Here is a 56,285-nt window from a genome sequence, read left to right as displayed (position 1 = left end):
GCTGGCGGGTGCCGGCGCTCGACAAGGCAGCTTGACCGCCCGACGAAAATCAAGCGCCAAAGCTCTTCGGCGAGCCTGCGACGGGCGTGCTGCCGCCTGAGGCCACCTTCATGACCGCAAGGCCACGCTCATTGGTGCCGTCGGAGCGGAAGCGGAACAGACCGTCGATACCGGCAAAGCCGGACGGATTGGTCAACGTCTCCGGCGCAAAGCGCTGCGCCCCTTGCGTGCGCGCGAGCGCCGCCATCAGCGCCACCGCATCATAGGCAAGCGTCGCGGTGCGTACCGGCTCGCCGCCATATTTGCTGCGGTAGCGGCCGGCGAAGCTGCGGAAGCCGGACGGATCGGGCGCGGCATAGAGGCCGCCCTGCAAGACGGGGCTCGCGAACACCCGCGGATTGTCCCACAGCCCGGTGCCGAGCAGCTGGATGTTGCGCAGGTTGGCGCCGGCTGCGGTCAGGGCATCGGCGGTCGCGACGACCGAATCGCCATCGTCGGCGATCAGCAGCGCATCGGCCTGGCCGAGCGCCTGCGCCACGGTTCGCGCCGGCGTCGCGCGATCGGCGCCATATTTCTCGAATGCGACGACGCGGCCGTTCTTGCGGCCGACCGCCTGCTTAAAGGCGGCCTCGACCACATTGCCATAGGCGTTGTCCGGCACCATCGCGGCGAACGAGCGCTTTCCGATCCCCGCCGAGTAGTCGACGATGCGATTGATATCGGACTCCGGCAGGAAGCTCAGCAGGTAGACGCCGCGCCCGGCCACGCTCGAATCGGTGGAGAATGCGATCACCGAGGTTCCGCGCGGCCGCGTCAGTTGCGCGACGGCCGGCACCGAGCCTGCGAACAGCGGCCCCAGAATGATCTCGGCGCCTTCGGACAGTGCCTGCTGGGCACCCTGCGATGCGCCCTGCGGGCTGCCGCCATCGTCCTTGATCAGGAGCTGGATGTTCGGGTTCTGAAATTCCGCCAGCGCCATTTCGGCCGCGTTCCGCATCGACTGGGCGGCAAGCCCGGCATTGCCGGAAGCCGACAGCGGCAGGATCAGCCCGATCTTGACCTGCCCGGTGCCGACCGCCTGCGGCTGCTGCTGCGGGCCGGCAGGACCAGCTTCCGGGTTGCTGCTGGAAAATTGGCTCAAGCTCTGCTGGATGCCGGAGCAGGCCGTCAGCAGCGGCGCGCCCACGATGAGGCCGAGCGCGGTCCGCCGGGTGGCGCCCGACGGCGGGGACTTGCGGTGATGCGGGCCTTCCATCGTCTCTCTTCTCTTGGCCGACCGTGATCAGCCAGGACTCCATCCAGCTCTGATGAGGCGGGTGGATTCAGGCATATTGTCGGCGAATAGTTAACTAAAACAAAAGGATTATGGCCCCGCGGCGCCCTTGCCGCGGCCTCCATTCCCCTGTCGGGCAGCGTTCCGTCACCGCCGTTTGCGGATGTGGCGCAAGCGCTGCCATCCCTCTAGATTGGCATTATGCGCGCAAAAGCCAGTTCCCTCCACAGTTCGGATGCCACGACAGGCGCTGCGGCCAGAACCTTTTCGATCGGCGGCCAGCAATTGGCCGCGCCAAGGGCGGCACCCGGGCTCCATCTGGTCGCGACCCCGATCGGAAATCTCGCCGACATCACCCTGCGCGCGCTGGAGACGCTGGCCGGTGTCGACGTCATCGCCTGCGAGGACACAAGGATCACCCGCCGGCTGACCGAGCGTTATGCGATCACCGCCGAGCTCGCGCTCTACCACGAGCACAACGCGGCCCAGGCCAGGCCCAAGATCCTCGAACGCCTGGCGCAGGGCGCCGCGATCGCGCTGGTCTCGGACGCGGGCACGCCGCTGATCTCCGATCCCGGCTTCAAGCTGGTGCGCGAGGTCTGCGCCGCCGGGCACGCCGTCATCGCGGTGCCGGGGCCGTCATCGGTGCTGACGGCGCTGTCGGTCGCGGCATTGCCGACCGACCGGTTTTTCTTCGAGGGATTTTTGCCCGCCAAGGAGCGCGCGCGCCGCGCCCGGCTCAACGAGCTGGCAAAGGTCGATTCGACGCTCGTGATGTTCGAATCGGGCAATCGCGTGAAGGACACGCTGCGCGATCTCGCCGCGATCATGGCCGGCCGCGATGCCGCGATCTGCCGCGAGCTGACCAAGCTGCACGAGGACGTCACGCGCGCACCGGTCGCCGAGCTGGCGGCAGGCGCGGACGCGCTGGAAACACGCGGTGAGTTCGTGCTGGTCATCGGACCTCCGGCCGATGATGCCGGGGTGATGGATGAGCATTCGCTCAACGATCTGCTGCGCGCGCAGCTCGCCCGCGGCAGCGTCAAGGATGCGGTCGCCCATGCGGTCGAACTGTCGGGCCGGCCGCGCCGCGAGGTCTATGCCCGCGCCCTCGAGCTTGCGAAGACCATCGGGGACGGCGATGGCGAAGACTGACAGCGCCTCTCCCGAGCGCGTCGCGGCGTTCCGGACCGGCATCTCGGCGGAGAGCCGTGCCGCAGCCCTTCTGATCGCTAAGGGCTATCGCATCCTGGCACGACGCTTCCGCACCCCCTTTGGCGAGATCGACCTGGTGGTGCGCCGGCGCAATCTGCTGGCTTTCGTCGAAGTCAAGGCCCGCGCCAGCCTCGACGACGCCGCCTATGCGGTGACGCCGCGCCAGCAGCTGCGCATCATCAATGCCGCCCAGGCCTGGCTGATGGCGCATCCCGAACATGCCGAATTCGAGCTCAGATTCGACGCCGTGCTGATTGCGCCGAAGAGCCTGCCGCGCCATTTGTTAGCGGCATTCGATGCAAGCCCTTAACGTTATCCTCAGACCTCGCGGAACATGTCTATGAAATTGAAGATCGCCGTCCAGATGGATCCCATCGCGCGCATCAATATCCGCGGCGATTCGACCTTTGCGCTGCTGCTCGAGGCGCAAAAGCGCGGCCACGGCATTTCCTACTACACGCCCGACAAGCTGTCGCTGCGCGGCGAGGAGCTGGTGGCGCCGGTGCAGCCTCTCACCGTGCGCGACGAGGTCGGCAATCACTTCACGCTGGGCGAGCCGAAGCGCGAGGCGCTCAACGGCTTCGACGTCGTGCTGCTGCGTCAGGATCCGCCGTTCGACCTCGCCTACATCACCTCGACCCATTTCCTCGAGCGCATCCATCCGAAGACCTTGGTCGTCAACGACCCGGCCAGCGTGCGCAACGCGCCGGAAAAGCTGTTCGTGATGAATTTCCCGCAGCTGATGCCGCCGACCCTGATCTCGCGCGATCTCGACGAGATCAACGCATTCCGCGACCAGCATGGCGCCGTCGTCATGAAGCCGTTGCACGGCCATGGCGGCGCCGCCGTCTTCCGCGTGATGCCGCAGGACATGAACTTCGGCTCGCTGTTCGACATGTTCTCGGTCACGTTCAAGGAGCCCTGGGTGATCCAGCGCTTCCTCCCGAGGTGAAGCATGGCGACAAGCGCATCATCCTGGTCGATGGCGAGTTCGCCGGCGCCGTCAACCGCGTGCCGGCGGCGGACGATCTGCGCTCCAACATGGTCCGCGGCGGCGCAGCCGCGGCGACCGAGCTCTCGGATCGCGAGCGCGAAATCTGCGCCACGCTCGGACCGGCGCTGCGCGAACGCGGCCTGCTGTTCGTCGGCATCGACGTGATCGACGGCAACCTCACCGAGATCAACGTCACCTCGCCGACCGGCATCCGCGCAATCCAGCAACTCAATGGCCCGGACGTCGCGGCGATGATCTGGGATACCATCGAGAAGAAGCGCGCCGCCAGATAACCCTCCCTTGTGCGCCGCACAGCTGGCTGAAATTTAGCCAGCGTTCGATCGCGCATGCGTTCTCCTTATTCTTCTTGCCAGCTTGCGCGGGCGAGGGCAGCATCCGCCTGCCTGCGTCAGGTCAAGCGGCGGGTCAACGCGCGGGCAACAACGCAAAATATCATAAAAATTGTGGAGGAAGACGTTATGACGCTCAATGTCTCACGACGATCCTTGCTCGCGCTCGGTGCCGGTCTCGGCGCCAGCACCCTGCTCGGGGGCACCGCACAGGCACGCGCACCGAAGCTCGGCACGCAGACACCCTATTGGCACCGCTTCATGCTCGGCGAAGCCGAAGTGACCGTCGTATCCGACGGGCCGCTTCCGCTCGGCGATCCCTCCGGCACCTTCACCGGTGTGCCGAAGGAGGAGGTGAAGAAGATGCTCTCCGACAACTTCCTCTCGCCCGACAATGTCGTGCTCGAGCAGAATTCGCCGATCGTCAACACCGGCGACAAGCTGATCCTGTTCGACACCGGCATGGGCACGTCGCAACTGTTCGGCAAGACCACCGGGCGGCAGCAGAAGAGCATGAAGGAAGCCGGCATCAAGCCGGAGGACATCGACGCGGTCGTGCTGTCGCACGCGCATATCGATCATATCGGCGGCATTGTCGGCGCCGACGACAAGCCGCTGTTCCCGAATGCGCAATATTACATCGCCCAGAGCGATCTCGAGTTCTGGACCGACGAAGGCAAGATGGGCAGCCCGTTGAAGGATTTCATCGTGCATGCCCGCAAGAACCTGCTGCCGGTGCGCGACCGCATCGTGTTCTTCAAGGACGGCCAGGAATTCCTGCCCGGCGTGACGGCAATCGCAGCGCCCGGCCACACCGTGGGCCACACCATCTTCATGGTGAGCTCGGGTGGCAAATCCTTCGCGTTCCTCGGCGACCTCTCGCATCACGCGGTGCTGCTGCTGGAGCGGCCGCGGATGGAGTTCTCCTACGACACCGATCCGAAGCAGGCGGCGGCGTCGCGGGTCAAGCTGCTGGAGATGCTGGCCGCGAACAAGACGGCCGTGATGTCCTATCACTTCGCCTGGCCGGGCTACGGCCACGTCGCCAAGGTCGGCGAAGGCTTCCACTACTATCCAGAGCCGATGCAGATGAACCTGTGACGGACTGATTGCGAAGACGGACTGCCTCGGGAGCGGCCGCCGCCGCTCCCGAATGCATTTGCCGCCCGGTGTAACCTATTCCGCCGGCGCAAGGCGGCTCCCGGGGCGAGTGCGCATCGTCTCTCGCGCGCCAATCCGTGCACGACGTTTGCGCCACCAGATCACGACGCCCGTCACCGACAGCGCCGCGACCACCAATCCCATCAGCGAGATCAGGATGCGCCCGGGCAAGCCGGCGATCCGGCCGGAATGCAACGGAAACTGCATCTGCGCGAACACGTCGGCCGCTGTGCCGACCCATGGCAGCCTCTCGCCGAGCGGACGGCCGTCCTCGCTGTCGTAGTAAAGCTGCGCCGGCCCGACGCCCGCGGCGCCATGTTCGTCGCCCGGCTCGAAGAATGCGACCGCATAGACGCCATGCGCCGGACCATAATTGATCGAACCGATCGGTGTGGTCCAGCCGCGCGCCTTGCCGTCGGCCGCGGCGCGCGCGGCGATCTCCGCATAGGTGATCCTCGGCTCGATCGGATCGTCGAGATGACGATATGGTCGCTGCTCGTAGGGTGTCGGCGTGTAGTTGGACACGGTCTTCATCAACGGCGAGAACACCTCGAAATAGAGGTTCAGCGAGAATGCCGTGAATGCGATCACGAACAGCAACGCCCAGGTCCACAGGCTGAAGGCGCGGTGAATGTCGAAATTGATTCGATAGGCGCTGCCTGAGGTCTTGATCTTCCAGGCCGGTGCCCAGCGGGTCCAGAAGCTCTTGCCGCGCGGGCCTGATATCGCCGACGCCCGCTGCGCCCTTGCGCGCCGCCGCGACGGCAGGGTCAGGTAGAAGCCGACGAAACAATCGATCGTCCAGATCACGGCGATGACGCCGAGGAAGCGCATGCCCCAGCGATCGCTGCCCCAGAATTCGGGGATGTGCATCGTGTAATGCAGCTTGTAGAGGAACGAGACGAAGTTTTCGCGGGTCACCGGCCAGACCGCGCCCCAATAGCGGCGTCCGAGCTCGGCGCCGGTGTTGGGATCGAGGAAGACCTGGTTGTAGTCGAGCGCGTAACGCTTTCCGGTCGCCGGATCGATCCGCGGCAGCACGAAGAACCACAGCGATTCGCCCTTCTCTGCCGTCATGAACATGTGGACGACGCGGGCGCGGGGATCGCGCTGCTCGATCAGCCGGGCGAGCTCGACCGACGGAATCGCGGGTCCGGAGCTCGTCACCTCGAACAGCTTCCTGTTGAGCACGTCGTCGATCTCGTGGTCCCACGAGATGATCGCGCCGGTGATGCCCGAGAAGAACAGGAAGGCCGCGGTGACAAGACCCGCCCAGCGATGCAGTCGTCCGAAGATGGGTCTCATGGGGATTTCAGCAAGTTGTGGGGTGATCACCAGCGATAGGTCAGCTTCGCGATCGCCTTGCGGCCCTCCGCGTAGAAGCAGCTGGTGTTGCCGTAGCAGGCTGCCACGTAGCGCGTATCGGCGAGGTTGGTGACGTTGAGCGAGAGGCGATAATTGTCCCTGGTATAGGCGACGAGCGCATCGACGACCGTCGACGCCGGCACCTTGAAGGTGTTGGCGTCGTCACCGAACGTCGATCCGACATAGCGGACGCCGGCCCCGAACTGGACGCCGGCGAGCGGGCCGCCCTGAACGGTGTAATCGCCCCACAACGAGAAACGGTTGAGCGGCACCGTGGTCGGCGCCTTGCCGACATTGACGGGATCCTTGGTGACTTCAGCGTCGACATAGGCGTAGCCGCCGCGGATGTTGACGCCCTCGACCAGCGTCGCGGTGCCTTCGAGCTCGACGCCGCGCGACCTGACTTCGCCGGTCTGCTCGGCGAAATAGAACGGCGGGGCGTAGGTGACGACGTTGGACCGGGTCAGGTCGAAGGCGGCCAGCGTGATCAGTGCATTGATGCCGACCGGCTGGTACTTGACGCCGACTTCGTACTGCACGCCGGACTCCGGCTTCAGCAGATCGCCGGCGGCGTTGATGCTCAGCACCGGCAGGAATGATTCCGAATAGCTGAAATAGGGCGCGATGCCGTTGTCGAAATTGTACATGACAGCGGCGCGGCCGGTGAATGCCGAGGCGTCGGTCGAGGTCGAAGTTTTCGCGAGATTGTTGTCGAGGTCCGTGGTGACGAAATCCTGCCGCCCGCCGAGCAGGAACGACAGCCGGCCGAGCCTGATCTGGTCCTGCAGATAGAGGCCGGCCTGCGACTGCTTGATGCCGGTGTCGTCATACGGTCCGTTGTTGGTCCAGCTGTTGGTATAGACCGGCGCGAAGACGTTGAGCTTGCCGGTGCTGTAGCTCGAGGCCATGTCGCGGAACGAGGTGTTGCGGTAATCGACGCCGAACAGCGTCGTGTGGCTCAGCATGCCGGTGACGAACTTGCCCTGCAGCTGGTTGTCGACCGCGAAGGAATCGATCGTCGAACTGCCGCCGGCGCCGCCGCGCGACAGCAGGCCCGCAGCCTCGTCGGCGGCCGATGCATAGCCGGTGCCGTAGAAACTCTTCTGCTCGTTGTGCATCCACGAATAGCGCAGGTTCTGGCGGAACGTCAGCGCCTCGTTGAAGTCGTGCGACAGCATGTAGCCGACAGAGGATTGCTCGGTGTCGAACTGGTTGAAGCCGGGCTCGCCGACGAAGCGCGTGTTCGGAATGTAGCGGCCGTTGTTGGCCCAGACGGTGCCGGACGGCGGCAGGAATTGCAGGCCCAGCCGGGGCGTTCCTTCTGGTAGTTCGCGAGGAAGGTGATCGTGGTGTCCTCGTTCGGCTTCACGGTGACGGCGGGCGCGATGAAGACGCGATTGTCCTTGGTGTAGTCGACCTGAGTCTCACCATCGCGCGCGACGCCGGTCAGGCGCCACAGCACCGTTCCTTCCTTGTTGGCGCGGCCGCCGATATCGAACTCGCCCTGATAGCGGTTGAAGCTGCCGCCCGACAGCGACACTTCCCCGAACTCGCGCGCGGTCGGCAGCTTGCTGACATAGTCGAGGATGCCGCCGGTGCCGCTGCCGCCGAACATCGCCGAGGATGGCCCCTTCAGGACCTCGAGGCGCTCGGCCCCGTACGGATCGAGCCCGAGGAAGTGCACATAGTTGCTGCTCGGCAACCGCAGGCCGTCGAGGTAGAGGCCCGGCATCGTCATGTCGAAGCCGCGGATCTGCAGGCCGCCGAAGCGGGTGTCCGAGCCGCCATTCACGTCGCCGCTGACCCCTGCGGTGTAGCGCAATGCCGCGCCCACCGATTCCGCACCCTGGTTCCTGATCTGGTCCGTGGTGACGACCGAGATCGATTGCGGGATTTCGATCAGCGGCGTGTCGGTCTTGGTCGCCGTGCCCGAACGCGTGGCAACGAACCCGACCACCGGACCGCCGGCTCGCTCGCCGGCACCGGCACCGGATCGTGCCGCCGCTTGCGGCGTCGCCTGCTGGGATCGAGCCACGCGGTTGGCGCGGCTCGCGCGTGCGGTCACCGGACGACGAACCGGTTTTGCATTCGCAGTGATCGCGCGCTGCTGAGGCGCGTCCACGCTCACCGGCGGCAGTTCCGATTGCGCGTCGGCGCGTTCGGTCGTGACTCCTGCGGCAAGGACGGCGGCGGTACACAGACCGATCGTTCGCAGCGCTGGATGTTGACGGGTGGAATGCGAAGCAAGTCGATCGATCACGCGAAGGCGCCCCTGATATCAGCCTGGATGGATTTGTGATCCGGCTCTACAGCGCGGGGCTCGCGAGTACAGACCTCGGCAGTTGGAATAGATCGAGACTGCGCGCGCGATCAGTGTGCGAACACTGAAACAGCAAGGAAATCGACGACGCGCTGCGACAATAAGCGCGCGATGCTCGTCGTGCTGGAATGATTCTTGAAAATGATTCCTGCAGTTGTCGACGACGCGAGCTGTGTTCGATCGCGCGAGGTGCGCGTCATCGCGCGCGACGCCCGACGCCTCCGCGCCGGCCGGAAACGGATGCGCCGCGCGGTGAACTGGTACCGGGCGACCAGCCCTCGGCGCCGCGAATGTTCCTGTAATGTTCTTGCACTTGCCGCCCGGTTCCGCTACCTTCGATTGCGGAAGAATAGGGGCAGCATGGTCCAGCGCGTTTCCACCGTCGCATTCGAGGGGATCGAAGCCCGCGCGGTCGACGTGCAGGTGCAGGTCGCGCCGGGATTGCCGGCATTCGCGATCGTCGGCCTGCCCGACAAGGCGGTGTCGGAAGCCCGCGAACGCGTGCGTTCGGCGCTGATCGCCTCCGGCCTCGCGCTTCCCGCCCGCCGCATCACCGTCAACCTCGCACCCGCCGACCTGCCCAAGGAGGGGAGCCATTACGACCTGCCGATCGCGCTCGGCCTGATGGCGGCGATCGGCGCGATCCCGCCGGATGCGCTGAACGGCTTCACCGTGCTCGGCGAGCTCGGGCTCGACGGCTCGCTCGCGCCGGTGGCGGGCGTGCTGCCCGCGGCAATCGGCGCCAATTCGCGCGACGAGGGATTGATCTGCCCGGCCGCCTGCGGCTCGGAAGCCGCCTGGGCCAGTCCGGACATCCAGATCATCGCGGCACATTCGCTGATCCAGATCGCCAACCACTTCAAGGGCACGCAGGTGCTGTCGCGGCCGCAGCCGAAGGTGCACGAGCGCGAGGAAGCGCTGCTCGACCTGCGCGACATCAAGGGCCAAGAGAGCGCGAAACGCGCGCTCGAGATCGCCGCCGCCGGCGGCCATCATCTGCTGATGATGGGCTCGCCCGGCGCCGGCAAATCGATGCTGGCGGCGCGGCTGCCCTCGATCCTGCCGCCGCTGTCGCCGTCGGAGCTGCTCGAAGTCTCGATGATCGCCTCGGTTGCCGGCGAGATCCGCGACGGCGCCTTGACCGCGCGACGCCCGTTCCGCAGCCCGCATCATTCCGCCAGCATGGCGGCGCTGACCGGCGGCGGCGCGCGCGCCAAGCCGGGCGAGATCTCGCTGGCGCATCAGGGCGTGCTGTTCCTCGACGAATTGCCGGAGTTCGATCCGCGCGTGCTGGATTCGCTGCGTCAGCCGCTGGAGAACGGCGAGGTATCGGTGAGCCGGGCCAACCACCGCGTCACCTATCCGGCGCGCTTCATGCTGGTCGCGGCCATGAACCCGTGCCGTTGCGGCCATGCCTATGAGCCCGGCTATTCCTGCAAGCGCGGCCGGCTCGACCGCTGCACCGCCGACTACCAGATGCGGATCTCCGGCCCGCTGATGGATCGCATCGATCTCAGGATCGAGGTGCCCGCTGTCACCGCGGCTGATCTGATCCTGCCGCCGCCGGCGGAGGGATCGGCCGAGGTTGCCGCCCGCGTCGCGGGCGCGCGCGACATCCAGCTCGCGCGCTATGCGGCAGCCGGCATGCCGCATGTCCGCACCAATGCGGAAGCCCCGAGCTCGCTGCTCGAGACCATCGCGCAGCCCGACGCGCACGGGCAGAAGCTGCTGCGCGAGGCCGCCGACACCATGCACCTCACCGCGCGCGGCTATCACCGCGTGCTGCGGGTGGCGCGCACGCTTGCCGATCTCGACGGCGCCGAGACGATCGGCCGGCTGCATCTTGCCGAAGCGCTGTCCTATCGTGCATTGGCCGACGATCTGCGCCGCGCCGCCTGATCCGAACCGCAGCCATGACCCGGTTCGTGCCGCGATGCCCCGCGTCAACGCCGCGGTAACGAGTTTTGTTTACGCTCCGCAAACCATAAGCACCGCGATCGGCGGCAAGCTTGGGTCGAGCGAGTTGTGTCATGTTGCGTTTGAAGATTTTGACCTCGGTGGTCCCCCTTGCCGTGGCCGCGGTCCTTGCCCGCGCCGAATTCCTGCCGGGCCCGCGGCCCTGCATCGAGGTGGGCGGCGCCACGATGCAGATCGCATCGATCCCCTGGCTGGCGCAGCTTCACGTCAGCTTCACTGACGACCTCAGCCAGGCCACCGTCCGGGTCCAGATCGCCGACAGCGCCGACGCCGCCGACTTCACCGTGATCGACGACATCGACGACGCCGAGGCCGGCGCCTGCGAGAGCGGCGCGACGGCGCAGCTGATCGGGATTTCCGGCGATGCCTCGGCAACCGGCCCCGTCATCTATCTGACGCGTGATGCTGGCCCGTCCGACTACCGTGTCTTCGTGCAGTCGAAGACGTTCTCGGTGCTGGACGCCGCGGCCTTGATCGTCAGCGCCCGCGGCGGACACCGCCGACTTGAAGCCGCATCGCCCGCGCCTGACACGCGCGTCCCGAACCGGGTCATGGCGGAGTTAACCCCCCGCTAACCCTGTTCTGAGGGCAGCGCGAAATGGCCACCAATTTCAAGCACTTTGCAAGCTGGCCGACGCATCGTCAGCGCCAGATCAAGCTGTTTCAGGGTCACCATTGATGGGGCGTTTCTTCCGGATCAAGTTGCGCCTTCGCCGCTTCCTCCGGCGCCATTCCTGGCTCGCGACGATCGTGCGCTCGTTCACGATCTTCTCCGTCGCGTTCGGCAGCGCCTTCGGGTTCATTTCGGGCGCGCTCTCGCAACAGAGCGGCTACGATCCCAATGCATTCGCGATCGGGGTCAGCTTCCTGTTCGCGCTCGCCTGCCTTTGGATCGTGACGCTCGGCATCCGCCTGCGGCTGATGCGCAAGCGGCTGCGCACCATCGCCATGCACAATGAAGCGATGGCCGACCGCAACTGGGAACTGCAGGAGGCCGAGCAGCGCGCCTCTACCCTGTTCGAGGCGCAGGACGATTTGATCGTGCTGCGCGACCTCGACGGGCTCATCACCTATGCCAACGATGCCTATTGCGAGCTGGCGCAGAGGCCCCGCAGCGAATTGATCGGCAGCACCGCAACGCTGAAGGTGCTCGAACAAGGCGACACCGCGCTCGAATCCAACGGCACGCGGGTCTACGACCAGAAGATCGAGGGACCGCTCGGACCGCGCTGGATCGCCTGGCGTGAAGGCCTCGTGCGCAACGATGCCGGCGCGCCTGCAGAGATGCAGAGCGTCGGCCGCGACGTCACCGACCGCACCGAGAGCGAGCACGCGCTCGCCGAAGCGCGCGATCAGGCCGACGCCGCCAACCGCGCCAAGTCGCGCTTCCTTGCGATGGCGAGCCACGAGATCCGCACTCCGCTCAACGGAATCATCGGCATGAGTGGATTGCTGATGGATACGCAGCTGACGTTGGAGCAGATGACCTACGTCAAGGCGGTCAAGACATCGGGCGACGCGCTGCTCGCGCTGATCGAGGAGCTGCTCGACTATTCCAAGATCGAGGCCGGCAAGATCGATCTCGAACACCGCGCGTTCGCGCTGTCCGGCCTGATCGAGGACATCACCGAGCTGCTGGCGCCGCGCGCGCAGACCAAGGGCATCGAGATCGCCGCCTATGTCGACGAACGGCTACCGATGCAGGTGACCGGCGACGCCGCGCGGCTGCGTCAGGTGCTGCTCAATCTCGCCGGCAACGCCATCAAGTTCACCGCGACCGGTGGCGTGGCGCTGATCGTCGAGCCCGGCATCTGGCCGAACGAGATCAGCTTCCTGGTTCGCGACACCGGCATCGGCATCGCGCCGGAAGCGCAGCAGCGTATTTTCCGGGAGTTCGAGCAGGCCGACGACCGGATCGCGCGCAGCTATGGCGGCACCGGCCTCGGCCTCTCGATCAGCGATCGCATCGTCAAGCGGATGGGCGGCCGCATCACGCTTGCAAGCACGCCGGGCGCAGGCTCGACCTTCGAGGTGTCGATCCCGCTCGTCGCCTCCGATACCGGCGAGGTCAACGGCTTCGCCGCGCCCGACTTGACGGGACAGTCGATCATGCTGGTGGCGCCGCACAGCATCGAGGTCTCGCTGATCTCGCGGCGGTTGCAGCGCTGGGGCGCACAGACCTGCATCGTGTCGGATGCCAACGTCGCCGAGGCGCTGCTGCCGGAGCGGAGCTGGCATGCGGTGCTGATCGACCACACGCTCGGCACGCCGGCGATGGAGGCGTTTGCCGACGCCGCCCGCCTCCATGCAACCCATCGCATCGTAATGTTCACGCCGGCGACGCGGCAGGACCTTTCGGCTTCCGAGTCAGCCATGTTCACCGGTTACCTGGTGAAGCCATTGCGCGCGTCGTCGCTCGCCGCGCGCCTGACCGCATCGCCGGAAGTCGCTGCGCCGAGCCTTGCGATCGAGGCGGCCGCCGAGTTCCGCGCCCGCTGCGCTTGCATCCGCGCTGCCGGACAAGGGGTTCTCGATCCTGGTCGCCGAGGACAATGAGATCAACGCGCTGTTGATGCGCTCGCTGCTCACCCGGCTCGGCCACAACGTGGTCATCACCACCAATGGTGAGCAGGCGATGAAGTCCTGGCTGTCGGCGACCTCAGCCGGCACGCCCTATGATCTCGTGCTGATGGACATCCAGATGCCGCGCCTCAACGGCATCGAGACCACCAAGCAGATCCGCACCCATGAAGCGGCACAATCCGTCCGCCGGACCCCGATACTGGCACTGACGGCAAATACGCTGGTGGAAGACCGCTACGCCTGCTTCGAAGCCGGCATGGACGGTTTTCTGATCAAGCCGCTCGACCGCGAAAAGCTGGAAGAAGCGCTCGCGGGCCTCGCCGCCGCGCGGCACATTGCGGCGTAGCAGCCAAAACCTCAGTGTCGTCCCTGCGCAAGCAGGGACCCATAACCACCGAAGCCAGTTTTGCGCCCGCTGGGGCTACAGCGCTGCAATCACAGGTACCGGTGGCTATGGGTCCCCGCGTTCGCGCTAGTGCATGCACACATCTGATGCGACCGATTGACTCGGGTAGCAAGGCTGGGATTCCAGAATCGGCGATCCATGTGATTCCTATTGCGGCACTTCGGTTTGGGTGGAGGTGCCGGCATGTTGTCGCGGATTGACTGGACGTTGGGCCGGTTCGGGGATCGTCGCCTCGATAAAGGGGGGCGACGCTTGTCGGACGCATGGTTGCGGGCAAGGATGTGTGCCTGCGGCGGCTTTCCCGAGGGGATCGTGCGCTGGAAGTGCGGTTCAACCGCTTTCTGGGCCATGACAAGGTGACAACGGAGCGGATCATCGAAAGCTGGAGCGAAAGCACGGTTGCGGCGGTGAGAGGCCGCCATGTGCTGGCGATCCAGGACACCAGCGAGATCCACTTCAACACCACCGCACGACGCCGACGCGGGCTGGGAGAAATCGGCAAGGGCAATAATCACGGCGTGCTGCTGCACCCGCTGCTGGCGGTGGATGCGGACAATGGCACTTGTCTGGGACTTCTGAGCGGCGAGGTGTGGACGCGTGAGGGCCGCCGGACCGTCTCGCATGACAGCCGCGACCTGTCAGACAAGGAATCGCAGCGCTGGCTCACCACAGCCCTTGCGGCCAAGCCGCTGCTCGCGGGCGCCGCAATGGTGACCCTGCTTGGTGACCGCGAGAGCGATATTTTTGCTCTTTATGCCGGCGCGGCCGAGCAAAACCACCACGTGATCGCTCGCAGCATGCATGATCGCAAGTTGGCCGACGCGACGGGTCTGTACGTGGCCATCGATGCCATGGCGCCGGTGCAGCGGCGCACCGTCCAATTGCCCGCACGTGCGCAACGGCCTGCGCGTCAGGCGGACCTCGAACTTCGCTTCGGCGCGATCGAGCTTGCCCGACCTCAGAGCAAGTTCCTGCGAAACTTGCCGAAAAGCCTGCCGCTCGCCATCGTTGACGTCCGCGAGATCAATGCCGGTCCCGACGTCGAACCGCTGCATTGGCGTCTCATCACCTCACATAAGGTCGCCAATGCAGACGATGGTTGGCGCATCGTCGATTGGTATAAGCAGCGCTGGATCATCGAGCAGTTCTTCCGCGTCCTCAAGACACAGGGCTTCAAGCTCGAGGATAGCCAGATCGGCATCGCCGAGCGGCTTCTCAAATTGGTCACCATCGCTGCTAAAGCCGCGGTCATTACCATCCAGCTCCTGCAGGCGCGCAACGGTGGCCAGCAGGGCATCTCCACGACCTTTAACAGCGATGAGATCGCCACCTTGAGGGCCCTCAATCAGCAGCTCGAGGCCAGAACCAAAAAGCTGAAGAATCCACACCTGCCCGACACCCTCGCTTGGGCCGCATGGATCATCGGTCGCCTCGGCGGCTGGGACGGCTACCGGTCGTCCAAGCCGCCAGGCCCATCACCTTCAAAGCCGGCCTCGAATACTTCCATGCCGTCGCTGCAGGATGGAGCCTCAGAGATACGTGCATGCACTAGCGCGTTCGCGGGGACGCCAGCTGTGATGTGGCGTGTTCGCCGGAATGCGGTGCCGGCTACAGCCGGCGCAGCGCGACCGACTGCACCACGTGGTCGGCGCCCTTCTTCAGGATCAGCGTCGCGCGCGGGCGGGTCGGCAGGATGTTGTCCTCGAGATTGGCGAGGTTGGTGCGCTCCCAGATCGCGATCGCGGTCGCCGTTGCTTCCTCGTCCGACAGCGGCGCGTAGCGGTGGAAGTAGGACCTCGGATCGGTGAACGCGGTGTCGCGCAGCGCCAGGAAGCGCTTGATGTACCACTCCCGCAGCACGGCCTCGTCGGCGTCGATATAGACCGAGAAGTCGAAGAAGTCGGAGACGAACGGCACCGCCTTGCCGTCGCGCGGCAGCCGCCCGGTCTGCAGCACGTTGACGCCCTCGACGATCAGGATGTCCGGCTGGTCGATCTCGACCCATTTGTTCGGCACGATGTCGTAGGTCAGATGCGAATAGACCGGCGCGCGCACGCGGCGCCGTCCCGCCTTGATGTCGCTGAGGAACGACAGCAGCGTCGGCAGGTCGTAGCTTTCCGGAAAGCCCTTCTTCTGCATGATGCCCTGCCGCTCGAGCACCGCGTTCGGAAACAGGAAACCGTCGGTCGTGATCAGGTCGACCTTCGGCCGCGGCGACCAGCGCGCCAGCAGCGCCTGCAGCACGCGAGCCGTGGTCGACTTGCCGACCGCGACGGATCCGGCGACACCGACGATGTAGGGCATCTTGCGGTCGCGGATGTTGAGGAACTGGCGCTGCGAGTAATACAGCCGCTGCGTCGCATCGACATAGATCGAGAGCAGCCGCGACAGCGGCAGGTAGATGTCCTCGACCTCCTGCAAATCGAGGCGATCGTGCATCGAACGCAGGCGATCGAACTCGCCGGGCTCGAGCGTCATCGGCGTATCGTCACGCAGATGCGACCATTGCTGGCGCGTGAAGATGCGGTAGGGGTTGTACTGTTGATCTGGTGCCCGGATGTCCATGAGGCCGCCCCTCTCGATGCGCTCGATCATTTGCGCTAGTCGCGCTTCCGCGACGCCTTCTCTTCCAGTCCCGACATCGAGGTGCGCTTCTCCAGCGCGGCCTCGACATCCTCCAGCCTCACGCCGCGTGATTTCAACAGAACCAGCAGGTGAAACACGAGATCGGCACTTTCCGCGATGAGGTGATCGCGGTCATTCTCGACCGCGGCGATCACGGTCTCGACCGCTTCCTCGCCCAATTTCTTGGCGCAGTGCTCCGCGCCCTTGTCGAGCAGCTTGCGGGTGTAGGACGCCTCACCGCCCGTTGCAGCGCGGGCGTCGATGGTGGCGGCCAGATCGTGGACCGTGAAACGCGACATCAACTCAACTCAAGCATGCACGGCGGCACCGCACGGGTGCCACCCTTTAGGTGGGGACTTAGCATTTTTGTGACAAGGAGTTCCAGCTCTCCCCGTTTGAACGTGGTCTTCACGGAAAACCGGTTTCCACTTTTCCTGACCATGCTCACGCTAGGGATCGAGCCGCATCGGCAGGCCGGCGCGCACCATGTGATCCTTGGCCTGGCGGATGGTGAATTCCCCGAAGTGGAAGATCGACGCGGCCAGCACACCGGTGGCGTGACCCTCGCGGACGCCGTCGACCAGGTGGTCGAGATTGCCGACACCACCGGACGCGATGACCGGTACGGGGACACTGTCCGCGATCGCCCGGGTCAGCGGCAGGTCAAAGCCCTGCCTGGTACCGTCCCGGTCCATCGAGGTCAGCAGGATTTCGCCGGCGCCGAGCGCGACGACCTCCTGGGCGTATTCGATGGCGTCGATCCCGGTGGCATTCCGTCCACCATGGGTGAAGATCTCCCAGCGGTCCGAGCCGCCGGCGCGCTTGACCCGCTTGGCGTCGATCGCGACCACGATGCATTGCTCGCCGTATTTCTCGGCCGCTTCCTTGACGAATTCGCGCCGGCTGACGGCCGCCGAATTGATCGAGACCTTGTCGGCGCCGGAGCGCAGCAGGGTCTTGATATCGTCGACGGTGCGGACGCCGCCGCCCACGGTCAGCGGCATGAAGCAGGCCTCCGCGGTCCGCCGCACCACATCCAGCATGATGCCGCGGTTTTCGTGGGTGGCGGTGATGTCGAGGAAGGTGAGCTCGTCGGCGCCGGCGGCGTCATAGGCGATCGCGGCTTCGACCGGGTCGCCGGCGTCGCGCAGATCGACGAAGTTGACGCCCTTGACCACGCGCCCGTCCTTGACGTCGAGGCAGGGGATCACGCGAACCTTGAACATGACCTCCTCCTACGCGCCGCGGATCAGCTGAAGGGCGGCGGCCGGATCGAGCCGACCGTCATAGAGCGCACGGCCGACGATCGCGCCGGCCAGCTTCTTCGCACGCGGCTCCAGCAGCGCCTTGACGTCGTCGATCGAGGCAAAGCCGCCGGAGGCGATCACCGGAATCGAGATGCGGTCGGCAAGCGCGATGGTGGCGTCGAGGTTGAGGCCCTTGAGCAGGCCGTCGCGGGCGATGTCGGTGAAGATGATCGCGGCGACGCCGGCATCCTCGAAGCGCTGCGCGATCTCGAGCGCGGTCACATGCGAGGTCTCGGCCCAGCCTTCGACCGCGACCTTGCCGTCGCGCGCATCGAGGCCCACGGCGACGCGGCCGGGGAATGTCTTCGCCGCGCCCTTCACCAGCTCAGGATCGCGCACTGCCGCGGTGCCGATAATGACGCGCGTGATGCCCTTGTCGAGCCAGGCCTCGATGGTCTTGAGGTCGCGGATGCCGCCGCCGAGCTGCACCGGCATGGTGACGGCCTTCAGCATCGCCTCCACCGCATGCGCATTCATCGGCTTGCCGGCGAAGGCGCCGTCGAGATCGACGACGTGGAGATATTCGAAGCCCTGCGCGGCGAAGCTCGCCGCCTGCGCCGCCGGATCGAGATTGAACACGGTGGCGCGCGCCATGTCGCCCTGCTCCAGGCGCACACACTGGCCGTTCTTCAGATCAATCGCTGGAAAGAGAATCACGGCTTCCACTTCAAGAAATTGGCGATCAAAGCGAGGCCGAAGCGCTGGCTCTTCTCGGGGTGAAACTGGGTGCCGATCGCGGTGTCCTTGCCGACGATCGCGGTCACCGGCCCGCCATAGTCGGCGCGCGCGAGCACGTCCGCCTCATTGGCGGCGTTGAGGTGATAGGAGTGCACGAAATAGGCGTGACGTCCCTTCGGCCCGAGCGGCAGCCGCTCCAGCACCGGATGCTCGCGCACCATGTCGAGCGTATTCCAGCCCATATGCGGGACCTTCAGGCTCTCGTCGCGCGGCTCGATCTTCTCGACATCGCCGCCGATCCAGTTGAAGCCCTCGGTGATCACGTGCTCCTTGCCGCGCGTCGCCATCAGCTGCATGCCGACGCAGATGCCGAAGAACGGCCGCGCCTTGACCCGCACCGCCTCGGTGAGCGCTTCCAGCATGCCGTCGACCGCGTCGACGCCGCGGCGGCAATCGGCGAAGGCGCCGACACCGGGCAGCACGATGCGATCGGCGCGATACACCGCATCGGGATCGCGCGTCACCTTGATGGCTTGCGGATCCTCCATGCTGCGTGCGGCGCGCTCAAAGGCCTTGGCCGCCGAATGCAGATTGCCGGAGCCGTAATCGATGATTGCAACGGTCATCGCGATCCTCCTGGCTCTGGAAACAATCCGATGATGCCGCCCTGCGGCATCGACGGGGGTTTTGAGAATGACTGACCCGGAACGTCGCGGGTCGGGGGCGGTCCACCGCGGTCGACCGACCGCTGGTCGTTGACGGCGCCGCGATGCCGCGCGGTCCAGCGCGCGAAGAAACGGCGCTCGGCGGCCTCCACATCGTCACCCACGACGATGTCGATCTGGCGCCACCTGCGCCGCGACAGCGTCCAGCGCTGCAGGGTCGCGGCCTCGAGGCCGAGCAACACCATCAGCACCAGGTCGACGAAGAAGATCGCGCTACGGCCGACGCCAAGCTTGGCCAGCGCGTAATCGATCACGAACGTAAGAACGAACCAGCCGATCAGCGCCAGCCAGAGCCGATGCCAGGCCAGCCAGATCAAGCCCGCAACCGCGGCCCAGAAATGGAAGCCGTCGCGCACGAAGACGAACTTGTCGGTCGCCGCGAGATCGGCACCGTTGGCCACGGGGGCATGCACTGTATAGACCGGCATCGAACGCTCCGCCGAGGATGGACTCTGATTCAAAGCATGATCTTTCGGAAAACCGGCATCCACTCTTCCGGACCATGCTCCAGAGATCAGCCGCCGAGCTGACCCTTGGTCGAGGGCACTTCGCCCTGGGCACGCGGATCGATCGCAATTGCCGTCCGCAGCGCCCTCGCCAGACCCTTGAAACAGGATTCGGCGATATGATGGCTGTTCTCGCCATATAGGGTCTCGACGTGCAGAGTCACGCCGGCGTTCATCGCGAAGGCGTTGAACCACTCGCGCACCAGCTCGGTGTCGAACTCACCGATCTTGTCGCGCGGGAATTCGGCCTTGAACACCAGCACGGGGCGGCCGGAAATGTCGATCACGACGCGCGACAGCGTCTCGTCCATCGGCATGTGGATCGAGGCGTAGCGGGTGATGCCGGCCATGTTGCCGAGCGCCTGCTTCACGGCCTGCCCGAGCGCGATCCCGACGTCTTCGGTGGTGTGGTGGTAATCGACATGGAGATCGCCATCCGCCTTCACCGTGATGTCGATGCGCGAATGCCGGGCCAGGAGGTCGAGCATATGGTCGAAGAAGCCGATCCCGGTCGAAACCGTGGATACGCCTGCTCCGTCGAGGTTGACCGTCACCTCGATGTCGGTCTCCTTGGTCTTGCGCTTGATGGTTGCGGTGCGCATGAAAATTGAGCTTTCCCGTGCCGAAAACGCCGGTCTTTTAACAGGCTGATCTCACCTTCGCTACTGCGGGATGACCTCGAAACGCCCAACTTGGGGCCATGGTGACCGGAATTCGTTGCTAAATCCTCCGATTGTAACCCCCTGCCCGACGGCCTAAATCTGCCCGGAAGAGAGGTAACCTATGCAAGCATCCCCAAATGAGCTGCCGGTCTGGCATGGCACCACGATCTGCACGGTCCGCAAGGGCGGCAAGGTGGTGATCGGCGGCGACGGGCAAGTCTCGATCGGTCAGACCGTGATCAAGGCCAATGCCAGGAAGGTCCGCCGGATCGGCAAGGGCGACGTGATCGGCGGCTTTGCCGGCGCCACCGCCGACGCTTTCACCCTGTTCGAGCGGCTGGAAAGCAAGCTGGAGCAATATCCGGGGCAGCTGACCCGGGCGGCCGTCGAGCTCGCCAAGGACTGGCGGACCGACCGCTACCTGCGCCGGCTGGAGGCCATGATGATCGTGGCCGACAAGGACGTTTCCCTGGTGCTGACCGGCACCGGCGACGTGCTGGAGCCCGAATCCGGGGTCATGGCGATCGGTTCCGGCGGCAATTACGCCCTCGCCGCGGCCCGCGCGCTGGTCGATACCGACAAGGACGCCGAGACCATCGTCCGCCGCGCGCTGGATATCGCCGCCGATATCTGCGTCTACACCAACCGGAACGTGACGATCGAGACGATCGGCGGCTGAGCATGGCCAGCCCCTATCATTTCCGCCTGATGACGCCGGCCGACCTGCCGCAGATCAAGCAGTGGCTGGCATTGCCCCATGTCCGGGAATGGTGGGGCGATCCGGCCGAGCAATATGCGCTGGTCAGCGGCGACCTCGACGAGCCGGCCATGGACCAGTTCATCGTCGCAACCGACGGGTCCGATTTGGGCTACATCCAGTGCTACGACCTGACGGCGTGGAATTCCGGCTTCGGGGCCCAGCCGGAGGGCACGCGCGGGATCGACCTTTTCATCGGCGAGCCCAACATGATGGCAGGTGGCCACGGCTCGGCGCTGATCCGCGCCTTTGTCGACGACCGGCTGGCGCAGGGCGCGCCACGCATCGTCACCGATCCCGATCCGGCCAATGCGCGTGCGATCCGCGCCTATGAGAAGGCGGGTTTTCAAAAGATGGGTATGGTCGATACGCTGGACGGGCCGGCGCTGCTGATGGCCCGCGACGCATGACGATCGCGCACAAGCCCATCACCGGCGCTTCAGCGTGGCATTGGCTGGCGATCGCGGCAGCGCTGCTCGTGCTGCAGGCGGCGCTGCTTTATGCGATGGGCCGTCTGCCGATCTGCGCCTGCGGCTACGTCAAGCTCTGGCATGGCTCGGTTCAGAGCTCGGAGAACTCGCAGCACATCGCCGATTGGTACACGCTGTCGCATGTGCTGCATGGCCTGCTGTTCTACGGTCTGACCTTCCTCCTGTTGCCGCGCCTCGCCTGGCCCGGGCGGCTGATTGTCGCGATGATGATCGAAGGCAGCTGGGAGCTCGTCGAAAACTCCAACTGGATCATCGAGCGCTACCGCGCCGGCACGATCTCGCTGGACTATTACGGCGACACCATCGTCAATTCGGTGTCGGACACGCTTGCGATGGTCGTCGGCTTCCTGCTGGCGCGCAAGCTGCCGATCGCCGCGACCGTCGCGCTCGGCGTTTTGTTCGAAACCGTGCTGCTGCTTCACATTCGCGACAATCTGACACTGAACATCATCATGCTGATCCACCCGTTCGAGGCAATCAGGCAGTGGCAGGCCGGGCCGCCGATTCTTTAGGGGACGATGCCTTGGAGGACTGCCGCTTGCCGAGACCGCGATTCCAACCTAGCTAGAGCCAATGACTCACTTCTCTCCCCGTGAAATCGTTTCTGAACTCGACCGCTTCATCGTCGGCCAGACCGACGCCAAGCGCGCCGTCTCGATCGCGCTGCGCAACCGCTGGCGGCGGCTGCAGCTCGCCGGTTCCCTGCGCGAGGAGGTTCTGCCCAAGAACATCCTGATGATCGGGCCGACCGGCGTCGGCAAGACCGAGATCGCGCGGCGGCTGGCCAAGCTCGCCGGCGCGCCGTTCCTCAAGGTCGAGGCCACCAAGTTCACCGAGGTCGGCTATGTCGGCCGCGACGTCGAGCAGATCGTCCGCGACCTCGTCGAGGTCGCGATCGCGCAGACCCGCGAGCGCAAGCGCAAGGACGTTCAGGCCCGCGCCCAGCTTGCCGCCGAGGAACGCGTGCTGGACGCGCTGGTCGGCCCGGGATCGAGCCCGGCGACGCGCGAGTCGTTCCGCAAGAAGCTGCGCGCCGGCGAACTCAACGACAAGGAAATCGAGATCGAGACGCAGTCGGGCAGCAGCGGCATGCCGATGTTCGAGATCCCCGGCATGCCCGGCGCCCAGATGGGCGCGATCTCGCTCGGCGACATCTTCGGCAAGATGGGCGGACGCAGCAAGACCCGCCGCCTGACGGTGGAGGGCTCGCACGAAATCCTCGTCAACGAGGAATCCGAGAACTGCCTCGACACCGATCAGCTGGTGCAGGAGGCGATCAACGCGGTCGAGAACAACGGCATCGTGTTCCTCGACGAGATCGACAAGATCTGCGTGCGCGAGAACCGCGCCGGCGGCGACGTCTCCCGCGAGGGCGTGCAGCGCGACCTGCTGCCGCTGATCGAGGGCACCACGGTCTCGACCAAGCACGGCGCCGTCAAGACCGACCACATCCTGTTCATCGCCTCGGGTGCGTTCCATATCGCCAAGCCGTCGGACCTTTTGCCGGAGCTGCAGGGCCGCCTGCCGATCCGCGTCGAGCTGCAGGCACTGACCCGCGACGACATGCGCCGGATCCTGACCGAGCCGGAGGCGTCGCTGATCAAGCAATATGTCGCGCTGATGAAGACCGAAGGCGTCACGCTCGACATCACCGACAATGCCATCGACGCGCTGGCCGATGTCGCCGTGGCGGTGAATTCCACGGTCGAGAATATCGGCGCAAGGCGGCTACAGACCGTGATGGAGCGAGTGCTGGACGAGATCTCCTTCACCGCGCCCGATCGCCACGGTGAGACCATCCAGGTCGACGCCGACTACGTCACCAAGCATGTCGGCGACCTCGCCAAGAACACCGACCTGAGCCGATTTATTTTGTAGGCGGCCACCATAGTCGTCCCGGCGAAAGCCGGGACCCATAACCCCGACAGTCCGCGGTGACAAAGACTCGGCCCGACATTCCTTCTAGAACTACCCTCGGTGGTTATGGGTCCCAGGTCGCGCTTCGCTTGCCCGGGACGACAAGAGTGGGCGATCGATGAATCTGCGGGTGTGGCAAAACCCCTGGCGCCTGATGCTGGCCGTCAATGCGGCCGTGCTGGTCGGCGTGTTCCTGCACAAGATCGCGCTGCCGCCCTTCGTTCCCTACATCCATCTGCTGGTCGACTATCATTACGGCTTCACCAAGCGCGCGCTGGTCGGGGCGATCGTGTCGCTGTTCACCGACAAGGTGCCCGTATGGCTGGTGTTCGCGCTGGCCGGCGCGATCTGGCTGGTGACGCTGGGGCTGTTCATCAAACTGTTCCGCCGCACATTCGGCTTCAACGACGCGCATTGGCCGTTGTTCGTCTTCATCGCGGGCTCGCCGTTCTTCCTGAAGAACTTCATGCACACGCTCGGCCATTTCGACATCTATGGCTGTGCGCTGACGATCGTGCTGCTGCTGATCCCGGCGCGCTCAGTGGCGTATGTGCTGATTGCCGCGCTGTTCTCGATCCTGCTGATCCTGGTCCATCACATCTTCGTCTTGATGTACGTGCCGACCATCGCGGCGGTCGTGGTGCTGCGCTTTTATCTGGTGCAGGGCGTGACGCCGCGGAACGCCGTCTTCGGCCTTGCGGCGCTCGCAGGGGTCGGCATCCTGTTCCTGGTCGCGCAGTTCGCAGGCACGGTCGACGTGCCCTATGACGAATTCATCCGTCATCTGCAGAGCCGGATGGCCGATCCGTCACGCACCGACCTGCTTCAGTTCGGCTACATCTGGTACCAGCCGCTGTCGAAGGAGTTCGCCGACACCTGGGCGCGCATGCCCTCGAACATCCTGGGCGTTCCGGTGTTTGCGCTGCTGATCTGGCTGCACACGCCGCTATGGCGCCATTTCGCGCGGCTGATCGGCGCGCTCGCGAGCGATCTGCATCAGAGGATCGTGCTCGGCGCGCTTGTCATGATCAGTGCCGGCTATTTCGTGATGTTCGTGACCGTGTTCGACTATTCGCGCTGGATCTCGAACTGGGCGGTCTGCATGTTCCTGATGCTGCATGCCACAAGGATGCTGCCGGCGTCGAAGGACGTGCCGGCGATCCCGTCGGACGACCGCAAGACGACGATATCAGGCTGGATCGTAACGCTGATCCCGCGCGTCGGGATCGTCCGCCCGTTTTAGCTTTAGGCTCGCGCGCGCCGGACACGCACGTAAAGCGCGCCCTCGCCGCCATGGCCGATATGCGCTTCCTCGAAGCCGACAACCAGCGAGCGGAATTCCGGCAGGCTGAGCCATTCCGGGACCTGGCGGCGCAGCACGCCGCGTTCGGAATCGAGACCACCGACCTTGCCCTTGCCGGTGATGACGAGCACGAAAGTGAGCCCGTCGCTGTGCGCGCGCTGCAGGAAGGTGAACAGCACGCGATGCGCGCGCCTCTGCGTCATGCCGTGCAGATCGAGCCGCGCATCGATCTCCTGCCGGCCGCGCGAGAGCTTTGCACGCTCGCGGCGGCCGATCGGCGCCAGCGGCGGCACGTGCGGGCGTTGCGCCGGCGCAGCTTTGACCGCCGCCACCGGCTTGACCGAGATGGATTTGGCAATCGCGTGATGGGTACCCGGATCAGAGGCGACGGCGTGGGGCTTCGCGGCGACCGGCCGCTTGCGCAGTGGCTTGACCTGCTTTGCCACGCTCTCCCAGAGCGCACGCTCCTCTTCGCTCAGCGCGCGCTTGCGCCGCGACGGAGCGGACGGATCGGGGATCGGCGCGGGTCGTTTCATTGATCGCGGTAATGGCGATAGCGCCGGAAGCGCCGCTTCTCCGGTTGCGGAATATCGGGCCGGGCGACCGGCAATGGCACCGGTTCTGCCACAGGTGCGGCCTGCGCGACAGGGGTCGTTGCTGCCGGCGCTGCGGCCGCGGCATCCTTCGCGGCCGGGTTCCTGGCGGCGCTGGTGCCTGAATCTTTCGCCGCGCTCTTGGCGATGCCGGCGGTCGGCACATCCGCGGCCTTCGCCGCCGGCTTGTCCTTCGGCGGCTCGGTCTGCGGAAACAGCTTTGCGATCTTGGCCGAGGGCCGCTCATCCGGAACCGGCAGCTTGTGGCCGCGCGCGACGGGGTCGAGTTCCCTCGGCACCAGCATGACGAACTGCATGTCGTGCCGCAGCCGGCCCGAGACCTTTCCGGCTTCCGCACCGGCGCCGAAATAAAGATCGGCGCGCGCCGGGCCGACGATCGCAGAGCCAGTGTCCTGCGCGATCATCAGCCGGTGGAACGGCGTCTTCGACTGCTCGGATTCGATCGGCAGCTCGCCGGCGATGAAGAACGGCGTGCCGTAGACATGCAGCGCCTTGTCGACCGCGATCGAGCGGCCCGGCGTCAGCGGCACGCCCTGCGCGCCGACGGCCTCGTCCTTGTCGGACAGCGGCACCTCGCGGAAGAAGACGTAGGAACGGTTCTGCCGCCGCAGATCGTTGGCGCCGTCAGGGTTCTGCTCCATCCACTCCCTGATCTTCTGCATCGACATCTGATCCTTCGGGATGATGCCGCGGTCGATCAGGACGCGTCCGACCGGCGTATAGGGATAACCATTATGCGCATCGTAATTGATGCGGAGCGTGGTGCCGTCCTCGAGCTTGATCCGCGCCGAGCCCTGGATCTGCGCGAACAGGAGATCAGTCTGGCTCTTCAGCCAGCAGATCTCGAGCCCGCGGCCGGCGATCGCGCCGTCCTCGATCTGGCCGCGGTCGTAATAGGGCACGAGCTTGCGGCGGCCGATCTTGCGATACACCGCGCCGCCATTGGGCAGCCCGACCGAATTCTGCGTCTTGCCGCGCACGAACAGGTTGGACGGGCGGCGATAGACCGGCACGTTGTAGACGTCGGTCTGGGTCCGCGATCCATCGAGCACCGGCTCGTAGTAACCGGTGACGAAGCCGGCGTCCTCGCCGAGCCGCGAGATGCGCAACGGCACGAAATTCTGCTCGAAGAAGTCCTTCGCCTTGACGCCGTCGCTCAGCGCGAGTCCCTTGGCGATCCGGCAGGGATCGCGCAGCGAGCTCCCGAGCGCTTTCGAATTTGCAGGCGCACCCTGCTGGGCCGCGATCGGCTTGCAGCTGGTGCGAAACGCCTTGTAGGCCGCGAGATGATCGTCGGCGCTCCAGCCGGCGACGTTGGACCAGGCGAGCGGCTCGTACTGGCTGCCGCTGACCTGCAGCGGCATTTCCAGATTGGGATAGGGGATCGGGTGGCTATGCTCGTGTCGCGGCGGAGGGTGCCGGCTTGATCTGTAGCGCGCGGCAATCGCTGCGGTGGAGCACAGCACCGCGAGCACGCAGCACGCCACCGCGAGCCGCCCGTAGCTGAGATGCTTAGTGAGCGCTTCCAGTGCCAACCAGCTTCCAATTCGGATCGCGGGAAGTCGAGTTGCGGGCGAATGTCCAGATATCGGTGATGTCGGCGACCTTGTCCGGGCTGCCGTCGACGATGGTGCCGGCCTTGTCGCGCGTGACCGAGATCATCTGCGACACGAAGCGGACGGTGAGCTGAGTTCGAGCGGTCGCGCGTCTCCGCGCTGACGATCTCGGCCTTGTCGATCGAGACGAACCGCGTCTCGGTCTTCTGCTCGTGCTTCTCGCGATCCTTGATCGCGGCCTCGAAGCTTTCATAGACCTCGGCCGACAGCAGGTCGCGCAGCGCGCGGCGATCGCCATTGGCGAACGCCAGCACGATCATTTCATAGGCCGAGCGGGCACCTGAGAGGAAATGCCGCGGATCGAACGAGGAATCCTGGACGGCCACCGCGTCGAGACCCTGCGCCAGCGCCGTGCCGGGCTCGGCGATGCCCTTCCAGCGTTCCGTGGGCTCGACCGGCTCGGCGGGCGCCGCCGAGGCCGGCTGGTCGATTACCGATCCCGGGATCGGAACGACGTTGTTGTCCTGACCGCGCTGCACGACGTTGGGCGCGGCGCGATCATAAGGCGGCCGCTCGCTTCCCGTGCGCTGTCCGAGAACGCTGCGCAGGCGCAGGAAGATAAATACGGCCAGCGCCAGGAAGATGATGGTGTAAATATCCACGTCGAATTCGCTTTCTGGTCTCTGCCGGCAACGGGCCGGCCGTCAAAGCGTTCCCGGTCGGGAACAGCAGAGATCACATCACCGATAGAGTCCGAAGATGTAGGCACGAAACTATGCCCGGCCAATGGCGCTTTTTGGCACGGGTAGTGTAGCGCGTTTTGACCCCCGGGGGAAACCGTTCCTTTTCAGGAAATCGCGCATCTTCAATAATTTAGGAAGCTGTTAAGAGATTGGGCAGGCTCGCGCGCGCTGTCCTTTGCCGGGAGAATTTGCCGCCGGCCCGCCCTTTCGTCGTCCTTGTGGAGCGAGCCGGGCCTATGATAGCCACTCGCCCGGCATCGGCATTCTCAACACCTTAACGCGTGCCGTCGGACATTCTGTCCATCGAGCGCTGCTCCAGGAGACATTTTCATGACCAATGGCAACGGCGCCCCCGTCGAACAACCCGCTCCCCAGCTCAACGTCCTGGCGCAGTACACCAAGGACCTGTCGTTCGAGAACCCGAATGCGCCGGCCTCGCTTGGCCAGCAGCAACAGCAGCCGGCGATCAACATCCAGATCAACGTCTCCGCCAACAACCTGTCGGAGAACGAGTACGAGGTGATCCTCTCGATCGAGGGCAAGGCCGAGACCGCAGGCAAGGTGATGTTCAGCTTCGACCTCGCCTATGCCGGCGTCTTCCGGATCGTGAATGTGCCGAAGGAGAACCTGCATCCGCTGGTGATGATCGAGTGCCCGCGGTTGCTGTTCCCGTTCGCACGCGAGATCGTCGCGACCGCGGTCCGCGACGGCGGCTTCCCGCCCTTGTTGCTCGACCCCGTCGATTTCCTCGGTCTCTACCGCCAGAACATGGAGCGGCAGGCGGCCGCCCAGGCCGCTCCCGGCGTCAAGCCGAGCTGAGCTGAGTCGAGAGCACCGGAGCCTAATCCGTCATCCTGAGGAGGCCGCAACGCGGCCGTCTCGAAGGATCGACGGCCCGACTGTGGCCGCGCCTCCTTCGAGGCTCGCTCCGCTCGCACCTCAGGATGACGGGGATATAGAGCAACCTCTGATCAGGCCGCCGGTGCTGCAGCAGGCGCTGGCGGCGGCAGGTAATCGTTCCAGATCGGCTTGTCGCCGAGCGTGGCAATGAAGGCCCTGTGGGCCTCTCGATCGGCGTCACTGACCCGCGCGAGTAGCGGGGTCTCGCGCTGCCGCCGCGGCGTGTCACCACTATGGCCGCCCGCGCGCGCATCCGACGTTTCCGATGCCAGGATCAGCTGCGACTGCCGCGCGCCGATCAGGTCGATATAGACCTCGGCCAGCAGCTCGGCGTCGAGCAAGGCGCCGTGCTTGGTGCGGCGGGAATTGTCGATCTGATAACGCGAGCAGAGATCGTCGAGCCGGTTCGACACGCCGGGATGCTTGCGCCGTGCCAGCAGCAGCGTATCGACCAGCTGGTCCTTCGGGATCGCCTTCCGCTTGATGCGGTCGAGCTCGGCGTTGATGAAGCTGATGTCGAACGACGCGTTGTGGATCACCAGCGGCGTATCGCCGATGAAGGCCAGGAACTCGTCGACCACTTCAGTGAACAGCGGCTTGGAGGCCAGGAACTCGGTCGACAGCCCATGCACGGCGAACGCCTCCGCCGGCATGTCGCGCTCGGGATTAATGTAGACGTGGTAGGTCTGTCCCGTCGGCATGCGGTTGAAAATCTCGACGCAGCCGATCTCAACCAGCCGGTCGCCGCGCAGCGGATCGAGGCCAGTGGTTTCGGTATCGAGAACGATTTCGCGCATGACGTGAAGGAATCCGAAAAGGCGGGCGAATCAGGCGCGCCGCTTCGGCATCTTAACAACCTCGGCCAGAATGTCGCGGATACGCGCCCGCACCGGATCGAGTCCGTGCGAGGTATCCACTATGAAATCCGCGCGTTTGCGCTTCTCGGCGTCCGGCATCTGCTTGGCGATGATGGCGTCGAGCTTGGCGGCATCCATCGTGCCGCGGGCCAGCACCCGCTCGCGTTGCAGTTCCGGCGATGTGGTGACGACAACGACGGCATCGACACGCTTCTCGCCGCCGGTCTCGAACAGCAGCGGCACGTCGACAACGACGATCGGGCTACCTGCGGCTTCCGCATCGGCGAAGAATTTCTGGCGCGACGCGCCGAGCATCGGATGCACGATCTGCTCGAGCTGCTTCATCGCAGCAGGATCGTGCACCACGCGCGCCGACAGTTTCGCGCGATCGACCTTGCCGTCGGCGGTGGTGCCGGGAAAGGCGGCCTCGATTGCCGGCGCGGCTTCGCCTTCGTAGAGCTGATGCACGGCCGCATCGGCGTCATAGACCGGCACGCCGGCCTCCATGAACAGTTTGGCCGTGGTGGATTTCCCCATCCCGATCGAGCCGGTCAGTCCAACTATCAACATCGGTTCAGCATCTCTCCCGTCGCCACGCCTCACACCGCGAGCAGTTTCTCAGCACGCAGGAACGCAAGCAGCGACAATAGCGGCAGGCCGAGGATGGTGAAATGGTCACCTTCGATCCGCTCGAACAGATGCACGCCGAGGCCCTCGAGCTGGTAGGCGCCGACGCTGGTCGTCACCGCCTCCCCGGCATGGTCGAGATAGCTCTCGATCTCGCCGGCAGCGAGCCGTCGCATCGTCATGCGGGCCACGCTCACATCGCTGAACAGGACCTTTCCATCGCGTGCGACCGAGACGGCGGAATGCAGCTCATGGGTCCGTCCGGCGAGCAGGCCGAGCTGCTCGGCAGCCTGCGTGCGGCCGGCGGGCTTGCTGAACATGCGCTGCCCCAGCGCCAGCGTCTGGTCGGCGCCGACGACATATTGACCAGGCCTCTGCCTGGACACGAACAGCGCCTTCTCGCGCGCCAGGAGCGATGCGATCTCGCCCGGGGCCGAAAGGCCGGAATTCTTCTGCACCGCGCGTTCGTCGATGTCGGCCGGCAGCGCCTCGAAATCGAGGCCGGCATTTTCAAGCAGCATCTTTCGCGCGCGGCTCTGCGACGCGAGGATCAGCTTCTGTGGGCCGCACCAGATGCTCATGACGTGAGAATCATTCCGACGGCCGCGCGCGCTGGCGGTCGTTGAAGAGTTTCATCACCGCGGCCGCGGTCTCCTCGATCGAACGCCGTGTGACGTCGAGCAGCGCCCAGTTGAATTTCGCGCTGAGGCGCCGGGCAAAAGCGACCTCGTCGGCTACCGACTGCTTGTCGATGTAGGTGTCATTGTCGCGGTCGCCCATCGTGAGCAGCCGGTTCTGCCGGACCTGGATCAGGCGTTCGGGCGTCGCATGCAGGCTGACCACCAGCGGCTTCTTCAGGGTCTCGAGCTGGTGCGGCAGCGGGATGCCCGGCACCAGCGGCACATTCGCCGTTCGGATGCCGCGGTTGGCGAGATAGATCGAGGTCGGTGTCTTCGAGGTGCGGGATACCCCGACCAGCACGACATCCGCCTCCTCGAGGCCTTCGACATGCTGACCATCGTCATGCATCATCGTGTAGTTCAGCGCATCGATGCGGCGGAAATATTCCGCGTTCAGCACGTGCTGCGCGCCGACGCGCCCGGTCGTCGCGGCACCCAGATACGCCTCGAACAACTGCATCACAGGCCCGATGATCGACAGGCTCGGAACGTTGATCTCCTTGCACTTGCCCTCGAGCCGGCCGACCAGATCCTTCTCCAGCAGCGTGAACAGGACGATGCCGGGCGATTCCTCGATCTCGTCGAGCACGCGATCGAGCTGCTTCTGGCTGCGCACCAGGGGATAGACATGCTCGACCGCGGTCACATTGGCGTATTGCGCGGCGACCGCGCGCGCCACGGTGATCAGCGTCTCGCCGGTCGAGTCCGACACCAGATGCAGGTGGAAATAATTGGAAGTCGTCGGCACCAGAGCCCCTGTCTATCCTGTGAATCCCTGTGGAGGTCGAGGAGAAGAATCCGGTTCGATGGCCAGGCCCCTGTATATCTCGCCCCCTTCTTCACAGCACGTCGCAAAAGGATAAGTCGACGTCATGGCGGAGATGATAGTGAAGCAGTGTGGATTTGTCTCTTCATAAGCTGGCCACAGAGGCGCGCAACCAATTGAGGCATGCGATAGATTCCAGATATCCGCCGCCGCCGACCAGAATGTTGAGGGATGTGAACAAGCGCGCAGCAACCGCTGGACCGCCTTGCATGAGTCAAATTCACTGCCATTAAGACTCAAACCTTAGATTCTAAAATTAATTAGGTTTAGGAGAGCCGTGTGTGCGGATATGTATCCGTCCCTCGCCGGCGAAGCCTTGCGCGCAGCGCTGAGCCCTCCCGAATTGTTCCCCGAAAGGCATCACTGCGATGTTCGACTGGATCAACGCCCTGCCGATCTATGCCTGGGTCAAGGCCCTGCACATCGTCGCCGTGATCTCGTGGATGGCCGGCATGCTCTATCTGCCGCGGCTGTTCGTCTATCATTGCGAGGCCGAGGTCGGCTCCAGGCAGTCGGAGACCTTCAAGGTCATGGAGCGGCGGCTTTTGAAGGGGATCATCAACCCCGCGATGATCGTGACCTGGCTGGCCGGGCTTTTCCTGGTCTGGGCCGGACACTGGTACCTATCCGGCTGGTTTCACGTCAAATTTGCGCTGGTGCTCGCCATGTCGGGTATCCACGGCTTTTTGTCCCGCTGCGTGAAGGATTTCGCCGCCGACCGGAATCAGCGAACCCAGAAATTCTATCGTATTATCAACGAGGTGCCGACAGTTCTGATGATCCTGATCGTGATCATGGTGGTGGTGAAGCCGTTCTAGACATCACGATGCTCAAGACGCATGCTTCAGTCCTTCTTGCGAAGGACGAATCGATTTTCTATATAGGATTTATCCCACCCCACGCAGGCGGATGTGGTCGCGTTCCGGTTCTTTTCGGACCGGCGCCGCATCAGGTTTGAAAGCCCAAACGGCACTTTCCTGGCTGAGACCTGCGGACCTTCCTTTGGCGTCCGCTTTTTCCAGAGCCACCTCGCACCCCTTCCCTACCTACTTCCTCACAGGACGACCCCAATGCGGGAAATCAAACTCCAGGACCTCAAATCGAAAACGCCGGCCGAGCTCGTCTCGTTTGCGGAAGAGAATGGGGTCGAGAATGCCAGCACCATGCGCAAGCAGGAGCTGATGTTCGCAATTCTCAAGCAGCTCGCGATCGCCGAGACCGACATTATCGGTGAGGGCGTTGTCGAGGTGCTGTCCGACGGCTTCGGCTTCCTTCGTTCGCCCGACGCGAACTACCTGCCCGGCCCCGACGACATCTACGTTTCGCCGTCGCAGATCCGCCGTTTCGGCCTGCGCACCGGCGACACGATCGAAGGCCATATCCGCAGCCCGAAGGAAGGCGAACGCTATTTCGCGCTGCTGAAGGTCAACACGCTCAATTTCGAAGATCCGGAAAAGTCGAAGCACAAGGTCAATTTCGACAACCTCACGCCGCTGTTTCCCAATCAGCGTTTCCGCATGGAGCTTGAGGACTCCACCAAGAAGGACCTTTCCGCCCGCGTGATCGATATCGTCGCGCCGATCGGCAAGGGCCAGCGCGCGCTGATCGTGGCGCCGCCGCGCACCGGCAAGACGGTGCTGATGCAGAACATCGCGCACTCCATCACCGCCAATCATCCCGACTGCTATCTGATCGTGCTTCTGATCGACGAGCGTCCGGAAGAAGTCACGGACATGCAGCGCTCGGTGAAGGGCGAGGTGGTGTCGTCGACCTTCGACGAGCCGGCGGTGCGTCACGTCCAGGTCGCCGAGATGGTGATCGAGAAGGCCAAGCGCCTCGTCGAGCACGGCCGCGACGTCGTGATCCTGCTCGATTCGATCACGCGCCTCGGCCGCGCCTACAACACCGTCGTGCCGTCATCCGGCAAGGTGCTGACCGGCGGTGTCGACGCCAACGCGCTGCAGCGGCCGAAGCGCTTCTTCGGTGCCGCGCGCAACATCGAGGAGGGCGGTTCGCTGACCATCATCGCGACCGCGCTGGTCGATACCGGCAGCCGCATGGACGAAGTCATTTTCGAAGAGTTCAAGGGCACCGGTAACTCCGAACTGATCCTCGACCGCAAGGTTTCGGACAAGCGGACATTCCCGGCGATCGATATCGCCCGTTCCGGCACCCGCAAGGAGGAGCTGATCACCGATCCGCAGGTGCTGAAGAAGATGTACGTCCTGCGCCGCATCCTCAATCCGATGGGCACCATGGACGCCATCGACTTCCTGCTCGACAAGCTCCGCAATACGAAGAGCAACTCGGAATTCTTCGATTCCATGAACACCTGAGGCCACGGCCGAAAAGAACAGGGCGCTCCGCACAAACGGGGCGCCTTTTTCATGCTGCGGATTTGCTGCGGCTAAGTGCAGCATAAAAGGAGCCGTTCTCCGCACTGGGTTTCCAGTTAACTATCTGATATTATTTATATTTCTATCATACTTGGTGATCTGGCTGACGACACCGCAGCAAAATTGCTGCGCGGCTGCTGCAGTGAAATCAGATCATGCTGCATCGCAGCATTTTGCGGTATGGAGTGCGAAATCGAAGCGGCATTGCCTTTGCCGATTTGCTGGAAGAAATAGGCGATGCATCCACGCGACCAGACTATTTTCGCGTTATCCTCGGGGCGGCCGCCGAGTGCGATCGCCATTGTCAGACTGTCTGGCCCAATGGCCGAGTCGGTCATTGCAGGACTGGCGGGCAAGACGCCGGTGCCGCGGCTGGCGACCCGCGCGCTGCTCCGCGATTCGAACCATCAACCGATCGATGACGCGGTCGTGCTGTGGTTTCCAGGCCCGGCCAGTGCCACCGGCGAAGACGTCGCCGAATTTCATGTCCATGGCGGACGCGCCGTCTTGGCGGCGATGTTTGATGCGATCGCGGCATTCGACAACGTGCGGCCGGCCGAGCCGGGCGAGTTCACCCGGCGGGCCTTCGAGAACGGCAAGCTCGACCTGACCGAGGCCGAGGGCCTGGACGACCTGATCCACGCCGACACCGACCGTCAAAGGCGCCAGGCGCTGCGCCAGTTGAAGGGGTTGCTCGGCGACCGCGCGCGCGACTGGCGCGAGCGGATCATCGCGGCGTCGGCGCTGATTGAGGCCGGCATCGATTTCTCAGATGAAGGCGATGTGCCGGCCGAGCTGATCGGGTCGGCGCTCGAGAAGATCCGCGCGCTGCATGATGAGATCAAGCAAGTCCTTGCAGGGCAGGGGCTTGGCGAGCGGTTGCGCGACGGCCTGGTGGTCGCGATCGCCGGTCCGCCGAATGTCGGCAAATCAACCCTGATCAATCAGCTCGCCAAGCGCGAGGTCGCGATCGTCTCGCCTCATGCCGGCACGACCCGCGATGTGATCGAGGTGCAGCTCGACCTCGACGGCTATCCGGTGACGGTCATCGACACCGCCGGCATTCGCGAGACCGACGACCCGGTGGAGCAGGAGGGCGTCCGCCGCGCCCGCGCCCGCGCCGCGGAGGCGGACCTCGTGCTGTGGCTGGCCGACAGCGGCGATGCAAAGGCGGGACATGGCGGAGCGACGCCGACCTGGCTGGTGCGGAACAAGATCGACCTGGTCAGGACCGCGGCGGGTGAGGGCGGCAGTTACCCCGAATTCAGGATCTCGGCTGCTCGTGGCGATGGGTTGTCAGAGCTGATCGCCGCGCTGGTCGGGTTCGCTCAGGACTATTTTGGAACCAGCGAAGGCGGCTTGATCAGTCGGACGCGGCAGCGCGGATTGTTGCAGGAGACCGTCGAATCCCTTCAGCGCAGCATCGACGTGGTCGGGCAGGGCGAAGAACTGGCGGCGGAGGAACTCCGGCGGGCCGCTTACTCACTCGGTCGTCTGCTCGGCCGGGTGGATGTTGAAGACATCCTGGATGTCATCTTCCGCGAGTTCTGCGTCGGGAAGTAGCGGGTGCCCCGTCTGTTTCACGTGAAACATGGTTTCGATCTGGTTAAGGAACCCTCATCCTGTTTCACGTGAAACAATTGCCGATCATACAGCCGCACTGTTTCACGTGAAACGGTCCCATCCGTCATTGCGGGCGAAGCGAAGCAGTCCATATTTGCCTCTCGGGCTTCGGTCTCGGAGCGGCGATCCCAACTTCGTTCTTCCGGCTTTCATGACTCCACGATAGAAGTCCGGGCATGACTTCCAGGGCAGACTCATTTGACGTCATCGTCATCGGCGGCGGCCATGCCGGCTGCGAGGCCGCGAGCGCTTCTGCCCGGATGGGCGCAAGGACCGCCTTGGTGACCCATCGTTTCGCGACGATCGGCGCGATGTCGTGCAATCCCGCCATCGGCGGGCTCGGCAAGGGCCATCTGGTCCGCGAAGTCGATGCACTCGACGGTCTGATGGGCCGGGTGGCCGACGCCGGCGGCATCCAGTTTCGCATGCTGAATCGTCGGAAAGGTCCAGCGGTTCGTGGCCCCGGGCGCAGGCCGACCGCAAGCTCTATGCGGCCGCGATGCAGGCCGCGATCACCGAGACCGCGAACCTCAACGTCATCGAAGGCGAGGCGTATGAATTGGTCGTCGTCGATGGTCGCGTGACCGGCATTTGCCTGGGCGATGGCCGCCGGCTATCGGCGGGGGCGGTTGTCATCACGACCGGGACCTTCCTGCGTGGTCTGATCCATCTCGGCGAGAAGAACTGGCCGGCGGGCCGGGTCGGCGAGGCGCCGGCCATGGGCCTGTCGGCTTCCTTTGAACGTGCAGGGTTTGTGCTCGGCCGGCTCAAGACCGGGACGCCGCCGCGCCTCGACGGCACCACGATCGACTGGTCCGCGGTCGAAATGCAGCCCGGAGACGAGCCTCCGGAGCCGTTTTCGGTCATGACTGACCGGATTACGACCCCGCAGATCCAGTGCGGCATCACCCGGACCACGCCGGCGACCCATGAGGTGATCCGCGCCAATGTGCATCGCTCGCCGATGTATTCCGGTCAGATCAAGAGCTCCGGACCGCGCTATTGCCCCTCGATCGAGGACAAGATCGTCCGCTTCGGCGACCGCGACGGCCATCAGATCTTCCTGGAGCCGGAAGGGCTCGACGACACCACGGTCTACCCGAACGGCATCTCGACCTCGCTGCCGGAAGAGGTCCAGCTTGCGATCCTCGCCAGCATCCCCGGCCTTGAACGGGTGACGATGGTCCGGCCGGGCTATGCGATCGAATACGACCACGTCGATCCGCGCGAGCTCGATCCGACGCTGCAGACCAAGCGTCTGCGCGGGCTTTTCTTGGCCGGCCAGATCAATGGCACTACGGGCTATGAGGAGGCGGCGGGGCAGGGCGTTGTCGCCGGGCTCAATGCCGCGCTCGCGGCCGGCGATGCCGATCCGATCGTGTTCGACCGCGCCGACGGCTATCTCGGGGTGATGATCGACGATCTCGTGACCCGCGGGATCACCGAGCCGTATCGCATGTTCACCTCGCGCGCCGAATATCGGCTGACCTTGCGTGCCGACAACGCCGACCAGCGCCTGACCGACAAGGGCATTGCACTCGGATGCGTCGGAACGGCGCGGGCCGAGCGCCATCGGACCAAGATGGCGGCGCTGGAGGCGGCCAAGCGGCTGGCGAAGTCGCTCGCGATCACACCGAATGAGGCCGCCAAGCACGGGCTTGCCCTCAATCGTGACGGCAATCGCCGCTCCGCCTTCGAGCTTCTGGCTTATCCGGAGATCGAATGGCCCGCGGTCCGGGCGATCTGGCCGGAGCTGTCGGCCATTGACCCTGCAATCGCGGTGCATCTCGAGATCGATGCCAAATACGATGTCTATCTGAAGCGCCAGACCGCCGATGTCGATGCTTTCCGGCGTGACGAGGGTCTGGTTCTGACCGACGTCGACTATACCGATGTCCCCGGTCTCTCGAACGAAGCGCGCGCCAAGTTGCAGAAGGCGCAGCCGCGGACGGTCGGCCAGGCCGGCCGGATCGACGGCATGACGCCGGCGGCCCTGGGTATTCTGGCGGCCTATCTCCGGCGGGAAGCGCGGCGGAAGACTGCGAAGGCATCCGCCTAGCGTTTCACGTGAAACGGCAGGCCCCGGTCATTGCGAGGAGCGGAAGCGACGAAGCAATCCATCGCTTTCCCAGGTGGCACTATGGATTGCTTCGCTTCGCTCGCAATGACGAGCCCGACCGGCATTCCAGGGAATGGCTTCAATTTCGCAATCCGTCGAACTCAGTGTCTCCGCCAAGGACAAGGCCGCGGCGCTCGCGCTGACGCCTGTTTCACGTGAAACAGAGGCGCGGCTCGACCGCTACATCGCCCTCCTCCTCACGTGGCAGGCCAAGACCAATCTCGTCGCGCCATCGACGCTGCCGACCCTCTGGACCCGCCACGTCTCCGATTCGCTGCAGCTCCTGAGTTTGATGCCGACGGCGAAGTCGTGGGTCGATCTCGGCAGCGGCGGCGGCTTCCCCGGTGTCGTCCTCGCCTGCGCGCTGGCCGAGACTCCGGGCTCGTCGATTCATTTGGTTGAGCGAATTGCCAAGAAGGCGGCATTCTTGCGCGAGGCGATACGGGTGACGGAGTCCCCGGGGGCGGTGCATCTGGCTGATATCGGGGATACTGTGGATAGATCCGGGGCCCATCGATTGCGTCACCGCGCGGGCGCTGGCTCCGTTACATCAACTCATCGGCTTTGCGGAGCCCTGGGTCAAAAAGGGCGCCAAGGCGCTGTTTTTGAAGGGTCAAGATGTAGAGGCCGAATTGACCGAGGCCACTAAATATTGGATTATTGAGCCAAAGCTACACTCCAGCCGGACCGGCGGACAGGGCTGGATCGTCGAACTCGGGTCAATCGAGCGGCGCTAGGGGACTCCGCGAGAGCAAATGGTATTTTGGTATGACTGTGATGGACGAGGTTTATCAAGAGGATAAGGCGTCCCAGCCGCCTGGCCATCCGCGCATCCTGTCGCTCGCCAACCAAAAGGGCGGCGTCGGCAAGACCACCACAGCGATCAATCTTGGGACCGCACTCGCTGCGATTGGCGAGCGCGTCCTGATCGTCGATCTCGATCCGCAGGGCAACGCCTCGACCGGCCTCGGCATCGATCGCCGCAACCGCAGCTGCTCGACCTACGACGTCCTGATCGGCGAAGCGCCGCTGCGCGATGCCGTGGTCGCGACCGCGGTGCCGCGGCTGCACATCGCGGCTTCCACCATGGACCTCTCCGGCCTCGAGCTCGAGCTCGGCACCACGCCGGGCCGCGCGTTCCGGCTGCGCGATGCGATCGCAGGATTGAACAACAATGTCTCGCCGGAAGCCGACTACACCTACGTGCTGATCGACTGCCCGCCCTCGCTCAATTTGCTCACGGTGAATGCGATGGCGGCGTCGGACGCGATCCTGGTGCCGCTGCAATGCGAGTTCTTTGCGCTCGAAGGTCTGTCGCAGTTGCTGCAGACCGTAGAGCAGGTGCGCTCGACGCTCAATCCGAACCTGTCGATCCACGGCATCGTGCTGACCATGTTCGACTCGCGCAACAACCTCTCCAACCAGGTCGTTGCCGACGTGCGCCAGTTCATGGGCGACAAGGTCTACGACACCATGATCCCGCGCAACGTGCGCATCTCCGAGGCGCCGTCCTACGGCAAGCCGGTTCTGGTCTACGACCTCAAATGCGCCGGCAGCGATGCGTATCTCAAGCTCGCCACCGAAGTGATCCAGCGCGAGCGCGAGCTGCGCACGCATTGATGTTGCGTAGGATGGGTAGAGCGAAGCGAAACCCATCACTCTCATTGCGAGCCGCGATGAGTTTCGCTTCGCTCTACCCATCCTACGTTTCTTTTGAAATTCAAGTCTGGAGTACTGCGTGTGAATCCAAGGGAGCTCGCAACAATGGCCGATGAAGCGCGTTCGCGACTGGGGCGCGGGCTGGCAAGCCTGATCGGAGATGTCGGCGGCGAGGCGGCCGCGCATGTCGAGCGGCCGCGCAACCAGCGCAAGGTGCCGATCGAATTCCTCAAGGCCAACCCGCGCAACCCGCGGCGCACCTTCGCCGACACCGAGCTCGGCGAGCTTGCCGATTCGATCAGGCAGCGCGGCGTGATCCAGCCGATCGTGGTGCGTGCGATCAAGGGCGCGCAGGACCGCTACGAGATCATCGCCGGCGAGCGCCGCTGGCGCGCCTCGCAACTCGCCGGCCTGCACGAAGTGCCGATCGTGCCGGTGGAGGTCTCTGATTCCGACGCGCTCGAGATCATGATCATCGAGAACGTCCAGCGCGAAGACCTCAATGCGATGGAAGAGGCGCAGGGCTATCACGCGCTCGCCGACGAGTTCAAACGCAGCCAGGAAGACATCGCCAAGATCGTCGGCAAGAGCCGCAGCCATGTCGCCAACATGATGCGGCTGACCAAGCTGCCGGCCGAGGTGCAGGCGCTGATCTCGAAAGGCGATCTCTCCGCCGGCCACGCCCGCGCGCTGATCGGCGTGCCGGATCCGCTCGCTGCAGCGAAGCGCATCGTCGCCGAGGGTCTCAACGTTCGCCAGGCCGAGGCGCTGGCGCATGAGGAGGGCGTGCCGGAGCGCAAGCCGCAGAAGGCGCGCAGCGGCAGCGCGGCCAAGGTCGACAAGGATGCCGACACGCTGGCGCTCGAGAAACGCGTCAGCGATGCGCTCGGCCTTACCGTCACCGTCAGCCATCGCGATCCCGGCGGCACCGTCCAGATCAGCTACCGCAACCTCGAGCAGCTCGACGAGGTGGTGCGGCGGCTCGAGGGCGGCTAGCCCGGCGACATCCATCTCCGTCATTGCGAGGAGCTCGCGACAAAATTGCAAAGCAATTTTGCGCTGAAGCGACGAAGCAATCCATCGTTCCGCATATGCCGATCCATGGATTGCTTCGCTTCGCTCGCAATGACGCCTTCCCAATATCGTGCGTCTCACCCCCGCCGTTTCGCATTCGCCGCGATCGAGAGCAGCGCGCGCTGCGCGATCACGGCGGCGAGCGCGGCCTGCTTGCGCATGTCGAGCGCCGCGGTCGCGAGCTGATCGATCACGATCACCAGCCGCGGCGGCGTGAAATTGCGCAGCGCGATCTCGACCGCAGGTTTGCGCGAGAAGTGCAGGCGCGGGAATCCGCCTTCCAGCACGGCTGACGCCGGCGTGCCGTCCGCGATCGCGAGCGCCGATTTGTGCAGCCATGCCGCCTGGCGCTGCGCGGCCGAGATGATCACGCCGGGATAGGTGCCGGCGACCATTGCCTTCGTGAACTCGCTCTCGACCAGCGCGGCGTTGCCGGCGAAGGCGCCGTCGACGATCGGATCGAGCTTCAACTCGGAGGCGTCGGACACCACGGTCATCACGTCCTCGAGCGTGATCTCGCCCTTGCCGTGCGCGAACAGCGCAAGCTTGCGCAGCTCGTTGCGCGAGGCCATGCGGTCGCCGCCGAGCAGCGACATCAGCACCGCGCGCGCATCCTGCGCGAGCCGCAGATTCGATACGCGCAGCTCGTCCTCGATCAGCTTGGTGAGGTCGCGCTCGGTGTCGGGATAGCAGCCGATCGCAACCGCATTCTTGGCGCGCTCGCAGATCTTGCGCAGCGGCGATTCCGGCCTGAGCTCGCCGGCCTCGATCACGATGCGGCAATCCCTGAGCGCGGTGGTCTCGGTCAGCGTCTCGACGCCACTCGAGAAGTTACGCGAGCCGGCGCGGACGCGGATGGCGCGGCGGCCGCCGAACAGCGGCACGGTCATGGCCTCGTCGACCAGCCGCGACGGCTCGGCGGCGAGTTCGTCGCCATCGAGTCGCACCAGCGAGAATGGATCGTTGGGATCGTCGACCGCGGAGGCCATCAGCGCGTCGGCGCGCTCGCGCACCAGCCCGAGGTCCGGGCCGTACAGCAGGATGATCGGACGGCCGGCGTCAGGCCGGACGAGGAAGCTGTCGATCTCTTTTCCGCGAAGCGCGACCAATGCGGCGATCAGGTTCCGGTGGAGAAGAAGGAGGCGAGCCGGGTCTGGATGTTGTCGGCGATCTCCTGCGCGGCGCGGTCCTCGGCGTCGCGGAAGGCGCGGGCGCGGGCGAAGCGCTGGTAGGAGCCGGGCATGTCGTAGGACACCCGCGAGAACGTGGTGCCGGTCATCACAGACTTGTTCGACGCAATCTCGATCAGGTTGAACTGGGCGTCGATGGCGTAGTTCTCGCTGGTCGGCAGCGCGGTGGCCGGATCGATCATCAGCGAGGAGCGGCTGGTGTTGAAGCGCAGCACCAGCCGATGCGTCGGCGGCATGCCGGTGGCGGTGCCGTAGAGCTTGAAGGCGAGGGCGTTGCGGACCTCGACGCCAACCCGCGCCTCGCGCGAGGCGTTCGGCTTGTCGACCGGCGGAACCTCGACGCCCATCAGCTTTTCGCGCAGCGCGGACGACTGGCCGTCGAGGGTACGCTCGGCATACATCGGCTGGAAGCATCCGGCCGTCAGCGCGGCCAAGGCAGCCACGGCCACGAGCCGGGCGGCGATCCTGATCCTAGCCGACAACATTGACGATCCTCATGGGCACCACGATCACCTTGCGGACGGGTTTGCCGCCCAAGGCGGCTTTTACCGCATCGAGCGCCAAAACGGCAGCCTCTATATCCGCATTTTGGGCCGCCCGTGGCACGGTAACATCACCTCGTTTTTTACCGTTGACCTGGACAACCAGGGTCACGCTGTCTTCGACCAGCAAATCGCGTTCGATTTGCGGCCAATCGGCCTCGGAAACCAGCCCGGTCTGGCCCAGAATCACCCAGCACTCCTCGGCCAGATGCGGCATCATCGGCGAAAACAGCTGCACCAGGATGGTCGCCGCCTCCTTGACCGCCCAAGAAACATCTGGAGCCAGGTCCGGCGCCGGCTTGTCGCCTTTCGCCAGCACCTCGGACAGCGCATTGGCGAACTCGCGGATATGGGCGAGACACACGTTGAAATGCAGCCGCTCGATCCCGGACGACACCTTGTCGAGCGCGCCATGGGCGGCCTTGCGCAGCGCCAGCGCCTCGGGCCCGAACGTCGCCGGCCGGGCCGTCGGCGCCGTCTTGTTATCAGCGATCTTGGCGATCTCGGCCGATTCGTTCACCAGCCGCCACAGCCGCTGCACGAAGCGCGAGGCGCCCTGCACGCGCTCGTCGCTCCAGATCACGTCGCGGTCCGGCGGCGAATCCGACAGCATGAACCAGCGGGCGACGTCGGCGCCGTAGCTCGCGATGATGTCGTCGGGGTCGACGGTGTTCTTCTTCGACTTCGACATCTTCTCGATCGGGCCGATCTCGACGTCCTCGCCGGTCGCCAGCAGCACCGCGCGGCGGCCATTGCCGGCAACCTCGATCTTCACCTCGGCCGGTGTGACCCAGCTGCCGTCGGCCTTCTGGTAGGTCTCGTGCACCACCATGCCCTGGGTGAACATGCCCGCGAACGGCTCGCTCATGTCGATGTGGCCGGTGGCCTTCATCGCGCGGGTGAAGAAGCGGCTGTAGAGCAGATGCAGGATCGCGTGCTCGACGCCGCCGATATACTGGTCGACCGGCATCATCCGGTTGGCGACCGCGGGCGTGGTCGGCGCCGTCTCGTTCCACGGGTCGGTGAAGCGCGCGAAGTACCACGACGAGTCCACGAAGGTGTCCATCGTGTCGGTCTCGCGCACCGCCTTGCCGCCACACTTCGGGCAGCTGACGTGCTTCCAGGTCGGATGATGGTCGAGCGCGTTGCCCGGCTTGTCGAAGCTGACATCCTCCGGCAGCGTCACCGGCAACTGGTCGTCGGGCACCGGCACCACGTCGCATTTCGGGCAGTGGATCACCGGGATCGGGCAGCCCCAATAGCGCTGGCGTGAAATGCCCCAGTCGCGCAGCCGGAAATTCACCTGCCGCTCGCCGACCGGCGCCAACCTTCCTTCCCCTGGCAGGGCGCGCAACTCAGCCTCGAGGCGCTTGGCGACCTCTTCCTTGGCCGCGTCGATCGTCATGCCGTCGAGGAAGCGCGAATTGATCATGCGGCCGTCGCCGTCATAGGCGACGTCGGTGATGACGAACGTCTTCGGGTCCTGGCCCTCGGGGCAGACCACCGGCACATTGCCGAGATTGTACTTGTTGACGAAGTCGAGGTCGCGCTGGTCGTGCGCCGGGCAGCCGAAGATCGCGCCGGTGCCGTATTCCATCAGCACGAAGTTCGCGACATAGACCGGCAGCTTCCAGTTCGGATCGAACGGATGCACGGCCTTGATGCCGGTGTCGAAACCCTGCTTCTCGGCGGTGTCGATGATCGACTGTGCGGTGCCGATCTTCTTGATGTCGGCGATGAACTCCGCGAGCTTCGGATTCTTCGCGGCGGCGGCTACCGCCAGCGGATGATCCGCGGAGATCGCCATGAACTTGGCGCCGAACAGCGTGTCGGGCCGGGTGGTGAAGATCTTCAGCTCGCTCTCGCCGGCAGGCGTCGTCGCCGCATCGAGCGCGAAGCGGATCAACAGGCCCTCGGAGCGGCCGATCCAGTTGCGCTGCATCAGCCGCACTTTGTCGGGCCAGCGGTCGAGACCATCCAGCGCTTCCAGGAGCTCCTGCGAGTACTTCGTGATCTTGAAGACCCACTGGCTCATCTCGCGCTGCTCGACGACGGCGCCTGAGCGCCAGCCACGGCCGTCGATCACCTGCTCGTTGGCGAGCACGGTCATGTCGACCGGATCCCAGTTCAGCTTGCGCTTCTCGCGCTCGGCGAGGCCGGCGCGCAGCATGTCCAAAAACATCTTCTGCTGATGCTTGTAGTAGCCGGGGTCGCAGGTCGCGAACTCGCGCGACCAGTCGAGCGACAGCCCGATCGACCGCAGCTGTTTCTTCATCGCGGCGATGTTGTCGTAGGTCCAGGCCTTCGGCGCCACCTTGCGCTCGATCGCGGCATTCTCCGCCGGCAGGCCGAACGCGTCCCAGCCCATCGGGTGCAGCACGTTGTAGCCCCTGGCGCGCATGAAGCGGGCCAGCACGTCGCCGAGCGTGTAGTTGCGGACATGGCCGATATGGATGCGCCCCGACGGATAGGGGAACATCTCGAGCACGTAGTATTTCGGCCGCGGATCGTCGTTCTTGGAGGCGAAGATCGCCTTTTCGTCCCACAGGCGCTGCCAGCGGGGCTCGGATTCACGGGCGTTATAGCGTTCGGCGGTCATGAAATCGCAGGGATTTTGGGTGGCTCTGGGTGATTTTCGGGCCCCGTCCGGGGACGGCGGACTAGGCCACAAAAGCGCCTGCGCGGTCAACGGCTTGGGGCCTCCAAACGTCCCATCCCCTCGCGCAGCCGCCCTGCCGCCGTCGCAGGGGCGCCGTCTGCAGCCTCCTCGTCGTCCTGGCGAAGGCCGGGACTCATAACCACAGGGCGTTGTCGAGGGAGAGGTCGTGGCCCCAGCTTCGCGCAATCCTAAACGGTGGGGTAATAGGTCCTGGCCTTCGCCAGGACGACGCTGAATATGCGGCGTCGCCGCTGGTCACGGTTCCGCGCTCATCGCGTCGCTCGACCACGCACGATCTCAACTCGCCAGCGCCATCCCGGCTTCGTCCAGCGTCTGCAGGAAGCCGTGCTCGATCACGGCGTTGCGGCCGCGGCGCTTGGCGGCGTAGAGGGCGGCATCCGCGGCTTCGATCAGGTCGCCGGGGCGCTGGGTCTCGTTCGGCTTGGTCGTCGCGACGCCGACGCTGACGGTGACGACGCAATGGCTCGAGGACGCGTGCGGCACGGCGAGGCCGAGCACGGCGGTGCGCACGGTCTCGCCGATCGCGAGCGCATGCGCGGCGTCGGTGTTCGGCAGCAGGAGGCAGAATTCCTCGCCGCCATAGCGGCCGGCAAAGCCCATGGTGTCGGCAGCGATCCCGGACAGCACTTCGCCGATTCGGGTCAGGCAGGCATCGCCTTCGGGATGGCCGTAGGTGTCGTTGTAGAGCTTGAAATGATCGACATCGATCATCATCAGCGACAGCTCGCATTCATATTGCTGCGCCCGCATCCATTCGAAGTCGAGCCGGCTCTGGAAGCCGCGGCGGTTGGCGAGGCCAGACAGCGCGTCGATCGAGGCCATCACGGTGAGACGATCGTTGGAGGCGACGAGCTCGCGCTCGCGCTGGCTGAGCTGCGCCGCCATGGCGTTGAAGGCGCGCGCCAGCGGCACGAATTCCGCCGGCAGCTTGTGCTTGGCGACGCGCGCCGACCAGTCGCCCTCGCCGAACCGTCGCGCCATGCCGGTCATCAGCTCGATCGGATGGATGACGAGCCGCTCGGCGCCGACCAGCGCACCCAACAAGACGAAAAGGCAGACAAAGCCGAGCTGCAGATAGGCGGTGCGGATCTCGCGATTGATCGCCGCGGTCACCTTGGCCTCGTCCATGCTCACGATCAGCCGGGATTGCGTGCCGGCGATGCGCGCGAAGCTCAGCGTGCGCTGTGCGCCGTCGGACGCGGTGAACGACACCGAGCCGGACGGCTCGTCATAGCTCAGCGCCTTCTCGGCGATCGCGGCCATCAGCGGGATGGTGTCGAGCGAGCGGCCGATCAGGCTCGCATGATCGGCGGGCGCGGCGATCACGACGCCGGTAGAGTCGACCAGCACGGCCGACATGCCGGGCTGGCCGCCGAGATTGGCCATGATCTGCGACAGCCAGTCGATATTGATTCCGGCGACCACCACGGCATCCTGCTCCGGATTGATCGCGGCGACCGGATAGGCGGCCATCATCATCGGGCGGCCATTGGTCCTGCCGCGCAGATAGTCGCTGAACACGAAGCCGCGGTTGTCCTGCGCCTTCTTGAAATATTCGCGGTCGCCGACATTGAGGCCGACCTGGACGTTGAGGGTCGAGCACTGCACCAGCCCGTCCCTGGAGACGAACATGATGCTGCGGATCCAGGGCAGCACCGTCGGCAGGCTGGCGCGCAGCACCTCGCAGCTCTGCGCGATGCCGCCGGAGGCGCGGATGTAGGCTGCAGATTTCAGCATGGTCTCGACCGAGGAGACCACCTCGCGCTGGGTCTCGGCGGCATGCGCGGTGAGGCTGGCATAGCCGGCCGCGGCCTGCGCGACCTGCTTGCTGCGGGAATCCTCCAGGGTGCGGACGCGGTCCAGCATCAGGGGTGCGACCAGCATCAGCGCAAGCAAGGCCAGCCGGGCACGAATTCCCAGAACCTTCTTGAGCCTGACCCGGTTGCGGTTGAAAGTGACGCCCGACATTCTATTCCCTTGCCCATGCGCAAGTTAGAATGCAGGGCTTCAAAAAGCCTTTCCCGAATTTGGTAAAATTCGAGCCAACCCCCCGCACCTGTCAGAGAACGGCACAAGCATGACGCAAAGCCCGACCACGCCGTTACCGGCCGATTCACCACATGGTCTCGCCGCCGTCGAACGCGAGATCGCCCATGCCTGCAAGGAAGCGCGGCGCGACCGCGCGTCGGTGACCTTGATCGCGGTGTCGAAGACGTTCGCGGCCGACGCAATTTTGCCGATTATCGGCGCCGGACAGCGCGTATTTGGCGAAAATCGCGTGCAGGAGGCCAAAGGCAAGTGGCCGGCGCTAACCCAGGCTCATCCGGGATTGCAGCTGCATCTGATCGGGCCGTTGCAGTCGAACAAGGCCAAGGAGGCGGTCGCGCTGTTCGATGCGATCCACTCGGTCGACCGCACGAGCATTTGCGAAGCGTTAGCCAAGGAAATCAAAAATCAAGGCAAGCACCCGGAACTGTTCGTCCAGATCAATACCGGTGAGGAGCCGCAGAAGGCCGGCGTCGCGCCGCAGGACGCGGATACCTTCATCGCGGCATGCCGTGACACCTACGGCCTGCAGATATCAGGACTGATGTGCATCCCGCCGGTCGACCAGGCGCCGGCGCCGCATTTCGCGCTCTGCGCCAAGATCGCCGCACGCAACGGGCTGACGAATCTCTCGATGGGTATGAGCGCGGACTTTGCCGTCGCGATCCAGATGGGGGCCACCCATGTGCGGGTGGGCTCGGCGATCTTCGGGACGCGGACGGTACCGCATAACTCAGTGTCGTCCTGGCGAAAGCCAGGACCCAACTTCGTGGCCATTGCAAGGGACACGCGGCCAGATCGGCGGACAACAATTCACTTCGGTGGTTATGGGTCCCTGCTTTCGCAGGGACGACAGCGGTGTGTGTGGCGCGTGCGCGGCCTACACGAACCGCACCGACACTTTTCCGATCGCGCCAAAATCGGCGGCGAATTTATCGCCGGCGGTGATCGGCAGCGGGGGATGGCAGGTGCCTGTGGTGACGACTTCCTCTGCCCGCAAGGTCAGCCCGAGCGCGCGCAGCTCGTTGGCGCACCAGGCGAGCGCTGCGCGGGGATCGCCGAGCACGTTCTTGCCATGGCCGATATAGCGCTCGCCGCGCAACGTGATGACCGGGCGGTCCTCGACCAGATCGATCGCGCGCCAGTCCGCTGTCGTTGCGGGTCCGAGCACGAACAGATGCGCGCAGGCGTTGTCGGCAATCAGCTGCGCTTCGCCGGCGGAGGCGAAATCGGCGAAACGCGAATCCGGAATCTCGATCGCCGGATGCAGCGTGCCGACGGCCTCCAACACCTCCTGCACGCTGTAAGGCGTCGTGCGCGGCGCGAGATCGCGCGCCATGCGGAAGGCGTATTCCGGCTCGCCGACGCGCATCTCGTTGCCCTGCATCGACGCGGTGCCGCCATCCGGTATCACCGTCTCGGCAAGGATACGCCCGGCGAGCGGTCCGGGGACATTGATGTGCTTCTGGCCGGCCGCGCTGGTCGCCGCGATCTTCCAGCCGAACAGTTTTTCGCGCGACGTTTTCTCCAGCGCAGCTTGCACCGCATAGCCCTCGACACGGTCGCGCGGCCGCATGGTGCCATCGAGTGCGCCGAGCTTTGTTCCCGCGCGCCAGTGCTCGCTCAGGACGTTCGAGGCAGCGGCGATCTGGTTGTTGTCGAGCATGCTGTTCGCTCCCGCGGGAATTATTCTTGGTTGCGCGCGATCTCAGCATAAACGCGTCGCGCTTGTCGCGTGGGAAAACCGATGCCCAGCTATTCCAGCAAGCTACTCTATGATGATCCTTGTCTTTGGACTCATCCGCCGCAACAACCGCAGCATCGAGGTCTTCGTCATCGAGACGCAGCCCGCGGTCGGCGAAAAGTTCGGCCGCGCCAGATGCAGGAATACGGCGCTGCCGCGGCCGGCGACGCGCGGTGCGGCGTTGTGATCGATCTCGATAATGAAATCGTAGAGATGGTCCTCGCGAGTCAGGCGGTCGCCGCCCTGCGCCCGATCGAGCCGGATCGGCTGGTTGTAGTGACGGTCGGCGGGGTCCTCGCACCAGGCGTCCTCGCGGCGGATCGGCCGGGTCGGCAGGAAAGTCGCCGGACGCTGGTGCCGGTCGGCGCGCCACCAGAGCTGGCGCGGATGGAAGACGCCGCGCGGCGTGCCGCCGTCGCCCTCGCGCTTGTTGGCGAGGATTCCGCCGCGTCCGAGCGCCACCGGCACGGTCCAGCCGTCAGCCGACAGCCAGCCCCGGCGCGGGTCGCCGGCGGCTGCTCGGACCTCGATGATGGAGAGCGGGCGATCACGTTTGGCTGTCATATAAGTGATTGAAATAGCTGACCTTCCCTTAAGAATCGTTCCAAACTGAGCTTGCCTTGGAGGTTCAGAACATCCTATCTCCCGGCATTACAGGACATTCACGTCCTGCCCCGCCGGATTTGAGGTAGACTGCGTTGCCTTGTGAATCGGTAACAATCGCCTACCTGAACACATATCTAGCCGATGTTACGGCCATAAGCGTCCTCTGCTTCTGACCGCCCGCCCCCGAAGGATTGTACCTATGGCCAATGCCCGCAAGATCTTGATCGTGGATGACGATACCGATCTGCGCGATACGCTGGTCGAGCAGCTGTCGCTGCACGAGGAATTCGAAGCCTCCGCAGTCGACACCGGCGCCAAGGGCGCCACTGCCGCCAAAGCCAATTCCCCCGATCTGGTCCTGATGGACGTCGGCCTGCCCGACACCGACGGCCGCGAAGTGGTCCGCTCGCTCCGCAAGGGCGGCTTCAAGGCTCCGATCATCATGCTGACCGGCCACGACACCGATTCCGATACGATCCTGGGGCTCGAATCCGGCGCCAACGACTATGTGGCGAAGCCATTTCGCTTCGCGGTGCTGCTGGCCCGGATCCGGGCGCAGCTCCGCCAGCACGAGGCCAGCGAGGACGCGGTGTTCTCGGTCGGTCCGTACTCGTTCCGGCCCGGCTCGAAGATGCTGACCGGCGCCAATGCCAGGAAGGTGCGGCTGACCGAGAAGGAAACCGCGATCCTCCGCTTCCTCTACCGCGCCGGCCAGATGCCGGTGTCGCGCGAGACGCTGCTCCAGGAAGTTTGGGGCTACAATTCCGGTGTCACCACCCACACGCTGGAAACCCACATCTACCGCCTCCGCCAGAAGATCGAGAAGGACGCCGCCAACCCGGAAATCCTGGTGACGGAAGCCGGTGGCTACAAGCTGGTGCCGTGATACGCTTTGCGCTCAACGATTCGTGAAATCGAGGCGCACCGCGGTTACCGGACCTGAATGTCGATCGATGATGACGTAGCCCTGCTCGAGCGGGTCCCGACAATGCGTCTGTTGGGCGAAAGCTCCTTGCGCATGCTGGCGATCGGCTCCGAGCAACGTGATTTCAACGCAGGCGACGTGCTGTTCAAGGCCGGCGACGCCGCGGACGCCGGCTATGTCGTGCAGCGCGGCACCTTCCGCGTCGAGGAAGGCGGCGCCGAGATCATCGCCGGTCCCGGCGCGCTGATCGGCGAGCTCGCATTGATCGTCGCGATGAAGCGGCCATCGACCGCCACCGCGCTGGAGCGCGGCTCCGTGATCCGCGTCGCGCGCAGCCTGTTCCAGCGCGTGCTGGAAAGCGATCCCGCCGCGGCCCGCCGGCTGCGCGACGAGCTCGCGCTGCGCACCAGCCAGCTCGCGAGCGATATCCTGATGGCGGGCGGGAAGTTGAGCACGTGATCATTTCGCGCGTCATTCCGCAAGGTCATTGAACCGTCACCCTGAGGTGCGAGCCTTGCGGCGCAATTGCGCCGCTGGGCGAGCCTCGAAGGGTCGACGGCCACCAGCCGGGCCGTGCACCCTTCGAGACGCGCGTTCCGCGCTCCTCAGGATGACGGGTCGAGGGTCGGCGGCGCCCTTTAAACCTCCATCACCGCCGTCACCGGCACGTGGTCCGACGGGCGCTCCCAGCTGCGGGCGTCGCGGGTGATCTTGAAATCGCTGACCTGATCCTTCAGCGCGCGCGAGACCCAGATGTGATCGAGCCGTCGGCCGCGATCGCCGACGGTCCAGTCCGCCGCGCGGTAGCTCCACCAGGTGTAGACCTTTTCCGACATCGGGATCCGCTCGCGCGCGATGTCGAACCATTCGCCATGCGCCTGCGCGGCGAGCAGCTTCTCGGTCTCGACCGGCGTGTGCGAAACCACCTTGAGCAGCTGCTTGTGCGACCACACGTCGTTCTCATGCGGCGCGACGTTGAGGTCGCCGACCAGGATGTGGCGGTCGTCGCCGCGCGGATGCAGCGGCTCGCAGGCCTTCATCTCGTCGAGGAATTGCAGCTTGTGCTCGAATTTCGGATTGAGCGCGGGATCAGGAATGTCGCCGCCGGCCGGCACGTAGAAATTATGCAGCACCAGCGGCTTTGACAGCTGCGCCTTCTCGCCGAAGGACACCGAGATGTGTCGTGAATCGATCTTGTCGCAGAACGTCCTGATGTCGGTCGTCTCGAACGGCAGGCGCGAGACGATGGCGACGCCGTGATAGCCCTTCTGTCCGTTCAGCGCGACGTGCTCATAGCCGAGCCGCTTGAAGCGCTTGAGCGGAAACGCATCGTCGATGCATTTGGTCTCTTGCAGGCACAGCACATCCGGCCGCGCGCTCTTGATGAACTTGGCGACGGTGTCGATGCGCAGGCGCACCGAGTTGATATTCCAGGTGGTGACGGAGAACCGCATGAGAGGTGCGTCTTAGCACGGTTCTCGGTGCGGATTTCAATTGTCCACAGGGAGGCTCCCACCTCGCCCCGCTTGCGGGGAGAGGTGGATCGCATGGAGCGAAGCGCAATGTGATCCGGGTGAGGGGGACTCACCGCGTACTCGCGTCTTTCGGATTCCTGGAGGCAGCCCCTCACCCCAACCCTCTAAGAGCGAGCTTCGCTCGTCTCGGCCCCGCAAGAGCGGGGCGAGGGAGAAGGAAAGGCGGTCAGCCCGGCGAGGTGCCGGGATAGGTCGTGAAGTCGATCTTGAACAGCTGCGGATCGGGCTTCTGCGTCGCGTCGAGATTGTAGACCGCAACTGTCGTGTCGTAGCCCTGCGGGTCGGTGACGGTCCACTGCTTGAGCTTGCCGTCCTTGGCGCCGATCATCAGCAGGAAGCGGCTGGTGCCGACCAGCGCCTGCTTCTCCTCGATCGTGATGCTGACGAACACGTCGTCGGCGGTGACGCTGATGACGTTGGTGTCCTTCATCAGGTCGATGCGGTCCGACAGCAGATAGCGCAGCGGGGTCTGCGACAGCGGATAGACGTCCTGGGTGGCGAGCCTGCGGTCGCGCACCGCGACCGAGGAGCCGTCCGCGATCACCTCGATCGGGCTCGGATCGTCATATTCGAAGCGCAGCTTGCCGGGTTTCTGGATGTAGAAATCGCCCTTGGTCTTGGTGCCGTCGGGGCCGACCTGGACGAAATTTCCGACCAACGTTTGCAGCGACGAGAGATAGGCCGAGACCTTGGCGGCCTGCGCCTTCTGGTTGGCGTCGAAGGTCTGGAAGATGTTGGCGGGCACGTTGCGGCGCGGATCGGGAATCACCGGGTTCGGCGGTGCCTGGGTGGCGCCGGTCGTGGTCGGGCCCTTGTCCGCATTGGTCTGCGCGCCGGCGTCCTTCTTTGGCGCAGCCTTGGATCCGGCGTTGGGCGCGGGCTTCGGGGGCGGCGCGTTCTGCGCAGTCGCCGCGCCGGCGATCGCGGCGGTGACGAGAAGAGCGAGCGCAGTGCGCGTGCCGCGGTCAATGAGGTGTTTTGCCATCAGATATGTCAGGTCTCTGTTCGACGCTCGTCCCGCTGCGCCGGATTTTATCCCGCCTCTTCCGAGGGAGATATGGTTTTTCCGTGATGATCGCCCCCGATCAGAACTGGCCTTCTTCCTCCCCGACCAGGATTTCGCGCTTTCCGGCGTGATTCGCCGGACCGACGATGCCCTCAAGTTCCATCCGCTCCATCAGCGAGGCCGCGCGGTTATAGCCGATCTGCAGCCGGCGCTGAATGTAGGAGGTCGACGCCTTGCGGTCGCGCTTGACGATCGCAACCGCCTGCGTGAACAGATCGCCGCCGCCGTCGCCGCCCATGCCGGTGGCATCGAACACGGCGCCGTCCTCGTCGGTCGGCTCTTCCGCGGTGACGGCTTCGAGATATTCCGGCGCGCCTTGCGTCTTGAGGTGACGCACGACCTTCTCGACTTCCTCGTCCGAGGCGAACGGGCCGTGCACGCGGCTGATGCGGCCGCCGCCCGCCATGTAGAGCATGTCGCCCTGGCCGAGCAGCTGCTCGGCGCCCATCTCGCCAAGGATGGTGCGGCTGTCGATCTTCGACGTCACCTGGAAGGCGATCCGGGTCGGGAAGTTCGCCTTGATCGTGCCGGTGATGACGTCGACCGACGGACGCTGCGTGGCGAGGATGACATGCAGGCCGGCGGCCCGCGCCATCTGTGCGAGGCGCTGCACCGCGCCTTCGATATCCTTGCCGGCGACCATCATCAGGTCGGCCATCTCGTCGACGATGATGACAATGTAGGGCAGCGGCTCGAGGTCGAGCTTCTCTTCCTCGTAGATCGCCTTGCCGCTCTCCTTGTCGAAGCCGGTGTGGACGGTGCGCGTCAGCTCTTCGCCCTTGGCCTTGGCTTCGACGAGGCGCGCATTGTAGCCGTCGATGTTGCGCACGCCGAGCTTGGCCATCCGCTTGTAGCGCTCTTCCATCTCGCGCACGGCCCATTTCAGCGCCACCACCGCCTTCTTCGGATCGGTGACGACGGGCGTCAACAGATGCGGGATGCCGTCATAGACGGAGAGTTCGAGCATCTTCGGATCCACCATGATCAGGCGGCATTGATCCGGCCGCAGCCGGTAGACCAGGCTCAGGATCATGGTGTTGATCGCGACCGATTTGCCGGAGCCGGTGGTGCCGGCGATCAGCATATGCGGCGTGCGCGCCAGATCGATGATGACGGGGTCGCCGCCGATCGTCTTGCCGAGGCACAGCGGCAGCTTCGCAACCGAATCGACGCTTTCCTTGGCGACCAGAAGCTCGCGCAGATAGACCTTCTCGCGATGCGCGTTGGGCAGCTCGATGCCGATCGCGTTACGGCCGGCGACGACCGCGACGCGGGCCGACAGCGCGCTCATCGAGCGCGCGATGTCGTCGGACAACCCAATCACGCGCGACGACTTGATGCCGGGCGCCGGCTCGAGCTCGTACAGCGTGACCACCGGGCCGGGATTGGCCTTGACGATCTCGCCGCGCACGCCGAAGTCCTGCAGCACGCCCTCGAGCGAGCGCGAATTGGCTTCGAGCTCGGCCTTGCTCAGCGGCTGTCGATCGCTGGCCTTCGGCGCACTGAGCACGGAGACCGAGGGCAGCTCGAACTTGTCGGAATTCTTCTTCTTCGGCTTCGGCTCGGCCTTCTTGCGCGGGGCGCGGGCGGCGGGAGCTTCGTCCTCCTCTTCCTCATCGTCGTCGAAAGCTTCAGCCTCGTCCTCATCATGGTCTTCATGCGCGGGCGCGATCGAGGGCGCCGAGCGGCCGCCGCCGATATTCGGCTCTTGGCGCTCGAACGCAGCGCTGCGGCTCTGGGCTCCGCTCGAGACCAGCGATTTGTATGCGGTGGTCAGCAGCCAGCCGAGCCGCGCTTTGGCGCTCATCAGCGCATGGAACAGCCAGCCCAGCGAGACCGAGCTGCGGTCGTTGTCTTCTTCCTCGACGAACGGCTCGTCGTCGTCGGAGATCGGCGTCAGCTCGTCGTCCTGCTCCTTGGCACCCCAGCCGCAGGCGAACAGGAAGCTTGCCGCCATCGCGACGAACAGGATCAGGCCGAGCACGACGCGATAGATGAAGCCGGGCGGGCCGAACACGACGGCCGGCGCACGCAGCAGCGCGTCGCCGACCACGCCGCCGAGCCCGGTCGGCAGCGGCCATGCGGTGTTGTGCGGCCAGCAGCTGGCGAAGCCCGCCGCGATCACCGTGCACAGGATCCAGCAGCCGAGCCGCAACGCCTCGCGGTCGAATGGGCGATGCGTCAGCATCCGCCAGCCCCATACCGCGACCGGCAGCACCAGCATGATCGCGCCGAGGCCGAGAATCTGCATCAGGAGGTCGGCGCCGATCGCGCCGGGATAGCCGAGTACGTTGCGGATCGCGCGCGAGGTGGCGTGGCTCAGCGACGGATCCTGCACCGACCAGGTCATCAGCGCCGCCGTGATGGCGCCGGACAGCGCGATCAGGCCGAGCCCGGTGAGTTCGCGCAGCCGTCGCGCCAGCGCCTCGCGGAGCGAGAGCGGCAGATGGCCGACCAGGGGGATGACACGTTCGATCGCTGGCATACTCAATCTTCGCGCTTCGCGATTAACCTAGGGTTTCGACCAGGCGATGCATCGCCTCGGCCGTCGATTCACTGTCGGAGACGAGCGCAAGGCGGATATAGCCCGCGCCCGGATTGGAACCGTCGTTCTGCTGGCGCGCCAGATAGCTGCCGGGAATCACGCGCACGCCGGCGTCGCGATAGAGCCTGACCGCCGCCGCCTCGTCGCCGCCGCGCTCGGAGACGTCGAGCCAGACGCAGAACCCGCCGGCGGGACGCTTGTAGCCGTAGCGGTTGCCGAGGATCTGGTCGGCGAAATCGAACTTGATGCGATAGAGCCTGCGGTTCTCCTCGACATGCGCCTCGTCGCTATAGGCGGCGACCGCGACATGCTGCAGCGGCACCGGCACCTGCGGTGCGGCGACATTGCGCAGCTCGTGAAATGCGGCCAGAAACTTTCTGTCGCCCGCGACGAAGCCGACCCGCATGCCCGGCAGGTTCGAGCGCTTCGACAGCGACTGGAACGCCACGACATTGCTGAAGTCGGGACCGGCGCATTCGAGAATGCTGCCCGGCGCCTCGCGGGTGTAGATTTCCGAGTAGCACTCGTCGCTCAGGATGATGAAGCCGAAGCGATCGGCGAGCTGCTTCAGCCGCGTGAAATAGGCGCGCGAGGCGACCGAGCCCTGCGGATTGGCGGGCGAGGCGATGAAGAACGCGACGGTGCGCGCCAGCGTCGCCTCGTCGATCGAATCGAGGTCGGGCAGGAAACCGTTAGCGAGCGTGGTCGGCAGGTAGATCTGCTCGCAGCCGGCCGCGCGGGCGCCGGCGCCATAGGCCGGATAGAACGGGTTCGGCATCAGGATCGCCGGCCGGCCCTTGCGCGGCGCGACGTAGCGCGAGGCTGATATCGCGGCAAAGAACAGCCCCTCGCGGCTGCCGTTCAGCACCATCACCTCGCTCTCGGGATCGACCGGCCGCGGCAATTGGAACCGGCTTCCCAGCCAAGTCGCGACGGCGCGGCCGAACGGTTCGATGCCCTTGGCGATCGGGTAGCGGCCGAATTCGGCGGTATGTTTTGCCAGCACCGGCCCGACGAAATCGGGTACCGGGTGCTGCGGCTCGCCTAATGACAGCGTAATCAAGGGCTTGGCGGGCTGATACGGCGCCAGCAGCTCGGTCGTGCGCAGGAAAGGGGA

46 protein-coding genes and 7 pseudogenes (1 of these 53 cut by a window edge) are annotated in these 56,285 nt (G+C 65.0%); 24 read left to right on the top strand and 29 right to left on the bottom strand.

Going from position 1 to position 56,285, the window contains the following annotated elements; all coding sequences use genetic code 11:
- Positions 1-49 precede the first annotated feature (49 nt).
- Entirely contained in the window at positions 50-1,255 is a 1,206-nt protein-coding gene (locus tag ACSKB9_RS24475; protein ID WP_438076309.1) for a penicillin-binding protein activator, read from the bottom strand.
- 219 nt (positions 1,256-1,474) lie between these two features.
- On the opposite strand from ACSKB9_RS24475, the gene rsmI reads away from it, so the two are divergent.
- From rsmI to ACSKB9_RS24455, 4 genes and pseudogenes are all read left to right on the top strand, one after another.
- Entirely contained in the window at positions 1,475-2,428 is a 954-nt protein-coding gene (rsmI, locus tag ACSKB9_RS24470) for a 16S rRNA (cytidine(1402)-2'-O)-methyltransferase (protein WP_438076307.1), read from the top strand.
- Positions 2,415-2,798 (top strand): YraN family protein, encoded by a 384-nt coding sequence (locus ACSKB9_RS24465; protein WP_028335783.1) that lies wholly within the window; start codon positions 2,415-2,417, stop codon positions 2,796-2,798. Before rsmI ends, ACSKB9_RS24465 begins: the two co-directional genes overlap by 14 nt.
- Positions 2,799-2,828: 30 nt before the next feature.
- A pseudogene (gene gshB / locus ACSKB9_RS24460) lies at positions 2,829-3,775 on the top strand (glutathione synthase).
- Between the two features lie 186 nt (positions 3,776-3,961).
- Entirely contained in the window at positions 3,962-4,933 is a 972-nt protein-coding gene (locus ACSKB9_RS24455; protein WP_438076305.1) for an MBL fold metallo-hydrolase, read from the top strand.
- A gap of 75 nt (positions 4,934-5,008) precedes the next feature.
- Here the strand turns inward: ACSKB9_RS24455 and fsrB are convergent, their stop codons facing one another.
- From fsrB to ACSKB9_RS24440, 3 genes are read right to left on the bottom strand one after another with little or no spacing between them, the layout of a single operon-like run.
- A complete protein-coding gene (fsrB, locus tag ACSKB9_RS24450) occupies positions 5,009-6,298 on the bottom strand; it encodes a siderophore utilization protein FsrB (RefSeq protein ID WP_438076303.1) in 1,290 nt (429 codons plus the stop codon).
- 26 nt (positions 6,299-6,324) lie between these two features.
- A complete protein-coding gene (locus tag ACSKB9_RS24445) occupies positions 6,325-7,608 on the bottom strand; it encodes a TonB-dependent siderophore receptor (RefSeq protein ID WP_438080379.1) in 1,284 nt (427 codons plus the stop codon).
- Positions 7,506-8,486, bottom strand: coding sequence for a TonB-dependent siderophore receptor (locus tag ACSKB9_RS24440; RefSeq protein ID WP_438076301.1), 981 nt, complete (start codon positions 8,484-8,486; stop codon positions 7,506-7,508). The genes ACSKB9_RS24445 and ACSKB9_RS24440 overlap by 103 nt, the downstream gene beginning before the upstream one ends.
- Before the next feature lie 552 nt (positions 8,487-9,038).
- On the opposite strand from ACSKB9_RS24440, the gene ACSKB9_RS24435 reads away from it, so the two are divergent.
- From ACSKB9_RS24435 to ACSKB9_RS24420, 4 genes and pseudogenes are all read left to right on the top strand, one after another.
- The gene (locus ACSKB9_RS24435) at positions 9,039-10,577 is read left to right on the top strand and encodes a YifB family Mg chelatase-like AAA ATPase (RefSeq protein ID WP_438076299.1); all 1,539 of its coding nucleotides are present in this window, start codon (positions 9,039-9,041) and stop codon (positions 10,575-10,577) included.
- Between the two features lie 131 nt (positions 10,578-10,708).
- On the top strand, positions 10,709-11,230 hold the full coding sequence (locus ACSKB9_RS24430; RefSeq protein ID WP_438076297.1) for a hypothetical protein: 522 nt from the start codon (positions 10,709-10,711) through the stop codon (positions 11,228-11,230).
- A 103-nt stretch (positions 11,231-11,333) separates the two neighbouring features.
- Positions 11,334-13,584 (top strand): annotated as a pseudogene (locus tag ACSKB9_RS24425) (response regulator).
- A 323-nt stretch (positions 13,585-13,907) separates the two neighbouring features.
- Positions 13,908-15,059: pseudogene (locus tag ACSKB9_RS24420) on the top strand (IS4 family transposase); the annotation flags it as partial.
- A 193-nt stretch (positions 15,060-15,252) separates the two neighbouring features.
- Here the strand turns inward: ACSKB9_RS24420 and coaA are convergent.
- The 7 genes from coaA to hisB all read right to left on the bottom strand — a co-directional run bounded on the left by coaA (position 15,253) and on the right by hisB (position 20,087).
- Positions 15,253-16,209 (bottom strand): type I pantothenate kinase, encoded by a 957-nt coding sequence (gene coaA / locus ACSKB9_RS24415; protein ID WP_026192056.1) that lies wholly within the window; start codon positions 16,207-16,209, stop codon positions 15,253-15,255.
- 35 nt (positions 16,210-16,244) lie between these two features.
- Entirely contained in the window at positions 16,245-16,568 is a 324-nt protein-coding gene (locus tag ACSKB9_RS24410) for a phosphoribosyl-ATP diphosphatase (protein WP_028335793.1), read from the bottom strand.
- Positions 16,569-16,718: 150 nt separating this feature from the next.
- Positions 16,719-17,495 carry an imidazole glycerol phosphate synthase subunit HisF gene (gene hisF, locus ACSKB9_RS24405; protein WP_028335794.1) on the bottom strand — a complete coding sequence of 259 codons (777 nt, stop codon included), beginning with the start codon at positions 17,493-17,495 and terminating at the stop codon, positions 16,719-16,721.
- Positions 17,496-17,504: 9 nt separating this feature from the next.
- Positions 17,505-18,233 carry a 1-(5-phosphoribosyl)-5-[(5-phosphoribosylamino)methylideneamino]imidazole-4-carboxamide isomerase gene (hisA, locus tag ACSKB9_RS24400; protein ID WP_028335795.1) on the bottom strand — a complete coding sequence of 243 codons (729 nt, stop codon included), beginning with the start codon at positions 18,231-18,233 and terminating at the stop codon, positions 17,505-17,507.
- Positions 18,230-18,880, bottom strand: a complete 651-nt coding sequence (hisH, locus tag ACSKB9_RS24395; RefSeq protein ID WP_028341984.1) for an imidazole glycerol phosphate synthase subunit HisH — start codon at positions 18,878-18,880, stop codon at positions 18,230-18,232. The genes hisA and hisH overlap by 4 nt, the downstream gene beginning before the upstream one ends.
- Positions 18,877-19,407: a DUF2628 domain-containing protein gene (locus tag ACSKB9_RS24390; protein WP_438076293.1), complete on the bottom strand. Its 531-nt coding sequence runs from the start codon at positions 19,405-19,407 to the stop codon at positions 18,877-18,879. Before ACSKB9_RS24390 ends, hisH begins: the two co-directional genes overlap by 4 nt.
- An 86-nt stretch (positions 19,408-19,493) precedes the next feature.
- Positions 19,494-20,087, bottom strand: coding sequence for an imidazoleglycerol-phosphate dehydratase HisB (hisB, locus tag ACSKB9_RS24385; protein WP_016841476.1), 594 nt, complete (start codon positions 20,085-20,087; stop codon positions 19,494-19,496).
- Between the two features lie 181 nt (positions 20,088-20,268).
- Between hisB and hslV the strand changes: the two genes are divergently transcribed.
- The 5 genes from hslV (at position 20,269) to ACSKB9_RS24360 (ending at position 24,555) form a co-directional block, all read left to right on the top strand.
- On the top strand, positions 20,269-20,826 hold the full coding sequence (gene hslV, locus ACSKB9_RS24380; protein ID WP_028335798.1) for an ATP-dependent protease subunit HslV: 558 nt from the start codon (positions 20,269-20,271) through the stop codon (positions 20,824-20,826).
- Positions 20,827-20,828: 2 nt separating this feature from the next.
- The gene (locus ACSKB9_RS24375) at positions 20,829-21,314 is read left to right on the top strand and encodes a GNAT family N-acetyltransferase (RefSeq protein ID WP_438076291.1); all 486 of its coding nucleotides are present in this window, start codon (positions 20,829-20,831) and stop codon (positions 21,312-21,314) included.
- A complete protein-coding gene (locus tag ACSKB9_RS24370; protein WP_438076289.1) occupies positions 21,311-21,907 on the top strand; it encodes a DUF2585 domain-containing protein in 597 nt (198 codons plus the stop codon). Before ACSKB9_RS24375 ends, ACSKB9_RS24370 begins: the two co-directional genes overlap by 4 nt.
- 61 nt (positions 21,908-21,968) lie before the next feature.
- Positions 21,969-23,273: an ATP-dependent protease ATPase subunit HslU gene (gene hslU / locus ACSKB9_RS24365; RefSeq protein WP_438076287.1), complete on the top strand. Its 1,305-nt coding sequence runs from the start codon at positions 21,969-21,971 to the stop codon at positions 23,271-23,273.
- Between the two features lie 157 nt (positions 23,274-23,430).
- On the top strand, positions 23,431-24,555 hold the full coding sequence (locus ACSKB9_RS24360) for a hypothetical protein (RefSeq protein WP_438076285.1): 1,125 nt from the start codon (positions 23,431-23,433) through the stop codon (positions 24,553-24,555).
- Between the two features lie 2 nt (positions 24,556-24,557).
- On the opposite strand, the gene ACSKB9_RS24355 is transcribed toward ACSKB9_RS24360, so the two are convergent.
- The 3 genes and pseudogenes from ACSKB9_RS24355 to ACSKB9_RS24345 form a co-directional block, all read right to left on the bottom strand.
- Complete coding sequence (locus tag ACSKB9_RS24355) at positions 24,558-25,151, bottom strand: Smr/MutS family protein (RefSeq protein WP_438076283.1); 594 nt, start codon at positions 25,149-25,151, stop codon at positions 24,558-24,560.
- Entirely contained in the window at positions 25,148-26,764 is a 1,617-nt protein-coding gene (gene mltA / locus ACSKB9_RS24350; protein WP_438076281.1) for a murein transglycosylase A, read from the bottom strand. The genes ACSKB9_RS24355 and mltA overlap by 4 nt, the downstream gene beginning before the upstream one ends.
- Positions 26,742-27,447: pseudogene (locus ACSKB9_RS24345) on the bottom strand (Tim44/TimA family putative adaptor protein). Before ACSKB9_RS24345 ends, mltA begins: the two are co-directional and overlap by 23 nt.
- A 411-nt stretch (positions 27,448-27,858) precedes the next feature.
- On the opposite strand from ACSKB9_RS24345, the gene secB reads away from it, so the two are divergent.
- Positions 27,859-28,347, top strand: coding sequence for a protein-export chaperone SecB (gene secB / locus ACSKB9_RS24340; RefSeq protein WP_069279084.1), 489 nt, complete (start codon positions 27,859-27,861; stop codon positions 28,345-28,347).
- A 152-nt stretch (positions 28,348-28,499) separates the two neighbouring features.
- Here secB and dnaQ read toward each other — a convergent pair whose 3' ends face one another.
- Genes dnaQ through ACSKB9_RS24320 form a run of 4 tightly spaced genes read right to left on the bottom strand, consistent with a single transcriptional unit; the run spans position 28,500 to position 31,340 of the window.
- Positions 28,500-29,225, bottom strand: a complete 726-nt coding sequence (gene dnaQ, locus ACSKB9_RS24335; protein ID WP_050383510.1) for a DNA polymerase III subunit epsilon — start codon at positions 29,223-29,225, stop codon at positions 28,500-28,502.
- Positions 29,226-29,255: 30 nt separating this feature from the next.
- Entirely contained in the window at positions 29,256-29,855 is a 600-nt protein-coding gene (coaE, locus tag ACSKB9_RS24330) for a dephospho-CoA kinase (RefSeq protein ID WP_438076279.1), read from the bottom strand.
- A 29-nt stretch (positions 29,856-29,884) separates the two neighbouring features.
- On the bottom strand, positions 29,885-30,493 hold the full coding sequence (locus tag ACSKB9_RS24325; protein ID WP_438076277.1) for a Maf family protein: 609 nt from the start codon (positions 30,491-30,493) through the stop codon (positions 29,885-29,887).
- 10 nt (positions 30,494-30,503) lie between these two features.
- The gene (locus ACSKB9_RS24320; protein ID WP_016841463.1) at positions 30,504-31,340 is read right to left on the bottom strand and encodes a pyruvate, water dikinase regulatory protein; all 837 of its coding nucleotides are present in this window, start codon (positions 31,338-31,340) and stop codon (positions 30,504-30,506) included.
- 473 nt (positions 31,341-31,813) lie between these two features.
- On the opposite strand from ACSKB9_RS24320, the gene hemJ reads away from it, so the two are divergent.
- Both hemJ and rho read left to right on the top strand, forming a co-directional pair.
- Positions 31,814-32,236 (top strand): protoporphyrinogen oxidase HemJ, encoded by a 423-nt coding sequence (hemJ, locus tag ACSKB9_RS24315; protein ID WP_028335809.1) that lies wholly within the window; start codon positions 31,814-31,816, stop codon positions 32,234-32,236.
- 252 nt (positions 32,237-32,488) lie between these two features.
- Positions 32,489-33,754, top strand: coding sequence for a transcription termination factor Rho (gene rho / locus ACSKB9_RS24310; RefSeq protein WP_021078151.1), 1,266 nt, complete (start codon positions 32,489-32,491; stop codon positions 33,752-33,754).
- Positions 33,755-33,888: 134 nt separating this feature from the next.
- Here the strand turns inward: rho and ACSKB9_RS24305 are convergent, their stop codons facing one another.
- Positions 33,889-34,116, bottom strand: coding sequence for a hypothetical protein (locus tag ACSKB9_RS24305; RefSeq protein ID WP_438076274.1), 228 nt, complete (start codon positions 34,114-34,116; stop codon positions 33,889-33,891).
- Between ACSKB9_RS24305 and mnmE the strand changes: the two genes are divergently transcribed.
- From mnmE to ACSKB9_RS24280, 5 genes and pseudogenes are all read left to right on the top strand, one after another.
- Entirely contained in the window at positions 34,052-35,377 is a 1,326-nt protein-coding gene (gene mnmE / locus ACSKB9_RS24300; protein ID WP_253588388.1) for a tRNA uridine-5-carboxymethylaminomethyl(34) synthesis GTPase MnmE, read from the top strand. The genes ACSKB9_RS24305 and mnmE overlap by 65 nt on opposite strands.
- A gap of 236 nt (positions 35,378-35,613) precedes the next feature.
- Positions 35,614-37,496: pseudogene (gene mnmG / locus ACSKB9_RS24295) on the top strand (tRNA uridine-5-carboxymethylaminomethyl(34) synthesis enzyme MnmG).
- A 133-nt stretch (positions 37,497-37,629) separates the two neighbouring features.
- Positions 37,630-38,293: pseudogene (gene rsmG / locus ACSKB9_RS24290) on the top strand (16S rRNA (guanine(527)-N(7))-methyltransferase RsmG).
- Between the two features lie 31 nt (positions 38,294-38,324).
- Positions 38,325-39,176 carry a ParA family protein gene (locus ACSKB9_RS24285; RefSeq protein WP_028335813.1) on the top strand — a complete coding sequence of 284 codons (852 nt, stop codon included), beginning with the start codon at positions 38,325-38,327 and terminating at the stop codon, positions 39,174-39,176.
- 144 nt (positions 39,177-39,320) lie between these two features.
- Entirely contained in the window at positions 39,321-40,211 is an 891-nt protein-coding gene (locus tag ACSKB9_RS24280; protein ID WP_438076271.1) for a ParB/RepB/Spo0J family partition protein, read from the top strand.
- Between the two features lie 155 nt (positions 40,212-40,366).
- On the opposite strand, the gene holA is transcribed toward ACSKB9_RS24280, so the two are convergent.
- The 4 genes from holA to ACSKB9_RS24260 all read right to left on the bottom strand — a co-directional run bounded on the left by holA (position 40,367) and on the right by ACSKB9_RS24260 (position 46,669).
- The gene (holA, locus tag ACSKB9_RS24275) at positions 40,367-41,398 is read right to left on the bottom strand and encodes a DNA polymerase III subunit delta (RefSeq protein ID WP_438076269.1); all 1,032 of its coding nucleotides are present in this window, start codon (positions 41,396-41,398) and stop codon (positions 40,367-40,369) included.
- A gap of 8 nt (positions 41,399-41,406) precedes the next feature.
- Entirely contained in the window at positions 41,407-41,964 is a 558-nt protein-coding gene (gene lptE / locus ACSKB9_RS24270; RefSeq protein WP_076833672.1) for an LPS assembly lipoprotein LptE, read from the bottom strand.
- On the bottom strand, positions 41,951-44,620 hold the full coding sequence (gene leuS, locus ACSKB9_RS24265) for a leucine--tRNA ligase (RefSeq protein WP_438076267.1): 2,670 nt from the start codon (positions 44,618-44,620) through the stop codon (positions 41,951-41,953). Before leuS ends, lptE begins: the two co-directional genes overlap by 14 nt.
- 357 nt (positions 44,621-44,977) lie before the next feature.
- Complete coding sequence (locus ACSKB9_RS24260; RefSeq protein WP_438076265.1) at positions 44,978-46,669, bottom strand: sensor domain-containing diguanylate cyclase; 1,692 nt, start codon at positions 46,667-46,669, stop codon at positions 44,978-44,980.
- 109 nt (positions 46,670-46,778) lie between these two features.
- Between ACSKB9_RS24260 and ACSKB9_RS24255 the strand changes: the two are divergent.
- Positions 46,779-47,465, top strand: a pseudogene (locus ACSKB9_RS24255) (YggS family pyridoxal phosphate-dependent enzyme); the annotation flags it as partial.
- A gap of 162 nt (positions 47,466-47,627) precedes the next feature.
- On the opposite strand, the gene ACSKB9_RS24250 reads toward ACSKB9_RS24255, so the two are convergent.
- Positions 47,628-48,413 carry a 2-keto-4-pentenoate hydratase gene (locus ACSKB9_RS24250; RefSeq protein ID WP_438080377.1) on the bottom strand — a complete coding sequence of 262 codons (786 nt, stop codon included), beginning with the start codon at positions 48,411-48,413 and terminating at the stop codon, positions 47,628-47,630.
- Positions 48,414-48,515: 102 nt separating this feature from the next.
- Positions 48,516-49,055, bottom strand: a complete 540-nt coding sequence (locus tag ACSKB9_RS24245) for a L,D-transpeptidase family protein (protein ID WP_438076263.1) — start codon at positions 49,053-49,055, stop codon at positions 48,516-48,518.
- Between the two features lie 241 nt (positions 49,056-49,296).
- Between ACSKB9_RS24245 and ACSKB9_RS24240 the strand changes: the two genes are divergently transcribed.
- Positions 49,297-49,983, top strand: a complete 687-nt coding sequence (locus ACSKB9_RS24240) for a response regulator transcription factor (RefSeq protein ID WP_016841446.1) — start codon at positions 49,297-49,299, stop codon at positions 49,981-49,983.
- Positions 49,984-50,040: 57 nt separating this feature from the next.
- On the top strand, positions 50,041-50,481 hold the full coding sequence (locus ACSKB9_RS24235) for a cyclic nucleotide-binding domain-containing protein (RefSeq protein ID WP_016841445.1): 441 nt from the start codon (positions 50,041-50,043) through the stop codon (positions 50,479-50,481).
- A 179-nt stretch (positions 50,482-50,660) separates the two neighbouring features.
- Here ACSKB9_RS24235 and ACSKB9_RS24230 read toward each other — a convergent pair whose 3' ends face one another.
- The 4 genes from ACSKB9_RS24230 to ACSKB9_RS24215 all read right to left on the bottom strand — a co-directional run.
- Positions 50,661-51,476, bottom strand: coding sequence for an exodeoxyribonuclease III (locus ACSKB9_RS24230; protein ID WP_028335822.1), 816 nt, complete (start codon positions 51,474-51,476; stop codon positions 50,661-50,663).
- Between the two features lie 247 nt (positions 51,477-51,723).
- On the bottom strand, positions 51,724-52,542 hold the full coding sequence (locus ACSKB9_RS24225; RefSeq protein ID WP_438076260.1) for an outer membrane lipoprotein carrier protein LolA: 819 nt from the start codon (positions 52,540-52,542) through the stop codon (positions 51,724-51,726).
- 100 nt (positions 52,543-52,642) lie between these two features.
- Entirely contained in the window at positions 52,643-55,114 is a 2,472-nt protein-coding gene (locus ACSKB9_RS24220; RefSeq protein WP_438076258.1) for a DNA translocase FtsK, read from the bottom strand.
- Between the two features lie 16 nt (positions 55,115-55,130).
- Positions 55,131-56,285, bottom strand: partial view of an aminotransferase class I/II-fold pyridoxal phosphate-dependent enzyme gene (locus tag ACSKB9_RS24215; protein ID WP_438076256.1) — the 3' portion only. It continues 72 nt past the right edge of the window; only the last 1,155 of its 1,227 coding nucleotides appear in the window; the start codon falls outside the window, past its right edge — the gene reads right to left on this strand; the stop codon is at positions 55,131-55,133.

Origin of the sequence: Bradyrhizobium sp. BR 1433, from assembly GCF_051547665.1 — a bacterium.
In the GTDB taxonomy this organism is placed as follows: domain Bacteria; phylum Pseudomonadota; class Alphaproteobacteria; order Rhizobiales; family Xanthobacteraceae; genus Bradyrhizobium; species Bradyrhizobium australafricanum.
Note: the sequence above shows the minus strand (reverse complement) of the source record. Positions and strands in the feature narration are given on the sequence as shown.

What these genes read in the sequence shown, in the direction of transcription:
- ACSKB9_RS24475 (WP_438076309.1), bottom strand. Translation starts at nt 1,255, where the DNA reads ATGGAAGGCCCGCATCACCGCAAGTCCCCGCCGTCGGGCGCCACCCGG.
- rsmI (WP_438076307.1), top strand. Translation starts at nt 1,475, where the DNA reads ATGCGCGCAAAAGCCAGTTCCCTCCACAGTTCGGATGCCACGACAGGC.
- ACSKB9_RS24465 (WP_028335783.1), top strand. Translation starts at nt 2,415, where the DNA reads ATGGCGAAGACTGACAGCGCCTCTCCCGAGCGCGTCGCGGCGTTCCGG.
- ACSKB9_RS24455 (WP_438076305.1), top strand. Translation starts at nt 3,962, where the DNA reads ATGACGCTCAATGTCTCACGACGATCCTTGCTCGCGCTCGGTGCCGGT.
- fsrB (WP_438076303.1), bottom strand. Translation starts at nt 6,298, where the DNA reads ATGAGACCCATCTTCGGACGACTGCATCGCTGGGCGGGTCTTGTCACC.
- ACSKB9_RS24435 (WP_438076299.1), top strand. Translation starts at nt 9,039, where the DNA reads ATGGTCCAGCGCGTTTCCACCGTCGCATTCGAGGGGATCGAAGCCCGC.
- ACSKB9_RS24430 (WP_438076297.1), top strand. Translation starts at nt 10,709, where the DNA reads ATGTTGCGTTTGAAGATTTTGACCTCGGTGGTCCCCCTTGCCGTGGCC.
- coaA (WP_026192056.1), bottom strand. Translation starts at nt 16,209, where the DNA reads ATGGACATCCGGGCACCAGATCAACAGTACAACCCCTACCGCATCTTC.
- ACSKB9_RS24410 (WP_028335793.1), bottom strand. Translation starts at nt 16,568, where the DNA reads ATGTCGCGTTTCACGGTCCACGATCTGGCCGCCACCATCGACGCCCGC.
- hisF (WP_028335794.1), bottom strand. Translation starts at nt 17,495, where the DNA reads ATGTTCAAGGTTCGCGTGATCCCCTGCCTCGACGTCAAGGACGGGCGC.
- hisH (WP_028341984.1), bottom strand. Translation starts at nt 18,880, where the DNA reads ATGACCGTTGCAATCATCGATTACGGCTCCGGCAATCTGCATTCGGCG.
- ACSKB9_RS24390 (WP_438076293.1), bottom strand. Translation starts at nt 19,407, where the DNA reads ATGCCGGTCTATACAGTGCATGCCCCCGTGGCCAACGGTGCCGATCTC.
- hisB (WP_016841476.1), bottom strand. Translation starts at nt 20,087, where the DNA reads ATGCGCACCGCAACCATCAAGCGCAAGACCAAGGAGACCGACATCGAG.
- hslV (WP_028335798.1), top strand. Translation starts at nt 20,269, where the DNA reads ATGCAAGCATCCCCAAATGAGCTGCCGGTCTGGCATGGCACCACGATC.
- ACSKB9_RS24375 (WP_438076291.1), top strand. Translation starts at nt 20,829, where the DNA reads ATGGCCAGCCCCTATCATTTCCGCCTGATGACGCCGGCCGACCTGCCG.
- ACSKB9_RS24370 (WP_438076289.1), top strand. Translation starts at nt 21,311, where the DNA reads ATGACGATCGCGCACAAGCCCATCACCGGCGCTTCAGCGTGGCATTGG.
- hslU (WP_438076287.1), top strand. Translation starts at nt 21,969, where the DNA reads ATGACTCACTTCTCTCCCCGTGAAATCGTTTCTGAACTCGACCGCTTC.
- ACSKB9_RS24360 (WP_438076285.1), top strand. Translation starts at nt 23,431, where the DNA reads ATGAATCTGCGGGTGTGGCAAAACCCCTGGCGCCTGATGCTGGCCGTC.
- ACSKB9_RS24355 (WP_438076283.1), bottom strand. Translation starts at nt 25,151, where the DNA reads ATGAAACGACCCGCGCCGATCCCCGATCCGTCCGCTCCGTCGCGGCGC.
- secB (WP_069279084.1), top strand. Translation starts at nt 27,859, where the DNA reads ATGACCAATGGCAACGGCGCCCCCGTCGAACAACCCGCTCCCCAGCTC.
- dnaQ (WP_050383510.1), bottom strand. Translation starts at nt 29,225, where the DNA reads ATGCGCGAAATCGTTCTCGATACCGAAACCACTGGCCTCGATCCGCTG.
- coaE (WP_438076279.1), bottom strand. Translation starts at nt 29,855, where the DNA reads ATGTTGATAGTTGGACTGACCGGCTCGATCGGGATGGGGAAATCCACC.
- ACSKB9_RS24325 (WP_438076277.1), bottom strand. Translation starts at nt 30,493, where the DNA reads ATGAGCATCTGGTGCGGCCCACAGAAGCTGATCCTCGCGTCGCAGAGC.
- rho (WP_021078151.1), top strand. Translation starts at nt 32,489, where the DNA reads ATGCGGGAAATCAAACTCCAGGACCTCAAATCGAAAACGCCGGCCGAG.
- mnmE (WP_253588388.1), top strand. Translation starts at nt 34,052, where the DNA reads ATGCATCCACGCGACCAGACTATTTTCGCGTTATCCTCGGGGCGGCCG.
- ACSKB9_RS24305 (WP_438076274.1), bottom strand. Translation starts at nt 34,116, where the DNA reads ATGGCGATCGCACTCGGCGGCCGCCCCGAGGATAACGCGAAAATAGTC.
- ACSKB9_RS24285 (WP_028335813.1), top strand. Translation starts at nt 38,325, where the DNA reads ATGACTGTGATGGACGAGGTTTATCAAGAGGATAAGGCGTCCCAGCCG.
- ACSKB9_RS24280 (WP_438076271.1), top strand. Translation starts at nt 39,321, where the DNA reads ATGGCCGATGAAGCGCGTTCGCGACTGGGGCGCGGGCTGGCAAGCCTG.
- lptE (WP_076833672.1), bottom strand. Translation starts at nt 41,964, where the DNA reads ATGTTGTCGGCTAGGATCAGGATCGCCGCCCGGCTCGTGGCCGTGGCT.
- leuS (WP_438076267.1), bottom strand. Translation starts at nt 44,620, where the DNA reads ATGACCGCCGAACGCTATAACGCCCGTGAATCCGAGCCCCGCTGGCAG.
- ACSKB9_RS24260 (WP_438076265.1), bottom strand. Translation starts at nt 46,669, where the DNA reads ATGTCGGGCGTCACTTTCAACCGCAACCGGGTCAGGCTCAAGAAGGTT.
- ACSKB9_RS24250 (WP_438080377.1), bottom strand. Translation starts at nt 48,413, where the DNA reads ATGCTCGACAACAACCAGATCGCCGCTGCCTCGAACGTCCTGAGCGAG.
- ACSKB9_RS24245 (WP_438076263.1), bottom strand. Translation starts at nt 49,055, where the DNA reads ATGACAGCCAAACGTGATCGCCCGCTCTCCATCATCGAGGTCCGAGCA.
- ACSKB9_RS24240 (WP_016841446.1), top strand. Translation starts at nt 49,297, where the DNA reads ATGGCCAATGCCCGCAAGATCTTGATCGTGGATGACGATACCGATCTG.
- ACSKB9_RS24235 (WP_016841445.1), top strand. Translation starts at nt 50,041, where the DNA reads ATGTCGATCGATGATGACGTAGCCCTGCTCGAGCGGGTCCCGACAATG.
- ACSKB9_RS24230 (WP_028335822.1), bottom strand. Translation starts at nt 51,476, where the DNA reads ATGCGGTTCTCCGTCACCACCTGGAATATCAACTCGGTGCGCCTGCGC.
- ACSKB9_RS24225 (WP_438076260.1), bottom strand. Translation starts at nt 52,542, where the DNA reads ATGGCAAAACACCTCATTGACCGCGGCACGCGCACTGCGCTCGCTCTT.